Origin of the sequence: Actinomycetospora termitidis (genome assembly GCF_030286555.1) — a bacterium.
GTDB lineage: Bacteria > Actinomycetota > Actinomycetes > Mycobacteriales > Pseudonocardiaceae > Actinomycetospora > Actinomycetospora termitidis.
The window spans coordinates 453,350-510,167 of sequence record NZ_JASVWF010000002.1; the positions used below are offsets into that span (position 1 = coordinate 453,350).

The window sequence follows — 56,818 nt, forward strand, 5'->3', positions numbered from 1 at the left end:
GACACCGCCCAGGACGCCGTCAAGGAGCGCCTGGTCACCGAGCTCGCCCCGAAGTTCGAGGGTCGCGAGAAGGAGATCGGCGAGGCGTTCCGGTCGCTGACCAAGTCGACCGTCCGGAAGAAGATCCTCACCGAGGGCTTCCGCATCGACGGCCGCGGCGTCACCGACATCCGGCCGCTCGCCGCCGAGGTCGAGGTCATCCCGCGGGCGCACGGCTCGGCGCTGTTCGAGCGCGGCGAGACCCAGATCCTCGGCGTCACCACGCTGAACATGCTGCGCATGGAGCAGTCGATCGACTCCCTCACTCCGGAGACGACGAAGCGCTACATGCACCACTACAACTTCCCGCCGTTCTCCACCGGCGAGACCGGGCGCGTCGGCTCGCCGAAGCGCCGCGAGATCGGGCACGGCGCCCTGGCCGAGCGCGCGCTCGTGCCGGTCCTGCCGACCCGCGAGGAGTTCCCCTACGCGATCCGTCAGGTCTCCGAGGCCCTCGGCTCCAACGGGTCGACGTCGATGGGCTCGGTCTGCGCCTCGACGATGTCGCTGCTCAACGCCGGCGTGCCGCTGAAGGCGCCGGTCGCCGGCATCGCGATGGGCCTCGTGTCCGGCGAGGTCGACGGCAAGGAGACCTTCGTCGCCCTGACCGACATCCTCGGCGCCGAGGACGCGTTCGGTGACATGGACTTCAAGGTCGCCGGCACCAAGGACTTCGTGACGGCGCTGCAGCTCGACACGAAGCTCGACGGCATCCCCTCCGAGGTGCTCGCCCAGGCGCTCACCCAGGCCCGCGGCGCCCGGCTCGCGATCCTCGACGTCATGGCCGAGGCCATCGACGCGCCCGACGAGATGAGCGACTACGCGCCGCGCATCACCACGGTGAAGGTGCCGACCGACAAGATCGGCGAGGTCATCGGGCCGAAGGGCAAGATGATCAACTCGATCACCGAGGAGACCGGCGCCGACATCTCCATCGAGGACGACGGCACGATCTACGTCGGTGCGGCCGACGGGCCCAGCGCCCAGGCGGCGGTCGACAGGATCAACGCCATCGCCAACCCGCAGATGCCGAAGATCGGCGAGCGCTACCTCGGCACCGTCGTCAAGACGGCCGCCTTCGGCGCGTTCGTCTCGCTGGTGCCGGGCCGTGACGGCCTCGTCCACATCTCGAAGCTGGGCGGCGGCAAGCGGATCGGCAAGGTCGAGGACGTCGTGAACGTCGGTGACAAGATCCGCGTCGAGATCACCGACATCGACAACCGCGGCAAGATCAGCCTCCTGCCCGTCAAGGAGGAGGACGCCTCGAACGGCGCGGAGACCCCGGCCGACGGCGCCCCGCAGGGCACCGGCGCCGAGGGCGCGGGCGCCCCGCCCGCCGAGGAGGCGTCGGTGTCCGGCGCCATCGGCGGAGGCCGTTCCTGAGCACGGAAGCACGGTCCCTCGCGACCGAGCACCCGGCCCCCGGCGTGGCACGAACCGTGCTGCCCGGGGGCCTGCGGGTGGTCACCGAGCACGTGGCCGGGGCGCGGTCGGCCTCGGTCGGGCTCTGGGTCGACGTCGGGTCGCGCGACGAGCCGGGCTTCGACCCGGCCGCCCGCGGCGCCGCGCACTTCCTGGAGCACCTGTTGTTCAAGGGCACGGCGCGGCGCAGCGCCCGGCAGATCGCCGAGGAGATCGACGCGGTCGGGGGTGACCTGAACGCGTTCACCTCCAAGGAGCACACGTGCTTCTACGCGCACGTCCTCGACTCCGACCTCGCGCTCGCGGTCGACGTGGTGTGCGACGTCGTGCTCGACGGCGTGATGGCCGCACCGGACGTGGAGCTCGAGCGCGACGTCGTGCTGTCCGAGATCGCGGGCCGCGACGACGACCCCGAGGACCTGCTCACCGACGACTTCGACGACCTGCTGCTCGGTGACCACCCGCTGGGTGGCCCGGTGGTGGGGTCGGAGGAGTCGGTCACGGAGATGACCCGCGGCGTCCTCGCCCGCTTCCACGGCGCGCACTACGTGCCGTCGCGCTCGGTGCTCGCGGTCGCGGGCAACGTCGTGCACGCCGAGGTGCTCGACGCCGTCGCCGCGGCGTTCGGCTCCCGGCTCGACGGGGCACCCGCCGCGGCCGGGCACCGGCCGGACGCACCCGCCGTCGTGAAGGCCCCCGCGGAGCGGCTGTCGGTGCGCGAGGACGACACCGAGCAGTCGCACCTGATGCTCGGGGTCCCGTCGGTGCGGCGCGGCGACCCGCGGTGGGAGGCGCAGCTGGTGCTCTCCACCGTCCTCGGCGGGGGGACCAGCTCGCGGCTGTTCCAGGAGGTGCGGGAGCGACGCGGGCTGGCGTACTCGGTGTACTCCGCCGCCACCGGCTACTCCGACCTCGGCGTGCTCGGCGTCTACGTCGGCTGCGCCCCCGAGCGTCTCGGGACGGCCGCGGGGGTGCTGCGCACGCAGCTCGCCGACCTCGCCCGCCACGGCATCACCCCGGCGGAGCTCACCCGGGCCCAGGGGCAGCTGCGCGGCGAGTACGTCCTGGGCCTGGAGGACACGTCGTCCCGGATGAGCTGGTTGGGACGCCGCGAGCTGGACGGTCCGGGGGCACCGCTGGACCTCGGGGAGGCGCTCGCGCGGGTCCGGTCGGTCACGGTCGACGACGTCGCGGCGCTCGCGACGGAGCTCTTCGACGCGCCGCTCACGGCCGCCGTCGTCGGGCCCTACGCTGACGTCGACGATCTTCCCGACGAGGTGCGCGAGGTGGCGGAATGACCCGTGTCGGCGTGCTGGGTGCCCGGGGTCGCATGGGGTCGGAGGTGTGCCGGGTCGTCTCGGAGGCGGACGACCTCGAGCTCGTGGCGACCGTCGACGAGGGCGACCCGATCTCGGCGCTCGCGGACGCGGGCGCGCAGGTGGCGGTCGACTTCACGCACCCGTCGGCGGTCGCCGACAACGTCCGGTACCTCGTCGAGCACGGCATCCACGGCGTCGTCGGGACCAGCGGGATGACGACGGAGGTCCTCGACGAGCTGCGTGGCCGCCTGGATGCTGCGCCGGGCCTGGGGCTGATGGTGGTGCCGAACTTCGGCATCGGCGCCGTGCTGATGATGCGTTTCGCGGCGCAGGCGGCGCGGTTCTACGACTCCGTCGAGATCGTCGAGATGCACCACCCCAACAAGGCCGACGCCCCGTCGGGCACGGCGACCCGGACGGCGCAGATGATCGGTGAGGCCCGTGCCGCCGCCGGTCTCGGGCCGGGCCCGGACGCCACGACGCACGACCCGGACCACGCCCGCGGCGCGACCGTCGACGGCGTCCACGTCCACGCGGTGCGGATGGCGGGGCTGGTCGCGCACCAGGAGGTCATGCTCGGGAGCGCGGGGGAGACCCTGACGATCCGGCACGACTCGCTCGACCGGGCGTCGTTCATGCCCGGGGTGCTGCTCGCGGTGCGGTCCGTGGTGTCGCGCCCGGGGCTGACGATCGGGCTGGAGTCGGTGCTCGACCTGGACTGAGGCCGCTCCCGATCCGTACGAGCGGGCCGTTCGTCACGGTAGATCGTGACGAACGGCCCGTTCGTGGTTTCAGGGGTGCCGCCGATCAGAGCAGCGGCAGGCCCAGGTCCTCGGCGGTGGGACGCACGGCGAACTCGAGGTCCAGCGGGCCGCCGAGGCGCACCTCGCGCAGCGGGCGCCCGCCGGCGTCGAGGGTGCGGACGGTGCCGTCCGGCTCCCACCCCGCGCGGGCGTAGAAGGCGCGCGACGCCCGGTCGCGCTCCGGCACCCACGTGATCCCCCGCGTGGCGCCGCTCCCGTGCAGCGCCCCTGCCGCCGTCACCAGGAGCCGGCCCCCGTGCCCGCGACGGCCCCAGCGCGGCGAGACCAGCAGGGTCGCGACCAGACCGACGGACCCGGCGTCGTCGGGCAGGGCGCCGACCGCGTCGGCCAGGTCCTCCTCGGGCGCGGGGCCGGCGAGCGCGAAGCCCGCGACCGCGTCGCCCTCGGTGGCCACCAGGAGCCCGTCGGCCGCGCGCGCCCAGGCCGCGGCCACGGCCTCGTCGTCGAACCCCTCGGTGAGGCCGGGCGGCAGGAAGGCGGCGTAGGCGGTCGTCCAGACCTCCCGTTGCACCGCGGTGACGGCCGGGGCGTCGTCGGGGGTCGCCGGGCGGACGTGCGCGATCGCCATACCCGCGACACTAGGACAGGCGCTGGGACACCGGTCACGCCCCGACATCGACCCCACCCGCCGTCGGGAATGATCACTCCTGACGCATACGCCGAGAGAACAGGAGAGGCCGTTGTCCGTCACCGACGAACTGGTCGCCGCCAACGAGTCCTTCGCCGCGGGCTTCACCGACGGTGGGCAGCCGGGGCCGCCCTCGCGTCAGGTCGCCGTGGTCGCCTGCATGGACGCGCGACTCGACGTCTACCGCACCCTCGGTCTGGGGCCGGGCGAGGCGCACGTGATCCGCAACGCCGGCGGCGTCGTCACCGACGACGTGCTGCGCTCGCTCACGATCAGCCAGCGCAAGCTGGGGACGACGGAGGTCGTGCTCGTCCACCACACCAAGTGCGGGATGGCGACGTTCGCCGACGACGATTTCGTCGGCGAGCTGGAGCAGGAGTGCGGACAGAAGCCGGGGTGGGCGCCCGGGGCGTTCTCCGACACCGAGCAGGACGTCCGCGACTCGCTCACCGCGGTCCGCGCGAACCCGTTCCTGCTGCACACCGACGCGGTGCGCGGGTTCGTCTACGACGTCGACGCGGGCACGCTGACCGAGGTGTCGTGACGTTCGAGGTCGTCGCCGAGATCGACGTCCCGCACCGCCCGGACCTCGACCCGGTCCGGCGGCAGGTGGCGGACCTCGCCCCGCTGACCGACCACGTCCTCGCCCCCGACAACCCGACCGGGCGGGCCGCGGTGTCGGGCGTCGCCGTGACCGCGGCGGCCCGCGCCACGGGCGCTCGGGTGACGGCGGTGCTCAACGCCCGCGACCGCAACCGGCTCGGGCTGCGCCGCGACCTGCTCGGACTGGTGGCGCTGGGCGTGCGCGAGGTGCTGCTGCTGCGCGGTGACCCGCCCGACGACGACGCCGAGGACGGCCCGCTCGGGGTGCGCGCGATGCTGGACGAGGCCCGGGCGTTCGCCGACGAGCACGAGGTGGCGCTGCGGGTCGGGGTGGTGGCGCCGCTGGGGAAGCCGCTCGCGCGGTGGAAGCGGGCGGCCGACGTGCTGTGGCTGCCGCCGGCGTTCTCGGTCGGGGCGGTGGAGCAGTGGCGCTCCGACGCGCAGGTCGAGGTACCGGTCCGGGCGGGCGTGCTGGTACCGACCGGACCACGGATGGCCGACGGGGTGGCGCGGGCGATCCCGGACCTCGAGCTGCCCGCGGGGCTGCTGGACGCGCTGGACGACGATCCAGACGCCGGGGTCGACGCCGCCTGCGAGCACGTCGTCGCGCTGCGGGACTCCGGGCTCGTCGACGGCGTGCACCTGGTGGCGGTCAGCCGGGCGGGCGAGACGGCGCGGCGCCTCGCTCCGCTGCTGGCGTGATCAGGCCGGACGCGGCAGGGGCAGGACGGGCGGCTCGTCGTCGGCCTGGCGGACGGTCGCCGCGGCGGGGTGCTCGACGAGGGCCAGCACGCGCGAGGACATGAACCGCGCGGTGCGCACCGGGGTGCCCCCGCGCGTCACCTCGCTGACCTCGACGACGCCGCGCCCGTGCGCGACCTCCACCCGGCGACCGGCGCGGGTGGCCTCCACGTCCCAGCTACGGGTGGTGCCGCCGGCGTCCACGACGATCTCGACGCGATCTCCGATCATGACTTCTCCTTCACTGTTCTCCCTGGTCAACGCCGGTGTGGCCGCTCCTGTTCCGGTGGTTGTCGGGGGTGGCTGGCACGATCCCGGGCGTGGGATCACCGGAGCGGATGGGTGCGGCGGCGGCGCGGCGGGCGGTGCTCGGCGCGCAGGGGCTGGACGCTCCGCCGCGGTCGGTCCCGCCGAACCGCGGCGGGCTCACGCGGCTCGTGCGGCACCTCGGGCTGCTGCAGCTCGACTCGGTCAACGTCGCGGTGCGGGCGCACTACGCGCCGGTGTTCGCCCGGCTCGGCGCCTACGATCGTGACCTCCTCGACGCGCTGGCCTGGCCGCAGACCGCGGCCGACCGTCGGCGCCGGGCGTTCGTCGAGTTCTGGGCGCACGAGGCGAGCCTGATCCCGGTGGAGGACTGGCCGTTGCTGCGCTGGCGGATGCGGGACAACACCGCGCGCACCAACCGGTGGCTGGGCACGGCGCTGGACCACCGGCCGGACATCCTCGACGCGGTGCACGACGCGGTCGCCGCTCACGGCCCGATGGAGGCGCGGCAGGTCGAGGAGGTGCTCGGTCACGGGGGCGAGCGGCGCGCCCGGGCACACGGCGGGTGGTGGACCCGGTCGGACGTCAAGGTCGCCTGCGAGCACCTGTTCGCCACCGGGGTCCTGACGACGGGGACGCGGCGCGGTTTCCGCCGGGCGTACGCGGTGAGCGAGGACGTCATCCCGCCCGGGGTCCACGCCCGGGAACCCGATCGAGCGGAGTCGATGCGAGCGTTGACCCTGCGGGCGGCGGCCGCGCACGGCGTGGCCACGGAACCCGACCTGCGCGACCACTACCGGCTGCCGCCCGCGGAGAGCCGGGTCGCGGTCGCGGAGCTCGTCGACGCGGGGGAGCTGGAAGAGGTCGAGGTCGACGGGTGGGGTGCGCCCGCGTACCGATTGCCCGGTCTCCGGGTGCCGCGTCGGGTCACGGGGCGGGCCCTGCTCGCGCCGTTCGACCCGCTGATCTGGTTCCGCCCGCGCACCGAACGGATCTTCGGCTTCACCTACCGGATCGGCATCTACACCCCGGCCGAGCGGCGCACCCACGGCTACTACGTCTTCCCGTTCCTGCTCGACGGGCAGCTGGTCGGCCGGGTCGACCTCAAGACCGACCGTGCCGCGGGCGTGCTGCGGGTGCCCGCCGCCTTCGCAGAGCCGGAGTGCATCGAGCGCGGCGCCGACGAGGCCCGGGTGGCCGCCGAACTCGCGGGCGCGCTGCGCGACATGGCGGCGTGGCTGGGGGTCGGCGACGTCGTCGTCGAGGGTGGTCCACTGGCGCCGGCGCTGTCCCGTGCCCTCCTCGCGGGGGCTCCGCTCGTCTGAGGCGCTCGACGATGTCCCGCTACCGGCACTGGATGTGTGCAGGTCGCCATCGTCGGTGCGGGGCCGCCGCCCGCGGACCTCAGCAGCCGGCGATCAGGGCGCGCTCGAACGACGGGTCCAGGCCCGCCGCCAGGTCCGAGCGGCCCTCCGCGCGGACCTGCGCCAGCACGTCCCGCGCGGTCTCGGCCACCGGCCGGAACCGCAGGCCCGCCGCGATCGCGGACGAGGAGTCGATCGCGTCCTGCGGGATCTGGTCCTCCGGGAACCACAGCGGCCGGGCCTCCTCCTCGACGTCGGCCAGCGACTCCCGCAGGTACTGCTCCCCGGCCCAGGCCCACGAGACGTCCTCCGGCCGACCCCCGACCCCGAGGAGGCACTCCGAGAGCACCGCCGACAGCGGCTGCGCCCGCCCCGGGCCCACGGTGTCGAACACGCCGTCGAGCCGCCGGTCGAGCGCCGAGACCATGAACGCCGCGATGTCGCGGGCGTCGCTGTACTGGACGACGCGACCGGGGTCGCCCGGCGCCAACACCTCACGGTCCGCGTCACCGGCGAGGGCCCGGGCGAGGCGGACGGGCCACCAGGTGAAGCGGTCGGTGGGGTCGTGGGGCCCGACCATGATCCCCACCCGGAACACCGGCGCGGGCCCGTCGAAGTGTCGGGCGATCGCCGCCTCGGCCTCCAGCTTCTCCAGCGAGCGCTCCTGCAACGCGTCGTCGGCGTCGCCGGGACGGCGCACCGGGTCCCCGGCGCCCGGCACCGCCGGCCCGTCCGGGTGGTACACGCTCATGCCCGACACGTAGCCGTACGCGCCCGCCGCACCGTCGAGCAGCTCAGCCGTGCGCGCCACCGCGTCGGGGTCGGAGAAGGTGTCGAGCACCGCGTCGAAGCGGCGCCCGTCCAGGGCGGAGAGGTCGCCCTGCCGGTCGCCGGCGAGCGCCTCGACCCCGTCCACCGGGGCCGACCCGCGTCGGGAGAGAACGGTCACGTCGTGGCCGGCGGCGAGCCCGGCGGCGGCCAGGTGGCGGCCGAGGAAGCCGCCGCCACCCAGGACGAGCAGGTGCATCGGCGCGGCTACCCGCTCGGCGCGGAGGCACACCGCCGCGCACCGACCGGACGTCCCGCAGAACCTGCCGTTTGCCGACGAGGACCGGCCGGGGAGCACACCTGGAGTCGGCCCGCGGACGCGCCGGGGCCTGGCAACGAGGAGGACGTCGGGTGTCGGACGAGCAGCGCAAGGTCGGGGTGGCCGTCGTCGGGGTGGGCGGCGCGGTATCGACCACCGCGATCGCGGGGGTCGAGCTGCTGAAGGTCGGCGCGTGCGGGACCGAGGGCCTCCCGTTCGCCGACGTCGAGTCGCTGGTGCCCTACACGTCGCTCGTGTTCGGCGGGTGGGACCTCGACGGGGACGACCTCGCGAAGGCCGCCCACCTCCACCGGGTGCTCGAGCCGGGGGTCATCGAGGCGTCGGGGGCCGGGCTCGCGGCCGTGACGCCGTGGCCCGCCGTGGCCGACCCGGACTACTGCCGCAACGCCGTCGGCGCGAACGTCGTCCCGATCTCGTCGCTGCGCGGGCGGGTCGACCACATCCGCACCGACATCGAGCGCTTCCGCACCGAGCACGACCTCGATCGCGTCGTCGTCGTGAACCTCGCCTCGACCGAGCGCTGGCCGGACCTGACGCTGCCGTCGCTTCAGACGCCGGAGGCGTTCGAGGAGGCCCTCGACGCCGACGACCCGGTGATCAGCCCGAGCATGATCTACGCCTACGCCGCGATCGTCTCCGGCTCGCCGTACGTGAACTTCACGCCGAGCGCGTCGGCCGACATCCCGGCCCTCCTCGAGCTCGCGCTGCAGCGCAGCGTCCCGGTCGCCGGCAAGGACGGCAAGACGGGGCAGACCATGATCAAGACGGTGCTCGCGCCGGCGTTCGCGTCCCGCTCGCTGCACGTCGACGGCTGGTACTCCACGAACATCCTCGGCAACCGCGACGGCCAGGTCCTCGACGACGCCGACTCGCTGCAGGCCAAGCTCCAGACCAAGGGCAACGTCCTCGACGAGTGCCTCGGCTACCACGTCGAGGACCACCAGGTCCGGATCGACTACTACAAGCCGCGCGGGGACGAGAAGGAGGCCTGGGACAACATCGACCTGACCGGCTTCCTCGGCCAGAAGATGCAGGTCAAGGTCGACTTCCTGTGCCGCGACTCGATCCTGGCCGCGCCGCTGGTGCTCGAGCTGGCGCGCATGGTCGACGAGGCCGCCCGCCGCAAGGAGGGCGGGGCGCAGGAGCAGCTCGGCTACTTCTTCAAGGCGCCGATCACCCGCGACGGCTCGGAGCCCGTGCACGCCCTCTACCGGCAGGAGCAGGTCCTGCGGGAGTGGCTCGCGCGGTGAGTCTCGCGCAGCTCGTCGGGCCCTTCCGCGAGATCGGCGACCTCAAGCGGGTCCACGTGGCCGGCCGGGCCGGGTCGATCGCCGACCACGCGTTCGTGCGCGCCTGGTCGGCGCTGGCCGGCGGAGCCGACCCGACGACCGTGGCCGACGCCGAGTGCGCGGCCGCGGTGGCCGGTGCCCGGCTCGCCGGGCTGGACGCCACGGTGCTGCACGACGCCGGCCTGACCCGCGACGAGGCCCGGGCGGTGCGGACCCGCGCGATCGACGAGGTCGGCGCGGCGCTCACCGACGACACGCGGCGGCGCCTGGTCGAGGCCCCGGACCCCGTCGAGGACCTCGCGCACGTCCCGCCGTTCGCCCACACGCTCGTCGACCAGCCCCGCGCCGGCGCGACCGCGCCCGGCCGGCCCCGGATGATCGTCGAGCCGCCGGAGGACCACGGCGAACACTGCTGGGCGGTCGCGGTGTACGGCGCGCTGGTGGCCGAGGACCTCGGCGCCGACCCGGGCGAGGCCTTCCTGCTCGGGCTCGCCCACCACCTGCACAACGTCGCCGTGCCCGACGCCGGGTTCGCGGGAGAGATCCTGCTCGGCGACCACCTCGGGTCGATGCTCGAGCGGCTGACCGAGCGCGAGCTCGCCACGCTGCCGACGGCGCTCGCCGACCGGGTGCGCGGCCTGCTCACCGCCCGCGCCGACGCCGACACCCCGCTCGGTCGCGCCTTCCACGCCGCGGACGTGCTCGACCGCGTGCTGCAGGTCCACCACCACGCCCGTGCGGCCGCGTTCACCGCGAAGGACGCGCTGGTCGACCTCGAACTCGTCCACGAGTCGCCGGTCTCGGCCTACCACGACGCCGTGCTGACCGAGGCGGGCCTGCTGCCGTGATCGACCCCCACTCCCGCCGGCCGTTGACGGCGGACACCCCGCACTCGGTGTCCGACGGCGAGCGGCGGTGGCCGGTGCTGGACGGGATCCCGTACCTGCGGGTCGGGCGGGGGGAGCTCGTCGAGCGGGCCCTGACGGCGCTCGACGACGGGCGGGTCCGTGACGCGGCCGCGATCCTGCTCGCGGACAACGACGACTGGTGGGACCAGCCGCCGCCCCCGCCCCAGGTGCTCGCGGAGGCCTACGACGCCGCCGCCGACCCGCGGACCACCCTGCGCGACGCGGTGACCGCCCTGGGCCTCGGGCGCGTCGGGGACTACTTCCTGCACCGCGACCACGACCCGTCCGGCCTCGCCGTCACCGCGCTCGTGGCCACGCACCCACCCGCGGGACGGCCCGTCGTCGACCTCGCCTGCGGCGCCGGGCACCTGCTGCGTCGGCTCGTCCGGGAACCGGGGGAGACGGGCGGAGCCACCGGGATCGACATCGTCTTCGCGAAGCTCTGGCTCGCGCGCCGGTTCGTGCTCCCCGCCGAGGGCGGGGTCGACCTCGTCTGCGCCGACCTCCGCGCCCCGTGGCCGCTCGCTCCCGACGGCGACCGCTGGGTCTGCTGCCACGACACGCTGTACTTCCTCGACGACCCCGGCGACGTGCTGCACCGGGCGGTCGAGCTCGCGGGCCCCGGCGGCGCCGTCCTCGCGGGGCACTGCCACAACGCCGAGCACCCGCTCGGGGCCGCCGGGCACCCGTTGACCACCGACGAGTGGGCGGGCCTGCTGCCGGGCGCCCTCACCTACCCCGAGGAGGAGCTGACCGACGCCGCGCTGCAGGGCCGCCGGGCCCGACCCGTCGTCGGGACGGAACTGGAGCGGACCGAGGCGGTCGCGCTGGCGTTCGACCACGTCGCCGCGCTGCCGCAGCCGGCCCTGCTCGACCCGTCGCCCGGCGCGACGCTGCGGCCGAACCCGCTCTACCGCGACGGGGTGCGGGAGTGGCCGAACCCGCGCTGGGCCGCCGAGTACGGCGCGCGGGCGGCGGTCTACCTGCCGGAGACCCTGCCCACGGACCTGTCCGACGACCGGGCGGCCCGCCGCCGCGTGCTCGTCGAGCTGCCGGAGCGCTGGTGAGCACCGGGTGGGGCGTGGTCGGCCTGGGGTGGGTGGCCCGCGACCACGCGCTCCCCGCGATCGCCGCCGACCCGGACGCCCGCCTCGTCGCGGTGTGCGACCGCGACCCGGACGCCCTCGCCGCAGCCGGCCCGGGCGTGACCGCGACCGACGACCTGGACGCCTTCCTCGCCGTCGACGGGCTGGACGCGGTCTACGTCGCGACCCCGAACCACGCCCACCTGCCCGTCGTGCGCGCGGTCGCCGCCGCCGGGGTGCCCGTGCTGTGCGAGAAGCCGATGGCCCACACCGTCGACGACGCGTGCGCGATGGTCGACGCGGTCGGTGCCGGGCTCGCCGGCACGGCCTTCGACCAGCGGTTCCACCCCGCGCACACCCGCATCCGGGAGCTCGTGGCCGAGGGGCGGATCGGCGCCGTCACCGCGGTCCGGATCGTCTATGGCTGCTGGCTGCCGCCCGGCTGGTTGCCCCCGCACACCGCGACCGACGGCGCGAACTGGCGGGTCGACACCGCCCTGGCCGGCGGCGGCGCCGCGATCGACCTCGCCCCGCACGGCATCGACCTCGTCGGCACCCTTCTGGGCGAGGACCTCGCCACCCTGCAGGCCCTCACCCGCCGTCGGGTGCACGACTACGTCGACCCCGCGGCCGACGACGGCGCCGTGCTCGTCGGGGCGACCCGCTCCGGCACGCTCGTCGACGCCCACGTCAGCTTCTGTCTGCCCGACGCCCTGCCGCGGCGTCGTCTGGAACTGGTCGGCACCCGCGGCCAGCTGGTCGCCGAGAACACCCTGGGCCAGGTCGCGGGCGGCACGCTGACGTTCCTCGACGCCGCCACCGGCGCGGCGGAGGCGGTCGCGTTCGACCCGGACGGGCCGTTCGAGCGCCAGCTCGCCGCGTTCGGCGCGGCCGTCCGCGGGGAGCGCCCGTGGCCCTACCCGCTCGCCCGCGACCTCGCGCTCCACGAGCTGCTGCTCGGCGCCCTCGACACCGCCGGCCCCGTCCTCAAGGAGATGCCGTGCCCCTGAGCCCCTGGACCTGCTCGAACTGCGGCCACTGGCAGCGCTGGTTCGACGTGCCGCCCGCGTGCCCGGTGTGCACCGACGTCCGCAACGCCCTGCCCGACGACGGGTGGGACTTCCGTCCGCTCGCCGAGATCGCCGAGGGCCGCGAGGCGCGCTGGACCGAGGTGCGGCCCGGCATCACGGGGTTCTGGTGCGAGCCGCAGGTCGGGCTGGGCACGTGCGGGTGGGTCATCGAGACCGATCACGGCCTCGTCGGCTGGGAGGGCGCGGGGTTCTACCCCGACGAGGGCCTCGCCGAGATCCGTCGCCGCGGGGGCCTGATCGCGCTCGCCGCCAGCCACGTCCACGGCTACGGCGCGCTCTTCCAGCTCCAGGACGCCCTGCAACCGCCGGTCATGGCGATCGGCGTCCGCGACCTGGAGTGGACGAAGGCCTTCCGCGTGACCTGGCCGCTCGACGACCGGCACGAGTTCGCCCCCAGTCTGGTCGCGCACCGCACCGGCGGCCACTTCGACGGGCACATGGTGCTGCACGACGAACGCCGCCGGGTCCTGTTCTGCGGCGACATGCTCAAGGCCGCGCTGGACGACGAGGGCCGCGCCACCGGGTTGTCGGCCCACAAGGCCTACCACGCCCAGATCCCCCTCTCGCACCAGGAGATCCGGGATGCCTACAAGGTCATCGGGAACCTGGACTTCGACGCCGTCGCCACCCCGTTCGAGTTCGTCGAGGGCGTCACCACGGCCCACGTGCTCGCGCTCTACGACCGGCTGCTGTCCGCGCAACCGGTCGCCGGCGCGATCCCGCTGGACGAGCTCTCGTGAGCCTCGACGCCGTCGCGCAGGACTACACCGACGCCCTGCCACCCGGTGAGACCGACGAGATCGAGCTCCGCGACGCCGACCGCACCGGGGTGCACGTCGTCGCCGCCGACTTCGCCGACCCGTCGGGTCACTGGCCGCGCTCCGGCTCGTTCGGCTACGGGCTCTCCGTCGAGCGCGCCCGGGTGGCGGCCCGCGCCGAGCTCGCCGAGGAGATGCTGCTCTCCCGGCACCTGCGCACCCTGGAGCGCACGCGCGACTCGTACACCGCGCTGCGGGGACGACTGGGCGACGGCGGAGTCGTCGACCCGGTCCGGCTGACGCTCCCCGCGGGCAGTGCCTACGACCCGGACGCGCCGCGGTGGTGGCTCCCGGCCACCCGCGTCCGCACCGGCGAGACGGTGCTGGTGCCGGCCGAGTTCGCCGCCGCGTACCCCGTCGACCTGCCCTGGCAGGACCCCGCCGAGCGGCTCACCACCGTCATCACCAACGGCTGCGGCGCGGGCGACACCGTCGAACGCGCGCTGGGCCACGCGCTCGGCGAGCTGCTGCAGCGCGACGGCAACGCGACCGCCTTCCGCGCCCTGGACCGGGGGATCGTCATCGACACCGGTCCCGACGACGAGCTGGTCGCCGACCCGGACACCCGGGCCCTGCTCGCGCACCTGCGCGGGGTCGGCGTCCGGGTCGTGCCGAAGCTCGCGTCCACCGCGTTCGGCGTCACCGACCTGCACGTCGTCGGGTACGACGCCGTGGGGGACCCGCCGCACCCGATCGCCCTGACCGCCTGCGGGGAGGCCGCCCACCCGGACCGCGAGGTCGCGCTGCAGAAGGCGCTGCTCGAGTTCTGCTCGGCCCGCGTGCGCAAGACGTTCGCCCACGCCGACCTCGCGACGGTGCACCCGCTCGCCCCCGCGAGCTACTGGGACCGCGAGTTCGCCCAGCCGCTCCCGCCGCAGGAGGCCCGGGCCTTCCGGGCGATGCAGGACTGGACGGCCCGCGACGCCGACGACCTGCGAGGCCTGCTGGAGCCCGTCCTCGCCGAGCACACGCGGGTGCGGTTCGACGAGCTGCCGACCACGGCCGTCGGGCACCCCGTCGCGGTGCTCGACGACCTCATGGGCCGGCTCGCGGAGTTCGACGTGCTCGCCGTGCTCGCGGACGAGGGGCCGGCGTGCACGGTGAAGGTGCTCGTGCCGGGCCTCGAGGTCGAGACGATGTCCTACGGGCGCATCGGTCGCCGGGGCGTCGACCGGCTGCTCGACCGTGCGGCCGACCCGCACGACCCCGCCTTCGGCCTCGTCGGGCTCGGCGACCCGCCCCACGCCGGCGCGCTGCCGGTGCTCCTTCCCGACGACGAGGCGGCTCGGCTCGCCGACGAGCGCGGCAGCGACCGCGCGTGGCTGGACCGCGACCGCGTCGACGCGGTCGTCGGCGACCTCTACCCGCTCTACCGCGAGCCGTCCCGGCACGCGGTCGCCCGCGTGGCGGCGGGGGAGGAGGTGGAGCTGACATGAGTCTCCGCTGGGCCTACAACACCAACGGCCTGTCCTCCCACCGGCTCGACGACGCCCTCGCCCTGCTCGCCGACCACGGCTACGCCGGGGTGGCGCTGACCCTCGACGTCGCCCACCACGACCCGTTCGCCCCGGACCTCGCCCGGCGCACCGCCGCGCTGGCGGAGCGGCTGCGCGACCTCGGGCTGGCGAGCGTCGTCGAGACCGGGGCGCGCTTCCTGCTCGACCCGCGCCGCAAGCACCACCCCACCCTGGTCAGTGCGGACGCCTCGGACCGCGCGCGTCGGATCGACTTCCTGCGGTTGTGCGTGGACGTCGCCGCTGACCTCGGCAGCGAGGCGGTCTCGTTCTGGGCGGGGGTCCTGGCGGAGGGCCTGGACCCGGACGAGGCGTGGAAGCACCTGGTGCACGGGGTCGCCTCGGTCGCCGGGCACGCGCGGTGGCGGGACGTCCCGGTCGCCGTCGAGCCCGAGCCGGGGATGCTGGTCGACGACCTGGACGACTGGAGCGAACTGCAGGGCGAGGTCCCCGACATCACGCTCGCGCTCGACACCGGCCACTGCATCGTCTCGGGCCGCTGGGAACCCGCCGACGCGGTGCGGGCGTTCGCCCCGCACCTCGGGGCGGTCGCCGTGGAGGACATGCCCCGCGGCGTGCACGACCACCGCACACCCGGCGAGGGCGACATGGACCTGCCCGCCGTCGTGACCGCGCTGCGCGACGTCGGCCACCGCGGGCTGGTCAGCCTCGAGCTCTCCCGCGACTCCCACCGCGCCGACCGCCTCGTGCCGGAGGCGATCGCGACGCTGCGCGCCATGGAAGGAGTGGACGAGTGAGGATCTGTTTCGTCTCCCGCCGCTACTGGCCGGCGGTGTCCGGGATGAGCGCGTACGCGGAGAACCTGCTGCGCCACCTCGTCCGGGCCGGTCACGACGTCACGATGATCTCCCAGTACCGCGGCGACCCGGCCGGACGCGCGGTGTACGGCGGCGGCCCGCCGCCGCCCGAGCGGGTCCCCGACGGCGTCGAGGTGGTGGCGCTCGAGGCGCACGGCGAGCAGGAGGTCGTCCACGACCGCCCCGCCGACTTCGAGGCCGACGTCGAGACGATGCGCGCGACGATCGCCCGGTTGCACGCGCAGCGGCCCTTCGACGTGCTGCACGCGCAGTACGCCTACCCCAACGGCCTGGCCGTGCTGCGCGCCGCGCACGAGCTGCGCCTGCCCGCCGTCGTCAGCGTGCAGGGCGGCGACGGGCACTGGGTCGGCACCTGCTGCGACACGCACCGCGAGCTGATCCGGGCGGTGTTCGCGCATGCACCCGCACTGGTGATCGGCTCGCCGTCGTTCGCGGGCGAGGTGTCGGCGCGCCACGAGGTCGACCCGGCCCGGTGGACGATCGTCTCCGGCGCCACGGACACCGAGCGATTCACGCCCGCCCGCGAGCCCGGGACCCTCGGCGACCCGCCGACGTTGCTCTACCACGGTCGCGTCGACGCCCGGAAGGGCGTGCTCGACCTGCTCGAGGCGCACCGGATGCTGCTCGACGGCGGCCGGGACGTCCGCCTGGTCGTCTCCGGGATCGGGCCGGACACCACCCTGGTCGCGGAGCGCGTGACCGAGCTGGGTCTGGACGACCACGTCTCCCAGCTCGGCTACACCCCGTACGAGCGGGCGCACGAGGTCTACGGCCGCGGCGACGTGTTCGTGAGCCCGACCTACGCCGAGGGCTTCTCCAACACGGTCCTCGAGGCGATGGCGTCGGGGCTGCCGGTGGTGTCCACCGACGTCGTCGGCGTCCGCGACTGCGTGCGTCCCGACGACAACGGCGTGCTCGTCCCGGCGAAGGACCCGGCCGCGCTGGCCGCCGGGATCGGGCGGGTCCTCGACGACGACGGACTCCGGGTCGGCATGGCCCGGCGCGCGCTGGACGAGGTCCGCGCGGTGTGGTCCTGGCCGGTGATCGCCGACCGGGTCACGGACGTCTACGACGTGGTGCGGGACGTCCCGGTCCCCGCCATCCCCGACCCGCCCGTGGACCCGTCGTGTCGGTTCCGCGCGGCGCCGCACCTGCTGTGAGGGTCGTGGCGGTCAGCCCGCACCTCGACGACGCGGTGTTCTCGGTCGGCGGCACGCTCGAGCGGCTGGGGGCCGACACGCTCGTCGTCACCTGCTTCACGGGCTCCACGGACCCGGCGACCGTGACGCCGTTCGGGCTCTCGACCCAGCTCGACAAGGGCCTGTCGGCCGACGTGGACTACATGGCGCTGCGCCGCGAGGAGGACCGCCGGGCGTTGGCGGTCCTCGGGGTCACCGGTCGGCACCTGGACCTGCTCGAGGCCCCGCATCGCGGCTACGACAGCCCGGCCGAGCTCTTCGCGGGGCGGCACGACGACGACGCCGTGGCCGGCCCCCTGGCCGACGCGCTCGGGCCGCTGCTCGCCGACGCCGACCTCGTCCTCGCCCCGCAGGCGCTCGGCGACCACGTCGACCACCAGTGGGTCGGCGCGGTCGTCGCCGACCTCGTGGACCCCGGGCGCGTGGCGTGGTGGCGCGACACCCCGTACGTGCTGCGCCGGCCCGACGCCGCGCCGATGGAGCACGTGGCCGGGCAGGAGCTCGCCGTCGACGTCACCGCGGAGCTGGATCGCAAGGTCGCGGCGGTGCGCTGCTACGTCACGCAGGTGCCGTTCCAGTTCGGGACGGCGGAGGCGGCCGGCCCGGCGCTGACCGGGCTCGCGCGCGACGAGGCCGCCCGGTCCGGTGCCGCGGCGCCCGTCGAGGTGCTGCGCGCCGGGGTTCGGGCCGCCGAGGTGCTGGCGCCGCTCGGCGGGAAGCGGGACCGGGAGCCGTCGCGATGATCAACGGACCCTCATCGGGATCTGCGACCGCCTCCCAGCCCCATGAGGGTCCTTTCGACGACCGCAGCCGCTCAAGCGCCCGGGTGGATGAACCGCACGCCCGGCGGGAGTCCGCCGGTGCGCGAGGTGCGGGCCAGGACGGCGAGCAGGGTCTCCCGGAACGCCTCCGCGGCGCGGGTCGGGGAGACGTCCGTGCGGTGGGCCAGCGCGATCGTGCGGTGAGTCCAGCCGGAGCCGTCCAGGCGGGTCGTGCGCAGGCCCGACCGCCCGGCCAGCACCAGGCTCGGCACGATCGCGACCCCGAGGCCGCGCTCCACCATGCGCAGCACCGCGTCCATCTCGCCGCCCTCGACCGCGATCCGCGGCGTCACGCCGGCCGCGGCGCAGGCGGACAGGATCGCCTCGCGCAGCTCGTAGCCGGGGCGGTTGATCACCAGCGGGTGCCGGGCGATCTCCGCGATGCCGGCGTGGTCGCCGAGCACGTCGTCGAGCGGGGCGTGGCCCGCCGTTGCCGACACCGCGACCAGCTCCTCGCGCAGCACCGGCGTCAGCCCGAGGGTGCCGCCGGCATGTGCGGACGACCCCGGCGCGGACCCGGCCCGGCCCCGCAGGGAGCCGGCGGGCAGCGGGCCGCCGTTGCCACCCGTCGTCGTGAACCGGTCGGCCTGGTGGATGACCAGCGCGAGGTCGAGCTGGCCGTCCTCCAGGTCGGTCACGAGGTCCTGCGACCCGCCCTCGGAGATCTGCAGCGAGATGCCGGGATAGGAGTCGTGGAAGACGGCCAGCACGTCCGCCACGACGCTCACGCACAACGACGGCGTGGCGCCCAGGCGGAGGCGTCCGCGGCGCAGGTCGGCGAGCTCCGCGATCTCCAGCCGGGCCGTCTCGACGTCGGCGACGATGCGCCGCGCGAGGGGCAGGAGGGTCTCACCCGCCGATGTGAGTGTGACGTGATCCCTACCCCGGGTGAACAACGTCTCACCGAGATCATCTTCCAGGGCCTGCACCTGGCGGCTGAGTGTCGGCTGGGCGACCCGCGCCTCCGCCGCTGCCTGCACGAACCGGCCCGTGTCCGCCACAGCGAGGAAGTAGATGAGCTGTTTGAGGGTCACCTCAATAGCGTACGAGCATCGCTGAACCGACTTGCATGCATTGGCAGTCGGCGTGTTCGCAGGCTTAGCGTGTCGTCGTGGTCCTGACCCAGCAGCGCAACATCGTGACGAGGACGTGGGGATCGTCCGTCGGCAAGAAGTTCGTCATGGCCGTCACCGGCGTGATCTTCTTGCTGTACGTGATCGCCCACATGATCGGGAACCTGAAGATCTTCTTCGGGCAGGAGACGTTCGACGCGTACTCCGAGCACCTCCGCACACTCGGTGCCGAGATCTTCGGCTACGAGGGCGTGCTGTGGATCATCCGCGTCGTGCTGCTCGCGTCGGTGGTCCTGCACATGGTCGCCGCGTTCAGCCTCTGGTACCGCGCCAAGCGCGCGCGGCCGGTGGGCTACCAGCACAAGGGGCACCAGGGCAGCTACGCCGCCCGGACCATGCGCTGGGGCGGCGTGATCATCGCGCTGTTCGTGATCTGGCACATCCTCGACCTGACGACCGGGACCGTGAACCCGGACCCGGCGGGCGGGGCGTACGCCAAGCTGGTGGCGAGCTTCGACCGGCCCGTCGTCGCGATCTTCTACATCGTCGCGATGGTGGCGCTGAGCTTCCACATCAGCCACGGTCTGTGGTCGGCCACGCAGACGTTCGGCGGCAACAGCGCCGTGCGTCAGCACGCCTTCAAGACGTTCTCCATCGGCGTGGGAGTCGTCATCGCCGTCGGCTTCGCGATCATCCCGGTGTCCGTCATGTTCGGTCTGGTGAGGTGAGGAATGTCAGAGCTGCAGCAGGAGCCCACGTCGGTCCAGGGCGAGGGCCGCTGGTTGCTCGGTGACCCGATCGCCGACAACCGCGCGCCGGACAGCCCCATCGGCGACCGGTGGAGCGACCGCAAGTTCTCCGCGCGGCTGGTCAACCCGGCCAACCGCCGCAAGATGACCGCGATCATCGTCGGCACCGGCCTGGCCGGTGGCGCCGCCGCGGCGACGCTCGGCGAGGCCGGCTACCACGTCAAGTCGTTCTGCTTCCAGGACTCGCCGCGGCGCGCGCACTCGATCGCCGCGCAGGGCGGGATCAACGCCGCCAAGAACTACCGCAACGACGGCGACTCGGTGCACCGGCTGTTCTACGACACCGTCAAGGGCGGCGACTTCCGCTCGCGCGAGTCGAACGTGCACCGTCTCGCCGAGGCGTCGGTCAACATCATCGACCAGTGCGTCGCGCAGGGGGTCCCGTTCGCCCGCGAGTACTCCGGCCTGCTCGACACCCGGTCGTTCGGTGGCACGCAGGTCTCGCGCACCTTCTACGCCCGCGGTCAGACGGGGCAGCAGCTGCTGCTGGGGGCGTACCAGGCCCTGGAGCGCCAGATCGCGGCCGGCACGGTCGAGATGCACCCGCGCACCGAGATGCTCGACCTGATCGTCGCCGACGGCCGCGCCCGCGGCATCGTCACGCGCAGCGTGCTCACGGGGCAGCTCGAGACCCACCTGGCCGACGTCGTGGTGCTCTGCACCGGCGGCTACGGCAACGTCTACTACCTGTCGACGAACGCCAAGGGCTCGAACGTCACGGCCGCGTGGCGGGCGCACAAGCGGGGCGCGCTGTTCGCGAACCCCTGCTACACCCAGATCCACCCGACCTGCATCCCGGTCTCCGGCGAGTACCAGTCGAAGCTGACCCTGATGTCGGAGTCGCTGCGCAACGACGGCCGCGTCTGGGTGCCGAAGGAGCGGGGCGACTCCCGCCCGCCGAACACCATCCCCGAGGACGAGCGGGACTACTACCTGGAGCGCCAGTACCCGGCGTTCGGCAACCTGGTGCCGCGCGACATCGCCTCGCGCGCCGCGAAGAACATGTGCGACGCCGAGCACGGCGTCGGCCCCGGCGGGCTGGGCGTGTACCTGGACTTCAAGGACGCGATCGGCCGCCTCGGCCGCCACGCCGTCGAGGCCAAGTACGGGAACCTCTTCGAGATGTACCAGCGCATCACCGGGGACGACCCGTACGAGACGCCGATGCGCATCTACCCGGCCATCCACTACACGATGGGCGGGCTGTGGGTCGACTACGACCTGCGCTCGACGATCCCGGGCCTGTTCGTGGGCGGCGAGGCCAACTTCTCCGACCACGGCGCGAACCGCCTCGGCGCGTCCGCCCTGATGCAGGGTCTCGCCGACGGCTACTTCGTGCTCCCCACGACGGTGCCGAACTACCTCGCCGACGGGCCGTTCGACCCGATCGACGAGTCGCACCCCGCCGTCGTCGAGGCCGTCGAGTCGACCCGGAACCGGATCGACACGCTGCTCTCGGCCAACGGCAACCGCACCGTCGACTCGTTCCACCGCGAGCTGGGTCAGCTCGTGTGGGACCAGTGCGGGATGGCCCGCAGCAAGGAGGGCCTGGAGAAGGCCCTCGACCGGATCCCCTCGCTGCGCGAGGAGTTCTGGCGCGACGTCAAGATCGTCGGCACCGGCGACGGGTTCAACCAGTCCCTGGAGAAGGCCGGCCGCGTCGCCGACTTCATGGAGCTCGCCGAGCTCATGTGCACCGACGCCCTGCACCGCGAGGAGTCCTGCGGCGGGCACTTCCGCGTCGAGCACCAGACCGAGGACGGCGAGGCGCAGCGCGACGACGAGAACTTCTCCTACGTCGCCGCCTGGGAGTACGGGGACGGCGGCAAGCCGGTCCTGCACAAGGAGGACCTCGAGTTCTCCTACGTCCACCCGAGTCAGCGGAGTTACAAGTGAAGCTCACACTGCGCGTGTGGCGTCAGAAGAACGCTGACGCCAAGGGCAAGATGGTCAAGTACCCGATGGACGACGTCGACGAGGACATGTCGTTCCTCGAGATGCTCGACGTGCTCAACGAGAAGCTGCAGCTCGCCGGTGAGGACCCGGTGTCGTTCGACCACGACTGTCGCGAGGGCATCTGCGGCTCGTGCGCCATGGTCATCAACGGCACCCCGCACGGCCCGCAGAAGAACACCACGACCTGCCAGCTGCACATGCGGCACTTCCGCGACGGCGACACGATCGACATCGAGCCGTGGCGGGCGCGGGCGTTCCCGGTGATCAAGGACCTGGTGACCGACCGGTCGGCCTTCGACCAGATCATCCAGGCCGGCGGCTACGTCAGCGTCAACACCGGCTCGGCGCCCGAGGCGCACGCGACGCCGGTGGACAAGGTCTCGGCCGACGACGCGTTCGACGCCGCGACCTGCATCGGCTGCGGCGCCTGCGTCGCGGCGTGCCCGAACGGCAGCTCGATGCTGTTCACGGCCGCGAAGATCACGCACCTCGGCCTGCTGCCGCAGGGTCAGCCGGAGCGCCAGACCCGCGCGATCAGCATGTTGTCCAAGCAGGACGAGCTCGACTTCGGTGGCTGCACCAACGTCGGGGCCTGCGCGGAGGTCTGCCCCAAGGGCATCCCGCTGGCGTCGATCTCGCAGCTGAACCACGACGTCCTCGGCGCCACCCTCGCGGGGGCACGCGCGGACTAGGGTTCCGCCCGATGTGAACGAACGGCACTCTCGCGCACGTAGAAGCTGCGAGGGTGCCGTTCGTTCGTTCGGGGGCGGGGTCAGGCGCGGACGACCCGGGTGTCCCCGGCCGCGGCACGGCCGCGGATCCGGACCGTTCCCGACGACGGGTCCTCGGTCGACCGGGTCGCGTTGACCGGCAGATCCGACGACGCGGAGCCCGCCGCCGACCGGAGGTCGACCGACGCGTCGACGCCCGCGTGCACCCCGACCTGGATGGTCCCGGCGCCCGTGGAGAGGTCGAGGTCGCCGGCGGAGGCGTCGCGCACCGTCACGTTGCCGCTGCCGCAGCGCACCGCGAGGTCGGCGGCGACCCGGCCGGCGGTGACCGACCCGCTGCCCGTCACGACCTCGACACCGGCGTGCACCTCGTCGAGGAACACGTCACCCGCGCCGCCCTTGACCCGCAACGCGCCGTCGACGCGGCCGACGGTGACGTCGCCGGCGCCGCAGCGGACCCGGGAGCGCTCGGAGGTGCGGTCGAGCGAGACAGCGCCGGTGGTGGAGACCTCGACGGTGCCCGGGCGGCCCGCGACGTCCACCGGGGCCGCGCCCGCGCGCACCGTGCCCGCCGAACCCTCCGGGGCGTGCACGACCACGGCCAGCGGCACGGTGCGCAGGGCGACCTCCCGCGGCGAGCGGACCCGCAGCGCGCCGGCCTCCCACGCGATCTCGGTCTCGGCCACCGCGCGGGCGGCCCGCTCCTCGGGGGACTCGTCGCGACGCACGCCCAGACCGGCGAGGGCGCTCAGGTCGACGCCGAACCGCTTCTCCAGACCGCCGGCGGCGTCGACGAGGCCGGCCAGGCCCTGGACCCAGCCGGGCGCGCCCTCGACGTCGGAGGCGACCTCGACGGTGACGGCGTCGGTCGCGTCGAGGCGCAGGTCGACCCGGCCGGCGTCGATCTCGATCGTCAGGTCCGCGGCACCGGTGGCGGGAAACCGCTCGGTGCGGGACGTCTCCGGCGCGATCATCCCCGCACCCACCCGGAGACGCCGGAGCCGCCCTCGTCGTCGGGACCCCGGTCGGAGGAGTCGGAGGAGTCCTTCGGAGTCTCGGATGGGCCCTCGGGACCGTGCTCCGGGCCCCACGAGCCCTCCCAGCGACGGTGGCTCCGACGCAGGTTGTCGTGCAGAGCACCCTGGACCGCCTGGGAGATCCAGGAGTTCAGCGACATCCCCTGCGAGGCCGCGGCCTGCTCGGCCTGGCCCTTGATCTGGTCGACCAGGCGCAGGGTCATCCGGGAGATGTCACCCATGTCCGCGCCGGGGCGTCCGGGCGGGGCGAAGCCGGGCTGCTCCCCGGGCCGGCGGAAGGGGCCGCCGGGGCCGGCGAACGGGCTGGACGAGGGACCGGCGAAGAAGCCGGCCTGCTCGTCGGCGGCGGGGGCAGCGCGATCGACGACCACCTCCACCTCCCGCCCGCGCAGGCGCAGGGAGACCGAGTGGTCGTCGAGCTTCTCGGAGATCTCGGCGGTGAGGTCGGACAGGGCGTTCTGCAGCGCGAGACGGACGGCGGGCTCGAGGGCCCCGGCCAGCGCGGTGCCGGCCCGGGCGGTCTGCTCGTCGCCCACCGACGACGCGGCGGCGAGGTCGTCCCGCAGCGCGGTGACGTAGGGCGTGAGGTCCATGGGCACCACAGTGACACCATGAAGACACCATGGCAAGGAGTTCTGCTGTCGGAGAACGACACCACGCGGTGTCTGCCGTGACTGTCGGGGGCGGCGGTTACCGTGGCCGCGTGGCGCAGACGGTGACCCCGCGGGTGCAGTTGATCGCGAAGACGGAGTTCCTCCCGCCGGCGGACGTGCCGTGGGAGACCGACGCGGACGGTGGGCAGGCGCTCGCGGAGTTCGCGGGCCGGGCGTGCTACCAGTCGTGGAGCAAGCCCAACCCGGCGACGGCGTCGAACGCGGGCTACCTGCGGCACATCCTCGAGGTCGGACACCTGTCGGTGCTCGAACACGGCACGGTGAGCTTCTACCTCACCGGGATGTCCCGGAGCCTGACCCACGAGCTGATCCGGCACCGCCACTTCTCGTACTCGCAGCTCTCCCAGCGCTACGTGCCGGAGTCCGACGCAGCGATGGTCGAGCCGACCGTCATCGCGGACGACCCGGAGCTGCATGCCCTGTTCGAGGAGGCGTCCGCGGCGGCGCTGGCCTCCTACGAGAAGCTGCTCGCGGGCCTGGAGGAGCGGTTCGCCGATGAGTCGAACCGCACCCTGCGCCGCAAGCAGGCCCGGCAGGCGGCGCGGGCGGTGCTCCCGAACGCGACCGAGACCCGCATCGTCGTCACCGGGAACTACCGCGCCTGGCGGCACTTCGTCGCGATGCGCGCCTCAGAGCACGCCGACGTCGAGATCCGGGACCTCGCGATCCTCTGCCTCGAGGCGCTGCAGGCCGAGGTGCCCAACGTGTTCGCCGACTTCGTGATCTCGGAGCTGCCGAACGGCTCGCGGGTCGCCTCCAGCCCGTTCGTCGCCGAAGGGTGATCGGGCGGTCCACCGGGTAGGACACGCCCATGAGTGGAGCCTCCGTCGCCGCCGCCGAGCGCAACGCCCTCGCTGACTCACTGCTGCGCGAGGGGCCCGACGCGCCGACCCTGTGCGGGGACTGGACCACGCGGGACCTGCTCGCCCACCTGGTGATCCGCGAGCGCCGGCCGGACGCCGCGCCCGGCATCCTGGTCAAGCCGCTGTCGTTCTGGACCGAGCGGGTGCAGTCGCGCCAGGCCGCGCACGACTACGGCGAGAACATCGCGCTGGTCCGCAGCGGCCCGCCGCTGTGGAGCCCGATCGCGCTGCCGTTCCTCGTCGGGGTCGACGTGCAGGAGTACTTCATCCACCACGAGGACGTCCGGCGGGCGCAGGAGAGCTGGTCTCCGCGGCCCGCCGACGAGGCCCGCGACGCGATCCTGTGGTCGCAGCTCGGCATGCTCGGCAAGCTGGCTTTCCGCTCCAGCCCGCAGGGCGTGACGTTGCGCCGCCCGGACGGGGCCGAGCACGCCGTGAAGGCGGGCCCGCGCACCGTCACGATCACCGGTGAGCCGGGCGAGCTGGTGCTCTACGCCAGCGGACGCGAGCAGGCCGTCGTCTCCTTCGACGGCGAGCCGGCCGACGTGGCCGCGGTCAAGGCGACCGACCGGGGCCTGTGATGGTCGAGTGGGTCCAGGCGACACCGCTGGCGCCGGCCACCGACGCGGAGGTCCGCGAGCACGAGGACGCGCTGCGCGTCGACCTGCCGCGCGACTTCCTGGCGGTCGCCCAACACCGGCAGGGAGCGTCGCCGGTGCCCGCCCGGGTGACGCTCCCGAACGGTTTCGGCACGGCGGTCGGCTCGCTCCTGCACTTCGCCGACGGCTTCCACAACATCGTCACCCGCCGGTTCCCGCTCGAGGGCGTCCTGGAGAAGGGCGTGATCCCCTTCGCCGAGGACATCGGCGGCGACGTCTACTGCTTCTCCTACCGCGAGGACTACGACCACCCGCCGGTCGTGTTCTGGAGTGTCGACGACGGCGCGGTGCGGCTCGCGCCGGACTTCACCGCCTTCGTGGCGATGCTGCACGACTGACACGCGCCCGGACGTGAGCACGCGCTCACGACCCGACGGTCGTCGGCGCGGTACGGTGACGCTCGGCATGAGTGCGAGCGTGGACCCCGGCCCGAGGCGGCCGACGAGGCGCGACCCCGCAGCGTGCCACCCGAGACTTCCCGCGGCTGCCGAGCAGCCGCACCCGCGGGCGGCTGCCCGCGTACCCGGCGTCCCGAAGACGTCCGCCGGGAGCCGCCCCCTGACCAGGAGGAACCCATCTCCCACCGAATGACTCAGCCCGATGGTCGAGCTCCGCTCCGCTGCGTCCCTTCCGGGGCTGCCCGGTGAGCCGATCGACCGCCCAGCGCCGTAAGAACGGCGGCGGCCAGCAACAGCAACAGCAGCAGGCCCCGAAGCCCGACCACCAGCACGACTGCGGCGCCACCGGGACCCCGACCCAGTCCGTGCCCGCGCCCGACGCGCTCCCGAAGCCCCTCGCGGAGGGTGCCCTCCGCGTCGTCGCGCTCGGCGGCGTCGGCGAGGTCGGCCGCAACATGACCGTGCTCGAGTACGGCGGGCGACTGCTGATCGTCGACTGCGGCGTGCTCTTCCCCTCGGAGGACTCGCCCGGCGTCGACCTGATCCTGCCCGACTTCCGGGCCATCGAGGACCGCCTCGACGACGTCGACGCCCTCGTGCTCACCCACGGCCACGAGGACCACATCGGCGCCGTGCCGTTCCTGCTGCGGCAGAAGCCGGACCTGCTGATCGTCGGGTCGCGCTTCACGCTCGCCCTGGTCGAGGCCAAGTGCAAGGAGCACCGCCTCACCCCGCGCCTGCTCGAGGTCCGCGAGGGCGAGCGCAGCCACTACGGCACGTTCGACTGCGAGTTCTTCGCGGTGAACCACTCGATCCCCGACGCCCTGGCGGTCGCGGTGCGCACGCCCGGCGGCACCGTGCTGCACACCGGGGACATCAAGCTCGACCAACTGCCCCTCGACGGGCGCCTCACCGACCTCGCCGGTTTCTCCCGGCTCGGCGACGAGGGCGTCGACCTGCTGCTGGTCGACTCGACGAACGCCGAGGTCCCCGGCTTCGTCACCCCGGAGCGCGACATCGCCCCGGTCATCGACGACGTGTTCCGCAAGGCCCCGTCGCGTCTCATCGTGGCCTGCTTCGCCAGCCACGTGCACCGCGTCCAGCAGGTGCTCAGCGCGGCGCAGGCCCACAAGCGCAAGGTGTGCTTCACCGGGCGCTCCATGGTCCGCAACATGGGCATCGCCGCCGACCTCGGGCTGCTCGACATCCCCGAGGGCCTGCTCGTCGACCTCGACGACGCCCTGGCGATGCCCGAGCGCGACGTCGTCCTGGTCTCGACCGGGTCGCAGGGCGAGCCGCTCTCCGCCCTCGGCCGCATGGCGCGCGGGGACCACCGCCAGATCACGATCACGCCGGGCGACACGGTCGTCCTGCTCTCGTCGCTGATCCCGGGCAACGAGACCGCAGTGTTCGCCGTCATCAACGGGCTGACCCGTCTCGGCGCCGAGGTGGTCCACTCCGGCGTCGCCAAGGTCCACGTCTCCGGGCACGCGAGTGCCGGTGAGCTGCTGTTCCTGTACAACGCCCTGCGCCCGCGCAACGTCATGCCGGTGCACGGCGAGTGGCGCCACCTGCGGGCCAACGCGGCGATCGCCCGCCGCACCGGCGTCCCCGCCGAGCGCGTGGTGATCGCCGAGGACGGCGTCGTGGTCGACCTGGTCGAGAAGAAGGCCGCGATCGCGGGCCGCGTCGAGGTCGGGCACGTCTACGTCGACGGCAACCAGGTCGGCGACGTCGGCGAGACGACGCTGTCGGACCGCCTGGTGCTCGGTGAGGGCGGGTTCATCGCGATCACCGTGGCCGTCGAGGCGGCGACCGGACGGGCCGTCGCCCCGCCGCGCATCAGCGGCCGCGGGTTCTCCGACGACCCGAAGGCACTCGAGGACGTCGTCTCGCTCGTCGAGATGGAGCTCTCCCGCACCGAGGCCGAGGGGATCACCGACACCCACCGGATCGCCCAGTCGGTGCGCCGGGTGGTCGGCAAGTGGGTCGGTGAGACCTACCGCCGCCGGCCCATGATCGTCCCGACGGTCCTGCCCGTGTGAGCCGAGCTCAGGTGAGTACTTGATGTCGCTATAACGACATCAAGTACTCACCTGGCGCAGCCACATCCGGACGAACGACGGCAGGTCCGGCAGCACCAGGTCGACCTGCTCCGGGCGGTACCAGGCGACGTGCAGGCTCACCGCGACGTCGCCCGGGGCCGGCTCGACGACGGGACGCGCGGCCACGTAGGTGGTCGCGATCCCGTCGACGACGTCGCGCCCGAGCACCTTCCTCGCCCGGATCCGCACCCGGGTCTCCTCCGCACAGCCGCGCTCGGCCGTCGCGCCGACCGACTCGCGCGGCTCGGGACGCCCGCCGGGCAGCACGGCGGGCGGCGTCTCGCCGGGCCGGTGCAGCAGCAGCACGCCCGGCGCGGCCGTGACGACCGCGAGCACGAGGTGGCTGTCGCGGCTCATGGGGCCTTCCTACCGCGCGGCGGCCGCGTGCAGCAGGTCCACCACGCGTTCCCGACGGCGGGTCTCGCCCGCCGCGGGCACGCGGCCGGCCCGGCGCAGGGTCGCCAGGCCGTGCAGGGCCGCCCACCCGACCTCCGCGAGCTCGTCGTCGCCCCCGAGCGTCGACCGGACCGCCCCGAACCCCGCCCGCAGCGCGGCCGGGGTGTCGTCGGCCGCGAAGGGGATCGCGGCGAGGTCGAACATCGCGGCGTAGACGGCCGGACGCTCCGCGGCGAAGTCCAGGTAGGCGTCGGTCAGGGCCGCCACCGCCGCCCGCCCCCGCCGCCCGTCGACGGCCGCCTCCAGGGCCTCCGCCAGCTCCCCGAACCCGGCGAGCGCGACCGCGGCGACGATCTCGTCCTTCCCGCCGGGGAAGTGGCCGTAGAGCACCGGCTGGCTGTACTCGATCCGGTCGGCCAGCCGCCGGGTCGTCACCGCCTCCCAGCCCTGCTCCTCGGCCAGGTCGCGGGCCGACGCGACGATCCGCGCGTGTCGGTCCGCCCGCTCGCGGGCCTTGCGCTCCTGGATCGCCACGCTCCGACCCTAGCAGTGCTAGAACTTCGAGCATGAGCCGTGTAGCGTCGGCCGTGTTCCTAGCAGTGCTAGATTCCGGAGGTCCCGATGGACGTGCTCGCGGTCGCGACGGTCGTGGTGATCGGTCTGCTGGTGGGGGTGGAGTTCGCGGTGGCGGTCTTCGTCAACCCGATCTTCGACCGCCTCCCGGGTACGGCGGGTCTCACGGCCCGCACCGATGGGGCGCGCGTGCTCGGGCGCCTCATGCCGTTCTGGTACGTCGGTGCGCTCGCTCTCGCCGTGGTGTGGGGGGTCCTGGTGTGGGGGAGCGGGGCCGTCGCGGCCATCGGGGTCGGCGCCGCGCTGCTCGTCGTCACGGTGGTCATGTCGGTGGTGTTCCTCGTGCCGATCAACGACCGGGTGCGCACCTGGAGCGAGGGAGACGCCCCGGCCGACTGGCGGGACCAGGTCTCGCGCTGGGACCGGCTGCACCACGGCCGGACGGCCCTGCTGGTCGCGGCCTTCGCCGCGGTGGCGACCGGTCTGCTGCTGTCGTGAGTCAGACGGTGCCGACCGCGCCGAGGTAGCCCATCCGGTGCCGGCCGCCGGCGCCGGCGTGCGGCCAGTCGACGACGTCGACGACCGGCCCGACGACCGCGAGGGCGTCGCCGACCTCGGCGGGGTCCCGCAGGGCGAGCCCGGCCAGGCCCCGCGAGTACATGCGGTCGACGGTCGTCACGGCGGCCGACCGGGCCGCGGTCCGGGGCGCCGTCACGTGCGTGGCGGCGACGACGCTGCCCGGGGCGAGGAGCTCGCGCCAGCGGGAGAGCAGTGTGGTGAGGTCGTCGTGGACGAAGTGCAGCACGCCGCAGGCCAGGAGCGCGATCGGGCGCGAGGGGTCCAGGCGGCCCGCGATCTCGGCGGCGTCGAGCACACAGCCGGGGGAGCGCAGGTCGGCCCAGGTCACCGACACCCCGGGCAGGTCAGCGACGAGCTCGCGGGCGTGGGCGACGACCACCGGGTCGAGGTCGACGTAGGCGACCCGGGCGTGCGGGTTCACGGCGTGCACGAAGCCGTGCACCGACTGGATCGACGGGATGCCGCACCCGAGGTCGAGGAACTGGTCGATGCCGCGGGCGTGCGCGTCGCGCACGACCCGGCGGACGAACGCCCGGTTGGCCCGGGCGCGGACCTCGACGAGCCGGTCGATGCGCCGGAGCTCGGCGGCGGCCGCGCGGTCGACCGCGAAGTTGGCGCTGCCCCCGAGGAGGGCGTCGACCGTGCGGGCGTAGTTCGGCAGCTCCAGGTCCGCGGCGCTGGCCAGGATCGCGTCGAGCTCGAGGCCCGCGACGCGCGGCCCCGGTGGCGGTGGGGCGGGGTAGTACTCGACCTGCATGCTCACTCCTCCGGACGCACTCGACGACTCTGTCGGTACGACGCGCCGCGTCGTGAGCCCACGACCAGGTGAATCCGGCGGGCGGGAGCGTGGTGGCGGACACTGACCGGCGTGACGACGGCGGCGACGCGGATCAGCACGGTGACCTCTCCGACCCTCCTGCTGGCCGTCCTCTACCCCGTGGTCGGCGCGCTCGCCGCCGGCCCGCCCGGGATCGCGTGGTCGCTGCTGGGCATGGTCTTCACGGTCGTGATCCCCGCGGCGATCGTCGACGTGGGCGTCCGGCGCGGCCGCTACGCCGATCACCACCTCTCCCGCCGCGAGCAGCGCGCGGTCCCGCTCGGGCTGGCGGCGCTCTCGGTGCTGGTCGGGCTGCTCGTCCTGTGGCTCGCGGGCGCCCCGCGCGCGATCGTGGCGCTGCAGGTGGCGGTGCTCGCGACGACCGTCGTCGCCACCACGGTCACGCTGTGGTGGAAGGTCAGCTTCCACGTCGCCGTGGTCTCCGCCGCGGCCTGCGTGTTGACGCTGCTCGGCGGCGGGTGGTGGGCGCTGTCGTGGCTCGCGGTCCCGGCGGTGGGCTGGGCCCGGCTACGCCTCACCGCGCACGACCTCGCCCAGGTCGTCGTCGGGGGCCTCCTCGGCGCCGGCGTGAGCGGACTGGTGCTGATCATCGCGGGAGTAGCGTGACCTCGTGAGCACGACCTGGGACCCCGCGCTCTACCTGGACTTCGACGACCTGCGCAGCCGCCCGTTCCTCGACCTCCTCGCCCGCGTCCGGGCGAGCGCCCCGCGCCACGTCGTCGACGCCGGGTGCGGTCCGGGCCACCTCACCCAGGTGCTCGGGCAGCGCTGGCCGGACGCCCGCGTCACCGCGTTCGACTCCTCGGCCGAGATGGTGGCCGCCGCCCGCGAGCTGGGGATCGACGCGGTGCAGGAGTCGGTGACCGACTGGCGGCCGGAGGGGGACGTCGTCGTCACGAACGCCGTCCTGCAGTGGGTCCCCGGGCACCGTGCGCTGCTGCGCCGGTGGCTGCAGGCCCTTCCCGACGGCGGGTGGCTCGCGATGCAGGTCCCCGGCAACTTCACCGCGCCGTCGCACGAGCTCGCCCGCGAGGTCGCCGACCGGTTCGACGTCGACCTGCGCGACGCCGCGACCGTCGCCGAGCCGGCCGCGTACGCCGACGACCTCGCCGGGGCGTCGTCGGTCGACGTCTGGGAGACCACCTACCTGCAGCGCCTGACCGGCGAGGACCCGGTACTGCACTGGATCTCCGGGACGGCCCTGCGCCCTGTCCGCGACGCCCTGTCCGACGCCGCGTACCGCGACTTCACCGCCGACCTCGCGCCCCGGCTGCGCGAGGCCTACCCGGCGAACGCCGACGGCTCGACCTGGTTCCCGTTCCGCCGGATCTTCGCGGTCGCCCGGCGGTGACCGACGCGCGCTCCGCCGCGGCGTTCGACCGCCGCCTGCTCGCCCCGATGGTGCTCGGGTCGATCCTCAACCCGGTCAACTCGTCGCTGATCGCCGTCGCCCTCGTCCCGATCGGGATGGCCCTGGGCGCCCCGGCCTCGCAGACCGCGTGGCTGGTGTCCGGGCTGTACCTGGCGACGGCGGTCGGCCAGCCGGTGACCGGGCGGCTCGTCGACCTCTACGGTCCGCGCCCGCTGTACCTGGTCGGGACGGCGCTCGTCGGGATCGGCGGTGTGCTCGGCGTGGTCGCGCCCGACATCGGCACGCTGACCGCGGCGCGCGTGGTGATCGGGCTCGGGACGTGCGCGGGCTACCCGGCGGCGATGGCGCTGGTGCGCCGGGAGGCCGACCGGACGGGCCGGGACAGCCCGGAGTCGGTGCTCACCGCGCTGTCGGTGTCGACGCAGACGATCGCGGTGGTCGGCCCGACGCTCGGCGGCCTGCTCATCGGTCTCGGCGGGTGGCGCACCACGTTCGCGGTCAACGTGCCGCTGGCCGTCGTCGCGCTGGCCGTGGGGTGGTGGGCGATGCCCCGCGCGCTCGGCCGGGAGCGTTCGAGCGACTCCGTGGTCTCTCTCGTCGACCCGCTGGGCATCGGCCTGTTCACCGCCGCGCTGGTGTCGCTCCTGCTCGTGCTCGAACGGCCGTCGTGGTGGCCGCTCGCCGCCGTCACCGTGGTCGCCGGGGCGGCGCTCGTGCGGTGGGAGCTGCGGGCCCGGCACCCCTTCCTCGACCTGCGGGTGCTCGCCGGCAACGGCCCGCTGCTGCTGACGTTCCTGCGGGCCCTGCTCGGTGCGACGGTGTCCTACGCGATCCTCTACGGCTACACCCAGTGGCTCGAGCAGGGCCGCGGGCTCTCGGCGTCGGCGGCCGGCCTCGCCCTGCTGCCGATCTTCCTGGCCGGCATCGGGGTCGCCGCGCTGACCGGCCGCCGCCGGGAGATCCGCGGGAAGCTGCTCGTCGGCGCGGCCGGGCAGGTCGTGCTGGCCGTGCTGCTGCTGTTCCTGTCCTCGGCCAGCCCGATCTGGCTCCTCGTGGTGGTGGCCCTCGTCGCGGGGGTCCCGCAGGGCCTGAACAACCTCGCGGTGCAGAACGCGGTGTACCGCCAGGCCGACCCGGAGCGGGTCGCGTCCTCGGCCGGCCTGATGCGCACCTTCTTCTACCTCGGCGCGATCGTCGCCGGCACCACCGGTGGGCTGGCCTACTCCGGGGGCGCGACCACGCAGGGCCTGCACGTCCTCGCGTTCGTCATGCTCGGGGCCGCCATGGTGTTCCTCCTCGTGACCGTTCTCGACCGATCGCTCGTCCGGCTCGAAGCCTGATCAGGCGGGTGACCGCACGGGCGCCAGCAGCTCGGCGGCGTTCCCGCCGCGGATACGCTCGGCGTCCTCGGGGGCCAGGCCCGCGGCGGCGAGCCGGTCGAGCGGGTCGGTGACGCTCATGTCGAACGGGTAATCGGTGCCGAGCACGACCCGGTCCGCGCCCGCGACCGCCACCAGGTGCCGCAGCGCGTCCGGGGTGTAGACCAGCGCGTCGAACCACATCCGGCGCAGCGCCTCGCTCGGCGGGGCGGCGGCCGCGCGGTCGCCGGGTCGGGCGTGCCACGCGTGGTCCTGGCGGGCGGTGCCGTACGGGAAGAAGCCGCCGCCGTGGGCGGCGAGCAACCGGCAGCCGTCGTCCGGAAGGCCCGCTGCGACGAGCCGCGAGAGCGCCACCGTCGTCTCGACCGGGTTCCCGACCGTGTTCGACAGGTACCCGACGTCCAGCCGCTCGCCGAGCGTGCAGCCCCACGGGTGGACGAAGACGACCGCCTCGAGTTCGGCCGCGGCGGCCCAGAACGGGGCGAGGTCGGGGTCGTCCAGTTCTCGACGACGACCGTCGGGTCCGGTCACGTGGGTGGAGACCTCGACGCCGCGCAGGCCGTCGCGGACCGCCCGCCGCAGGACGTCCACGGCGAGGTCCGGGTGCTGCAGGGGCGCGGTGCCGAGGCCGAGGAGGCGGTCGGGCGCGCCGGCGCAGTGCTCGAGGAGCCCGTTGTTCACGGCCTCGGCGTACCGGACGGCGAGGTCCTTGTCGGCCCACGGGTGGTGGATCGGCATCGGGCTGACCAGCTGCACCTCGATGCCGGCGGCGTCCATGGCGGCGAGCCGGTGGTCGAGGCGGGTCAGCGCCGGGCCGAGCGCCCCGATCTGCTCGCGGTTGACCCGACTGCTGGCCTCACCCGCCGCGCGCGCCTCGACGGCCCGGGCGGCGCCCAGTTCCGGTCGGTCGGCGACGAGGCCCTCGGCCGCGGGCACGAGCAGGTGGGCGTGGACGTCGGTCGTGGGGCTCATGGGGTCGCTCCGTGCCTCGTACCGGGTCCGATTGTGACGTCCAGCGTCAGCATGGCCGCACTGCTGACAGGGAGGGGCGGGGACGCGTCCGCGGGCGCACCCGGGCGGGCGGGATCGGCGTGGGCTCGGCGCCCGGGACCACGCGGTTGGTCATCGTGCCGATGCCCTCCACCTCCAGGGTCACCACGCTCCCCGGTCGCAGCGGCGGGAGCTCGTCGCGCGACACCCCGCGGCCCCACAGCTCGCCCAGGCAGCCGCCGTGGCCGCAGGTCCCGGAGCCCAGGACGTCGCCGGGTCGGACCTCGGTGCCCCGCGAGGCGTAGGCGACGAGATCGCCGAAGGGCCAGCCCATGTTGGAGAGCAGGTCGCTGCCGACGACCGTCCCGTCGACGGACGCCGTCAGCGCCAGGTCGAGGAACCCTTCGGAGTCCGGCGTGAACTCGTCCGCGGTGACGAGCCACGGTCCGAGCGTCGTCGCCGTGTCCTTCCCCTTCGCCGGCCCGAGGCCGACCTGCATCTCGGCGAACTGCAGGTCACGCGCCGACCAGTCGTTGAGGATGGTGAACCCGGCGATCGCGGCCGTGCCCTGCTCCGGGGTGAGATCGCGGCCGCCCCGTCCGATGACCGCGGCCACCTCGAGCTCGAAGTCCAGGACGGCCGACCCGGGCGGCATCGGCACGTCGTCGGCCGGGCCGAGCGTGGCGTACGGGTTGGAGAAGTAGAACGCGGGCGCGGCGTACCAGGCCTCGGGCACGCCGGTCAGGTTCCGCATCCCCTCGACGTGCTCCTCGAACGAGACGAAGTCCCGCACCGTCGGCGGCTGCAGCGGCGCGAGCAGGCGCACGGAGTCCAGGGCGACCGGCCGCGCCGACAGCGCGTCGCGGCCGGCGTCGAGCAGGGTCCCGTCCCGCAGCAGGTCCAGCACCGTGGTCGGGGCGTCGAGCAGGTGCACGGCGTCGTCGACCACCCGCCCGACCCGCACCGACCCGTCGTCGAGAAGGGCCGTGGCGATCCGCATCAGACCGGGGGAGCGACGAAGACGCCGCGGTCGGGGTCGTTGAACGACTTCTTCGCGACGAACTCGCTCATCGGGTTCGCGGTGCCCCACTGGTCGGAGACCTCGGGGTTCGTGAAGTCGTAGAGCGACGGGTGCCAGGTGTCCTCGTCCAGGCACTCCAGCTCCGTCGTGTACTCGACGGTGTTGCCGTGCGGGTCGAGGAAGTAGGAGAACGTGTTGTTCCCGGCCATGTGCCGGCCTGGGCCCCAGACCTTCTCGACGCCGGCGCGGAGCAGCCGACCGGTGCCGCGCATGTACTCGTCGATGCCGCGCAGCTCGAAGCTCGCGTGGTGCAGCGACACGTGCGGGCAGCGCGCGATCGCGAGCGAGTGGTGCTGGGGGTTGCAGCGCAGGAACCACATCATCTCGCCCATGTGCGGGGAGAAGAGCGTGTCGGAGAGCGTGAAGTCGAGGTGGCGGTCGTACCAGGCGACCAGTGCCTCGGGCTGCGGCGAGTTGATGACGACGTGCGACAGCTTGACGGGCGCCGACTCGCCCTCCTCGAGCTTCCGGTGCACGCGCGTCGCGACGTCGGCGGACACCTCGATCGTGCGGCCCTCGAGGTCGAAGAAGCGGAAGCCGTAGCCGCCGCCGGGGGTCTGCAGCTTGTCCGGGGTCGACACGAGCGTGACGCCCTCGCGGCCGAGCTTCTCGGCGAGCGCGTCGACGTCGGCCGGCGTCCCGGCGCCGAACGCGATCAGGTCGACGCGCTTCTCGGCGTCCGCGCGGAGCCGCACCTGGTACTGCTCGGGCGAGCCCTGCGCGGCCAGGAACGCGATGCCGGTGTCGGTGGTCTCGGGGGAGAGCTGCCAGAGGTCGCGGTAGAACTCCAGCTGGCGGTCGAAGTCGGGCACGGCGAGATCGACGTGCCGGAGGTGGGTGATCAGGCGGTCCATGTCTGGTCCTCTCAGGGACGCTGCGCGAGCAGCGCGGAGGTGCGGGCCATCAGCCCGGGGACGTCGGCGGTGCGGTCGTGGTCGAGCAACCAGCGCGCGAGCTGCACCGAGCCCGCCACCACCGCTCCGGCCCGTTCCCGACGACGGGTGGCGTAGCTCGTGAGCGCGGCGTCCAGGTCGTCGGTGTCACGCACGAGCTCGGCCAGGACCGAGGCGTCCTCGAGCGCCATGGCCGCGCCCTGGGCGAGGGTGGGCGGGCAGGAGTGCGCGGCGTCGCCGACGAGCACGACCCGCCCGCGGTGCCACGGCCCGTCGACCAGGTGGTGGGTGAACCAGGTGTAGTTGACGCGGGCCGCGTCCGTCATGCGCTCGCGGATCTCCGTCCACGGCCCGCCGTAGTGCGCGGCGAGGTCGCGCATCGTCGCGAGCCGGGCGTCCGGGTCGAGCCCGGTCCGGTCGGCCGCGTCCTCGACGAGGTAGGCGTAGATCGAGTCGTCGCCGGTGGGGCAGTAGCCGGCGATGTACGCGGCGCCGCCGTAGACGAGGTCGGTGCGGGTGATGCTCTCCGGCCGCGTCGTGAAGACCCGCCAGATGCCCATGCCGACCGGCTCCGGACGGGTCTCGATCCCCAGCGACGCGCGGATGCCGGAGTTGAGGCCGTCGGCCGCGACGACGAGGTCCCAGGTGCCGGTGGTGCCGTCGTCCAGCGTGGCGCGGCCGTCGGCGTGGACCTCCGTGACGCGGGTCCCGGTACGCACCTTCGCGCCGACGGCGGTGGCCTGCTCCAGCAGCAGCGCGGCCATCACCGCGCGGGGCATGCCGACGGTGGCCGGGAGGTCGTCGCCGCCGGTCCGGGCATCCGGGATGACGGCGAGGACGGTGCCGTCGGGAGCACGCAGGCCGACCTCGTCGAACGCGTAGCCGTGGGCGAGGATCGCGTCGAGGACGCCGAGCTCGCGGAACACCCGCAGCGCGTTGCCCTGCAGCGTGATCCCGGAGCCGGCGGTCCCGACGTCGGGCGTGGCCTCGACCAGGTCGACGGCCACCCCGGCGCGGGCGAGCAGGATCGCGGCCGCCGCGCCGGCGGCTCCGCCTCCGACGATCAACGCGTTGGAGATCATCAGCGCACCGCGATCGGGTTGACGGGGGAGCCGACGGCACCCGTGATCCGGAGCGGGGCCGCCGTCAGGAAGAAGTCGTAGCGCCCGTCGGCCGCGCAGTGGGCTGCGAGACCGTCGAGGTCCCACATCTCGCCGAGGAACAGGCCCAGGTGCGGGATCGCGACCTGGTGCAGCGGCTGGAACGCGACCTCGAACTCGTTCGGCCGGACCTCCACGCCCCAGGTGTCGGTGGCGATCGCGGCGACGTCGGAGTCGTGCAGCCAGTCCAGCGTGGTGAACGACAGGCCGGGCGCCGGGCCGCCGGCGTACCCGCCCCAGCCCTCCCGGCGGGTCCGGGCGTACTGGCCGGTGCGGACGCAGACGATGTCCCCGGGCCGCACCTCGACCCCCTGGACGCGGGCGATCTCGTCCAGTTCCTCGGCGGTGATCGGGTAGGAGTCGGGGAGTTCGCCCCGGTCGTCGCCGAGCACGCGGCCGGCGTCCAGGAGCACGCCGCGTCCCGCGAGGTGGGCCGCCGCGGTCTCGATCCCGGTGACGGCGTCGCCGCCGCTCGTGACGACGTCGGCCGCCTCGCGGCCGTTCCAGGCCTTGCCGTGGTCGAAGATGTGGCCGAGACCGTCCCACTGCGTGGAGCACTGCAGCGGCATCGCGATGACGTCGTCCGCGCCGCCGATGCCGTGCGGGAACACACCGTCCAGGGCCTCGCGGCCGGTGTCGAGCATGGTGTGCACCGGGTTGGTGCGCCGCCGCCAGCCCGACTGCGGGCCGTCCATGTCGAAGGCCTGCGACAGCGAGAACGTCGTCCCGGTCCGCACGCAGGCCGCGCCCTCGAGCCGCTTGGCCGGGGTGAGCAGGTTGAGCGAGCCGAGGACGTCGTCGGCGCCCCAGCGGCCCCAGCGGGAGACGCGGGCGACGGCGGCCGCCACCGCCTCCTCGGGCTTGGCCGGGTCGTACCCGGCGGCGACGACGGCGCTGGTGTCGGTGCTCGTCACGGTGCCACCGTCCGCGTGCGCTGGGTGCCGAGGTCGACGCCCGGGCCGGTGATGGAGCCGGTCATGAGGTCGCCGTCGCGCAGCAGTCGCCCGCGGGCCATGCCGTTGCCGGCCGGGCTGCCGGTCAGCACGAGGTCGCCCGGTCGCAGCGGCGTGACCTCCGAGGCCGCGGCGACGAGCGCCGCGACGTCGAAGAGCATGTCCTTGGTGGTCTCGTCCTGCATCACCTCGCCGTTGAGGTCGAGGCGGATGCGCAGGTCGGCCGGGTCGACGTCGCGGGCCGGGACCAACCACGGGCCGAGCGGGGTGAAGCCGGGGCCGTTCTTGGCGCGGAACCAGTCGGTGCCGATCTCGGGCATGTCGCGGCGGAAGACGTGGTCGCGGGCGGTGAGGTCGTTGGCGATCGTGTAGGCGGCGACGTGGTCCAGGGCCTGTGCTCGCCCGACCCGGAACGCCTCGCGTCCGATGACGGCGGCGAGCTCGAGCTCCCAGTCGAACTGCTGCGTCCAGGCCGGGATCGTGACGTCGTCGTCGGGGCCGGTGACCGCGCTCGGCAGCCCGACGAACAGGTACGGCGTGCCCTCGGCGGCGCGGCGGTCCATCAGCTCCGCGACCTCGGCCCGGATCTCGTCGTCGGGACGCGTGCCGCGCTCGGCGTGGTGGGCGGCGGCGAGGTCGATGACGTGGGTGCGGTAGTTCGCGCCGGACTGCAGGATCTGTCCGGGCTCGACCGGCGCGTGCACGGCGAGCTCCGCGAGCGGCGTGCCGTCCTCGTCGGCGCGGGCGTCCAGCCCGGCCAGCGCGGTGTCCCAGTCGGCGAGCAGGTCCCGCGTGGTGGTACCGAGGTCGACGACGGTGCCGGCGTCGGTGACGAGGCCCGCGAACCGCCGGTCGTCCCCGGGGCGCGAGAACGTCCCCAGCCTGATCATGCGCCCTCCACGGTGAGAGTCGGTGTGGTGCACACGACTCTGCGGGCGCGGCGCGGAGGCCGGAAGGCCGAACTGCTGATGGTGGGCATCGACGGGATCGATCCCCACCCGGACCTCAGTCGGAGCGCTCCGAGGAGCGGTGGTCGCGGTGCTGCCGGTCGTCGTCGGCGCCGCGATCCGCGTCCCGGCCGGAGTCGCCGTCGAGCCGGTCGACGAGGCGGCCGAGCAGCCCGGCTCGGTCGCCGTCGTCCCGGTCGGCGGCGTCCGCCCTGTCGTCAGCCCTCTCGTCGCGGTCGGTGACCTGCTCGTCGGACGACCGGTCGTCGCGAGCGGCCTCCCGGTCCGGACGGTGCCCGGTGCCGTCCCGTCGGTCGTCGTCGGCGGAGGGCGTGGGGGCCTCCGTGGTCTCCGGGGCCTCCGTCGTCTCCGGCGGCGACCAGGACGACGCACGGTGCGAGCCGGCGCGGCCACCGTGGGCGCTGCCCTCGTCGTCGGTCGCCGGGGTGACGCCGGTCCGACCGGCCGGGGCGCGGACCTCGCCGACGTCCCCGGTGCCATCCTCGTCGGACACGTCGTCGGAGCCGCTGCCGTCGGTGTCCTCACCGCCCGGCGGCGCCGGCCGGTCGGGCAGCAGCGGGACCCCGGGCACACCGGCGTCGCCCGCCACCACCGCGGCGCGGTGCCCGCCGTCGGACGCGGCCGAGCTCGCCATGGCACCCAGTCCGAGGCCCCCCGCCAGAACGGCGCACGCCGCCGCGACGACGGCCGCACGCCGGGTGCGGGTCCCCGGGCGGAGCACGGTGCGTAGCCGGGACGACCGGGCGGGCCCGGCGCCGAGGCGGCGCAGCACCTCCTCGAGCCCGGGACGGGCCTCCGGGGACGCGCGGGTCATGTCGGTGAGCAGGGCCCGGACGTCCCGACGCACACCGTGGGCCGGGGACACCTCGGTGAGCAGCCGTCCGAGGGCGTACACGTCGGTGGCCGGGCCCGACCCGGCGGCACGGCCGTCCTGCTCCGGGGCGGGGAACGGCGGGGCCACGTCCAGGTCCGACCACCGGTCCAGCCACGGCAGCAGCCCGACGTCGGAGAAGGTCGCGCCGTGCGGCGACCACGAGATCGTGCTGGCGCCGAGCCCGCCGTGTCCCCGGCCCTGCCGGTGGAGGGGCAGCAGGGCGGTCGCGACGGCGACCCCCAGGTCCCGCACCCCGACCGCGGGCAGCCCGGCCGGCGGGGTGGTCTCGGCCAGGGTCGGCAGCTCCGGGTGGTGGGTGACGTAGAACAGCTGCCCGTGGTCCCGGCCGCCGTCGAACAGCTCGGCGGTGTCGGGCTCCCGGCCCTGCCACGACTGCTCCGGCAGTGCCAGGGTGTCCGACTCGTCCGCGCCGCCGTCGACGAGCGTGAGGCTCACCGAGCGCTGCAGCAGCTCGTCGTAGGCGCGGTGGGTGCAGCCACGTGACGTGGTCCGCAGAGCCGGCCCGAGCTGGTACCGCCCGGCGATCTCGCTGCGGTGCTCGCAGCACGTGGCACGGTCGGGCACGAGACTGGTCACGGATTCCCCGTCCGGTCGAGGTCGGATGGGCGCTGGCCCGGCGGACGACGGCCGCGCTGATGGACCCGGGTCGGGGTTTGCCCACCCGACGAAGTTCCAATCACCCGATCGGGGCGCGCCGAGGTGCCCGATTCACCGGGCCCGCGGGCCGGGCACCCGCACCGTCATGGCCGACACCGTCATCCTCGACGTCGACGGGACCCTGGTGGACTCGAACTACCAGCACGCTCTCGCCTGGTACCGGGCGTTCCGCCGCCACGACGTCACCGTCCCCGTCTGGCACCTGCACCGGGCGATCGGCATGGGCGGGGACCAGCTCGTCGCCCACGTGTCGAGCCAGGAGGTCGAGGACGCCCACGGCGACGACCTGCGCGCACAGCACTCCGAGGAGTTCGACGCCCTGATCGACGAGGTCGCGGCGTTCGCCGACACGCAGGCGCTGCTCTCCGGGCTGCGGGAGCAGGGCCTGCGCCTGGTCCTCGCGACGTCGGGCGGGAGCAAGCACGCCGAGCACTTCCTCGACCTGATCGACGGGCGCTCGTACGCCGACGACGTCATCACCTCCGGCGACGTCGAGGCCAGCAAGCCCGCGCCGGATCTTATCGAGCTCGCCCTCGAGCGGGAGCACACGCGTGACGCGGTCCTCGTCGGCGACTCGGTGTGGGACGGGCAGGCCGGCGTGCGCGCCGGGGTGCCGTTCATCGCGGTCCGCACCGGCGGCTTCTCCGACGACGAGCTCGTCGAGGCCGGGGCCGGGTACGTCGCGCACGACCTGTCGGAGCTGCTCGACCACGTGCGGCGCGAGGTCGCGAGCCCGCAGTAGGGGCCGGATGCGGTATGCCTGTCCGATGCGCACCGGGGCGGGGTCACCGGAGGACCAGCGGGCGGGGGTGACCCGCCTGGTCAACCTCGACCTGAACCTGTTGCTCTCGCTACGGGCACTGCTCGCCGAGCGCAACGTCACCCGGGCCGCGGCCGCGCTGGGCCTCTCCCAGCCCGCCGTCAGCGCCGCGCTGGCCCGGCTGCGCCGGCACTTCGGCGACGAGCTGCTGACCCGGGTCGGCAACCGCTACGAGCTGACCGCCCTGGCCGCCCTGCTGGTCGACCGCACCGAGACCGCCGTGGCCGGGATCGAACGGGTGTTCTCCGCGGCGCCGGACTTCGACCCCGCCGCCACGACCCGCGAGTTCACCCTGCTGGTCTCCGACTACGCGACCAGCGTGCTCGGCGCGCCGCTGGCCGCGGCCTTCGCCGAGGCCGCCCCGGCCGCGCGCCTGCGCCTGTCTCCGCACCGCCCGGACGACATCGCGGGCGCCGTGGACCGCCTGCGCGTGGTCGACGGCCTCCTGGTGCCGCACGGGTTCGTCGACGACCTGCCCTACCTCGACCTCTATTCCGACCACTGGGTCGTCGCGGTCGCGACGACGAACTCCCGCGTGGGGGAGACGGTCACCCTCGACGACCTCGCCGCCCTGCCCTGGGTCACCGTCTACCACCGCCCGACGGCGTTCACCCCGGCGGCCCAGCAGCTGCGCGCGCACGGGATCGAGCCGCGCACGCAGGTCGTCGTGGAGTCCTTCCTGCCCATCCCGGACCTGATCGCGGGCACCGACCGGGTCGCGCTGCTGCAGGGCCGGCTCGCGGCGCGGCTCCGGCCCGACGACGGGGTGCGGGTGCTGCCCTGCCCGTTCAGCGCCTCGAAGCTGGTCGAGGCGATGTGGTGGCACCCGATGTACGACACCGACCCGGCGCACCGCTGGCTGCGGGCCCTGCTCGCCGAGGTGGGTGCGGGCCTCACCCCCTGAGCAGGCCGCGCAGCAGGGCGTGCTGCCGGCGGACCTGGTCGCGGCCGCGGTAGGGCTCGCGGCGGCCCTCGTACTCGCTGGAGAGCCAGCCGTCCCAGCCGGTGCGCCGCAGCACGTCGACGATCGGTTCCCAGGGGATGTGCAGGTCCCGCCCGGCGTCGTCGATCTCGAAGAACTTCGTCTGGATGAACGCGACGTCGTCGATCATCTCCTCGAGGTCGGACACCGGCACCGCCAGCGGTTCGAGGAACGCGGGCCGCTTGCCCTTCGCGAAGCCCTCGTGGCCGTCGTCCACGGGAACGGTCTGGAAGATTCCCGTGTCGACCATCAGCCGGAAGTGCTTGGAGCCGGTCCGCCGCATGAACTCCCGGTAGCCGTCGACGACGGGGTGGTGCAACGGGGTCGGGCTGTGGATCTCGGGGCAGATGACGACGTCGAGGTCCGCGGCCAGATCCAGCACCTTCTCGACGGCGGGTGCCCAGATCGGGTGCGGGTCCAGCTCGGCGGAGACGACGCCGAACTTGGGCCGGAGGAAGCCGAAGCCGAGCCGGTGGGCCAGGCGGAGGTCCCGGGCGAGCTGCGCCGCGCCCTCGTCGACGGTGAGGTCGCGGTCGCGCCACATCGCCGTGTCGACCCAGGCCCCGAGGTTCGTCGGCACCAGGCCGTGGCGCTCGAGGCTGGCGTGCCAGGTGTCGATCCACGCCGACGACGGCTCGGGGTAGCCCGGCACGTGGGCCTCCCCGAGGATCTCGATCCCGGTGGCGCCGAGGTCGGCGATGTCGGCCATCGCGTCCTCGAGCGTCATCGAGGTGAACATGTCCCCGGCGTAGCTGTAGAGGGACACGCCCAGCCGGGGCCCGGTGATCGGTGCGTCCGGCACGACGACCCGCACTCCCTCGGCCCGGAAGACCGAGGGCTGGGCGAACGCCGGGATGTACGGCGCGCGGAGCCGGACGGCCACCGCCACCTGGTGCGGGCCGAGGCGCAGCCCGCCGGGACGCGGGACGGTGACGGTCGCGAGCTCGTCGGCGGCCCAGCGGACGTCGGTCGAGGCGCGGAGCTCGTCGAGGGTGAACGTGCGGCCCTGCAGGGTCCAGACGCCGGCCTCGGGCGGGAAGCTCTCGCCGTCGACGACGACCTCGACCCCCTCGACGAGGCTGCCCGCGATCCCGCGGTAGTTGGGCATCCGCAGGTCCATGCGGAAGCCGGTGACGGTCCCGTCGGCGGCGGCGACGTTGGCGAAGCCGCGGCGCTGGACGAGGTCGCGTTCGAGCACGGTGGTCACGCTCCCTGGGCGGGTCGGGCACCGGTGAGGGTGCGGGTCAGGTCGGCGGCGATCGCGCGGGCGCCCGCGACGGCGAGCGCGAGCGCGGTGAGGGTGGGGTTGGCGGCGATCTCGGTGCCGATCACGCCGTTGCCGGCGACGCGGAGGTGCTCGACTCCCCACACCTGCGACGTCGGGTCGCAGACGCTGGTCCCGTCGTCGGCGCGGCCGAGGCGCACCGTGCCCTGGTAGTGCAGCGAGGCGCCGGCGGACAACACGACCGGCGCGGGGTCCAGGGGCTCGCCGAGCGCGTGCGCGGCGCGGCGCACCGCGGCCGTCGCGGCCTCGGTCCGTTCCCGGTCGACCGCGGACAGCCCGTAGTGGATCGTCGGCGCGGGCAGGCCGTAGGCGTCGAGGTCACCCGCGTCGAAGGTCACGCGGTCCTCGGCGCGGACGTCCTTCGCGCAGAACCAGCCGAGGCCGACGATCGACCCCGGGGCCGCGTCCTGCGCCACGAACGGGATCGGCGAGGCGTCGAGCTGCATCATCTGGCCGTGGAAGGGCTCGGAGCGGGTGTACGGCACCCAGCTCACGCCCGCGGACGCCGCGGCGGGCGGGCGTCCGGCCACGTCGCGCAACCGGACGGCGTACACGATCTGCGGCTGGTCGTTCAGGTACCGGCCCAGGGCGGCGGGCCGGACGCCGGAGGCCCACAGCAGCTGGGGGGTGCGCAGGGCGTCCGCCGCGACGACGACGTGTCGGGCGCGGACGGCGTGCTCCTCGCTGGTGCGGCGGTCGCGGACCCGCACTCCGACGGCCCGGCCGTCCTCGACGACGACGCGGGTCACCAGGGCCTCGGCGTGCAGCCCGAAGGCGGGGTCGGCCCGGGTCGCCTCGCCGAGCACGACGTCGGCGCCGGACCAGTGCACGGCGCCGTCCGCGCCGACCCGCACGGCCAGCGGCATCGGGCCGACCCGCCGGTCGGGGGCGCGGCCGGCGTCGAGGGCCGCGGCCAGGCGCTCCCGGACCGTGCCGGCGAACGGGGCGTCGGCGAAGGGGTCCCGCGTCACCCCGAGCAGCCGCTCCGCGGTGTCGAGGAGCTCGTCGAGCCCGTCCACGTCCGGGCGCTCGTCGTCCCCGGGCCGCGGGCAGGCCCCCGTCCAGTGCGCCCCCATCCCGCCGACGCACGCGGACATCGCGACCGAGGGCATCCCGCCCGCGTGCGCGGCGTCGAGCAGGAAGGTGCCCTCGCGGCGGACCCGCGCGGCGCCGGGGCGCCACGGGGCGACCTCGGCCGGGCCGGGGCCCTCCGAGGCGGTCCGGGCACGGGCGGCCTCGTCGTCGGGGAGGTTCTTGACGTGCACCCCGGCCGGCTCGCCGAGCCGGGGACCGACCTCGAACATCGCGACCCGCGTGCCGGGGACGAGCTCGGCGAGGACCCGGGCGTAGGCCGACCCGGCCGGACCGCTGCCGACGATCGCGACCTCGACCTCGTCGGGGAAGCGGCCGGTCACGCGGGCTCCCCGGCACGTCGGGCCTCGTTGGCGGCGACGACGGTGGGCAGGTCGCGCTCGAGACGGTAGAAGGCCAGAGCGGCGACCTGGAGCAGGGCGAGGACGATCGGCAGGCCGACGTAGAGCCAGGTCAGGCCGGTCGTGACGGCGGGGTCGGCAGCGCCGGGGCGGTACCCGATCACCGCGAGCCCGAAGGCGAGCAGTGCGCCGCCGATCGCGGTGCCGACCTTCGTCGCGAAGGAGTAGCCGGCGTAGAGCAACCCCTCGTTGCGCTCGCCGGTGCGGTGCTCCTGGTACTCGACGGTGTCCGAGACCAGGGCCGGCGCGGCCACGAACCCGAAGCCGCCGACGATGCCGGAGACGAAGAAGAGGGCGGTGAACAGGGCCAGGTTCCCGGTCGCCGGGACGAGCAGGAGGTGTACCGGGACGCTGAGCAGCAGGCCGCCGATCACGCCGCGACGGTGGCCGGTGCGGCGCAGGACCCACGGGGTGACGATCGAGCCGAGCAGGGCCGAGACGGAGAAGCCGAGCAGGATCACCGGGATCGCGCCGGGGTTCCCCATCACCGAGAGCGCGTAGTACACGGCGCCACCGGTCAGCACACCGAGGCGGGCGAACATGAACAGGCTGGAGACGAAGACGGCGACCCACGGGGTGTTCGACGCGAGGGTGCGCAGGCTGGTGCCGAGCGAGCGGCGCTGCGCGGCGGGGGTGAACGGGACGCGCTCCTTCGCGGTGCCGGCGACCACCCAGAACAGCAGCAGCCCGACCCCGGCGAAGATCGAGACGACGACGAGGAACCCGTGGCGCTGGTCGCCGCCGCCGAACACGCCGACCAGGGGCGTCGTCAGGCCGGAGACGACGACGAGGCCGATCGAGGCGCAGGCGAAGCGCCAGCCGGAGAGTCGCATGCGCACGTCGGAGGACCGGGTCATCATCGGCATGAGGGCGCCGTAGGGGATGTTCACCAGCGAGTAGACGAGACCGACGAGGATCAGCGAGGCGTAGGCCCAGACGATCGAGCCGGTGCCGCCGCCGGGGGCGGGCGTGGTGAACGTGAGCACGGTCAGCACCGCGAGCACCGGTGCCCCGAACATCAGGTAGGGGCGGGCCCGGCCGAACCGCGTCTGCGTGCGGTCGAGCAGCAGCCCGACGGCGGGATCGGCGATCGCGTCGAGCGCGCGGGCGACGAACAGGATCGTGCCCGCGGTCGCGGCGCCGATGAGGGCGACGTCGGTGTAGAAGAAGAGCAGGTAGCTGGTGATCGTCGTCCAGGTCAGGTTGGACGCGAGGTCGCCGAGGCCGTAGCCGAGGCGTTCGCCGACGCGGGGCTGTGCGTCGGCCGGGGCGGAGGGCGCGGCCGCGACCGGGCCGTCCACGGTCTCACTCGTCATCGAGGGCTCCAGGGAGTCGGTGGTGGGAGAGGTGTCAGGGGGTGACGAGCGGGCGCAGGGTGCGGTGGGCGATGCGCAGGCCGTCCTCGACGCGGTCGGGCGTGCCGCCCCAGACCGGGTCCTCGTGCTCGACGGACAGGACGCCGGAGAAGCCGCCCTCGTGCAGGGCGTCGACGACGCCGGGCCAGTCGACCTGGCCGCGGCCGGGGACGCGGTAGCGCCACCACCCGACGTCCCAGGGGTCGGTGCGACCGACCGCGATGCCGGGCCAGCCGTAGCGGTGCCGACGCTCGGGGAAGAGCTCGACGTCCTTGGCCTGCGCGTGCCGGACGCGGTCGACGTAGGGGCGCAGTGCGGTGACCGGGTCGATGCCCATCCACATCAGGTGCGACGGGTCGTAGTTCAGGTACAGGCCGAGGGAGAACATCCACTCCCACAGCTCGGGGGAATAGGCGAGGTTCCCGGGATAGCCGTCCGGGTGCCAGCCCTCCATCACGCAGTTCTCGATGACGATGTCCACCCCGCGCTCGCCCGCGTGGTCGACGATCGGCGCGAACACGGTCTCCGCGTCGGCGAGGTTCTCCGCGACGGTGCGGCCGGGGTGCCGGCCGACGAACGTGCCGACGGTGGGGACGCCCAGGGCGGCGGCCGCGTCGATGCAGGTGTGCAGGTGCTCGTGTACCGCGGCGCGCTCGCGGGCGTCGGGGTGCAGCGGGTTGTCGTAGTAGGCCAGCGAGGAGATCGCGAGGTCGTGCTTGCCGACGGTCTCGGCGATCTCGTCGGTCTGCCGGTCGGTCATCTCGGGCAGGGGCAGGTGGGCGGCGGTGAACGGGCGGTCGCCGAGCGCGGGCCAGGCGGCGACCTCGAGGGCCTCGAAGCCCTGCGCGGCCGCGAACGCGGCGATCTCTCCCAGCGTGCGTCCGGGCAGGCAGGCGGTGAGGAAGCCGAGCTTCATCGCGGGACCTCGATCCAGGTGCCGGTGGCGGCCGAGGTCAGGACGGCCTCGGTGAGGGCGGCGGCGCGGCGGCCGTCGGCGAAGGTGGGGAGCCCGTCGGGGGCTTGGCCGCCGATCGCCGCGTAGGTGTCGGCGACGAAGGCGTCGAAGCAGTCCTGGTAGCCCTGCGGGTGTCCCGTCGGGACGAGCGAGTAGGGGGAGCCCTCCTCACCGCGGCGCAGCTCGCGGTTGCCGTCCCGCCCGCCGATCCACAGCGTCTCCGGCTGTTCCTGGTCGAAGGCCAGGCTCTCGCGCGCGGCGTCGACCGACAGCGCCAGCCGGTTCTTGCGCCCGGGGCTGACCTGGCTGACGACCAGGCTGCCGGCGACCCCGCCGACGGTCTCGAACTGCACGGTCGCCGCGTCCTCGGTGCGCACCGGGCGCCCGCCGCGGACCGGCTCGGCGATCACCGTGCGGGCGGACAGGCGGGCGATGCGGTCACCGGAGACGAACTCCGCGAGGTCGCACCAGTGCACCCCGATGTCGGCGAACGCCCGGGAGCCGCCGCCCCGGGCCGGGTCGACGCGCCAGTTCTCGTCGTCCGGGAGCGCCATCCAGTCCTGCAGGTAGTGCCCGTGCAGCAGGCGCACCGGGCCGGTGGTGCCGTCGGCGACGCGGGCGCGGGCAGCGCGGACGGTGGGGTAGAAGCGGTAGACAAACGGCACCGTCGCGACCCGTCCGGCCGCGGCCGCGAGGAGCTGGTCGGCCTCGGCCAGGCCCGTCGCGAGCGGCTTCTCGCATACGACGTGCTTGCCGGCGCGCAGCGCGGCGGCGGCGATCGAGGCGTGGGTGGCATTCGGCGTGCAGACGTGGACGACGTCGACGTCGGATGCCTCGAGGAGCTCCTCGACCGAGGCCGTGGCGTACTCCGCGTCGAACCGGTCCGCCGCGGCCGCGCTCGACCCCGGGGTCGAGCCGACGATCCGCGACACGACCGCTCCTGCCCGGCGGACCGCCCGGGCGTGCACCGTGCCCATGAACCCGGTCCCGACGATCCCCGCATGGATCCGGTCCGACATCCCCGCCCGCCTCCCGTGTGCTGGACCACGGCGGTCGCCGTGGCTCGGCCCACATACTTCTGCTGATTTCGAGCAGAAGTCAACGGCGCAGCGACCTAAGAGTGGTGATACCGGGTATGCGTCCCGCGGATGATCGGGTCAGTTCGCGAGGGCCGGCTCGCCGCCGAAGCGCCGGCTCAGCTCGTCGCCGGAGAACACGCCGTCGAGCGCGAGGTGCACCGCTCCGACGGTCCCGCCGGTCGCGCCCAGCGCCGACGGCTCGATCCGCAGCGTGCGGGTGGCCAGGGGCAGCGAGCGGCGGTAGACCGCCTCCCGCACCGCCGCCAGGACGTGGTCGCCGGCGGCCACGACGCCGCCGGAGAGCACGACCCGTGCGGGGTTGTAGAAGCTGACCAGGGTCGCGAGGGTCGCGCCGATCACGCGTCCGGCCTCGGCCAGCAGAGCGCGGGCGGCCGGGTCGCCGTGCTCGGCGGCGACGGTGACGTCGGCGTGGGACAGCGATCCGTGCGCGTCGAGCCGCGCGGCGAGGACCTCGCTCCGGCCGGAGCGGGCGATCTCGCGGGCGTCCCGGGCGAGCGCCGCCCCGCCTGCGACGGCCTCGAGGCATCCGACGTTCCCGCACCGGCACACGACGTGCGTGTCGGTGACCGCGATGTGCCCGATGTCGCCCGCGCCGCCGTTCGCGCCGCGGTGGACCCGGCCGTTCGAGACCAGTCCCGCGCCGATCCCGGTCCCGACCTTCACGCAGATCAGGTCCTGCCCCGCCGCCGTCGGGTCGGCGCGCAGCTCGCCCAGCGCGAGCAGGTTCACGTCGTTGTCGACCCACACCGGCACGCCGAACCGCTCGGCGAGGCGGGCGCGGACCGGGTACCGGTCCCACCCGGGCATGATCGGCGGCGCGACGGGTAGTCCCGCGGCGACGTCGACCGGGCCGGGGAGTCCGATCCCGAGGCCCCAGACCGGGGTGTCCCGGCCGGTCAGGAGTTCCTCGACGCCCGCCTCGACCCGGCCGAGCACGAGTTCCGGCCCGTCCGCGACGTCGATGTCGACCTCGGACCGCTCGAGGACGCGCCCCGCGAGGTCGGCCACGGCCAGGCGCATCCCGCTGGCCCCGGCGTCGACGCCGACCACGACGCCGGCCTCGGCACGCAGGCGCAGCCGGCGGGGGGCGCGGCCCCCGGTGGACGGCCCGAGCCCGGCCTCCCCCAGGAGGCCGAGCTCACGCAGCTCCGCGACGCGTGCGGCGACGATGCTGCGACTGGAGCCGCACAGTCGGACGAGTTCGGGCTGACTGACGTCGGTCCGGGTCCGGACCGCGTGCAGGACGTCCACCAGGTCGTCCGGGAACCCCGTCGGCACCGCGCTCCCTCCCGGTCCCGCCGTCGACGGGACTTCGGTCGGAATCTACAGAAGTCCGGCCTCCGGCGCGGAACCATCGACCCCGTCGATGGCCACTCCCAACCGGAATGATTTCCGATCACCTCGTCCGCGCCCCGACACTTCCGCCGGACGTGTGGTGCCGATCACGGCCCCTCGACGAGGCGACAAGGAGGTCGGCCGTGACGGTCGTCGGAGACTCGCAGGACCAGGGCCGGAGGGCGGGCACGCGGCCGCCGATCGGGCAGGGCGCGATCCTGCTGGCCGGGAGCTGCCTGCCGATCCTGGGCTCGGTGCTGCTCGCGCCGGTCCTGCCGCGCATGGCAGAGGCGTTCGCGACGACGGCCGGTGTCTCCGTCCTCGTCCCGATCGTGCTGACCGCGCCGGCGCTGATGATCGGCCTGCTCGCGCCGGTCGCAGGCCGTCTGGTCGACGCGGCCGGGCGCAAGCGGGTCCTGCTCGTCGCCCTGGTGCTCTACGCGCTGTTCGGCACCGCGCCGCTCTACCTGGACTCGCTGGGCGCGATCGTGGCCAGCCGGGTCGGCGTGGGCATCTGCGAGGCGGCGATCATGACCGCCTGCACCACCCTGCTCGCCGACCTCTTCGACGGCACCGCCCGTGACCGCTGGTTCGCCCGGCAGACCATCGCGACGACGCTCGCGGCGACCGTGTTCTTCGGCCTCGGCGGCGCGCTGGGCGCCGTCAGCTGGCGGGCGCCGTTCGTCCTCTACGTGTCCAGCCTGGTGATCGCCGTGCTCGTCGCGGTCTTCGTGCGCAACACCGGCCGGACCCCTGCTGCGGCCCTGCCGCCCGTGCCGTGGCGCCTGATCGCGGTCCCGTGCGCGGTGACCCTGTTCGGCGGGATCGTCTTCTACACGCCGATCGCGGAGCTCTCCCTGGTCCTGGCCTCGGTCGGGGTGACCTCCACGGCCACCATCGGCCTGCTCAGCGCCATCGCCTCGCTCGCGACCGCCGCGGGCGGCTTCACCTTTGGTCGGGTGGCCCGCCGGGGGACCGCGGTGCTGCTCCCGATCGCCCTGGGCCTGGCCGGGGTCGGACTCGTCGTGATGGGCGTGTCGCCGGCGGTTCCGGTGATCGCCGTGGGTGCCGTGATCGCCTCGGCGGGCACCGGGCTGCTGCTCCCGACCCTGCTGACCTGGGCCCTCTCCGGCCTGGGCTTCGCCGAGCGCGGCCGCGGCACCGGGATGTGGACCGCCGCGATGTTCATCGGCCAGTTCTTCTGCCCACTGGTGATCCTGGCCGCCTCCGCACCACTCGGCACGCTATCCGCCGCCGTGCTGGCCCTGGGCGTGCTCGCCGCGGTCGGGGCGGGCTTCGCGCCGCTGATCGTCCGCCGCTGGGCAGCACGCCTGGCCTGATCCCCACGCCCGCCGGCGGGCGTGGGGATCCCCACGCCCGCCGGCGGGTCGCCGCGGCCCGACCCATCCGTCCGTTGCGTCGTGCACACGGTCGGCGCCGTCGATGCACCAGCGGACGGCCGTTGCGTCACGCACACGGTGAGCCAACCCGACGACGTCGGGTGCCTCGGTCACCCCACGGGGCACCGGAGCCACCGGACCCCGGCCGCCCGGGGCCGGCCGTGTGCGGGACGCAACGGGGATCGGTTGCTGTACGAGTCGGGCCGGCCGTGTGCGGGACGCAACGGGGAGCCGTTGCTGCACGAGACGGGCCGGCCGTGTGCGGGACGCAACGGGGATCGGTTGCTGCACGAGTCGGGCCGGCCGTGTGCGGGACGCAACGGGGAACCGCGGCTACACGGGATACGCCGGCCGTGTGCGGGACGCAACGGGGTACACGAGGTGAGCCGGGGCGGTCAGTCCGCTCCGGCGGGAAGGCCCGGATCCGACACCCGGCCGGACGCGTGTGGCTCCCGGGACGTGTGGGGCGCCGCGGCTACCGTGTCCGCCATGGCCCGCACCGACACGCGTTCGCAGCGCAGCCGCCCCCTCACCGGCGGGCGCACGCCGGAGCGCACGGTCGCGACCGCCTCTCCGCGACGGTCCGGGTCCGGCCGGCGCGCGCCGGCGAAGGGCCGCGGTCGCCCGCCCGCCCGCAAGCCGGCCGCCCGGAAGAACGGGCCGGGTCCGATCGCCCGAGGGTTCCGCGGCGCGTGGACGCTGACCGCCCGGGGTCTCGGATCCCTCGCGCGCACCATCGGTCGCGGCCGCGAGATCGATGCCGCGCACCGCCGCGACGGGATCGCCCTGGCGCTGGTCGTGCTCGCGCTCGTCACCGCGGCGGGGCTGTGGCTCGGCGCCGGCGGGCCGATCGGGACCGGCATGCAGATCGCGTTCCGGACGGTGCTCGGGTCGGTGGCCCTGGCGTTCCCGGTGATCCTGCTCGGGATCGCCGTCCTGCTGATGCGCACCGACCCCGTGCCGGAGACCCGCCCGCGCACCGTCGTCGGGGCCCTGCTGCTCGTCGTGGGGGTACTCGGCGCCTGGCACCTCTCCGTCGGGGCGCCGGAGCTCCTCGCCGGGCGCCAGGCCGGCGGCGGGGTGATCGGCGCGTGGGTGGCCGACCCGCTCACCGCCGGCGTCACGATCTGGCTCGCCATGCCGGTGCTCGTGCTGGTCGCTGCCTTCGGGCTGCTGGTGCTCACCGGCACGCCGGTCCGCGACGTGCCCCACCGGGTCCGCTGCCTGATCACCGGCGAGGCCTTCGACGAGGAGTACGACGACGAGTGGGGCTCGGCCGAGGAGGTCGACGGGGACGCCGCCGACACCTCGGCCACCGAGGTCATCGAGAAGCCGCGGCGTCGCCGGAAGAAGGACGAGGCCGCCGAGGAACTCGACGCGGACGCCCACCCCGCCCGCCACCGCGACCACGCCGAGGCCGGGACCGCCGAGGCCGAGGAGCCCGAGCCGCCCGCACCCGCCGTCGGGAAGAAGGCCCCGAAGAAGCGGACCCCGGCGTCGGAGATCCCCGAGACACCGCCGGTCGTCGAGGACTCCGAGACCGACCCGCAGGCCGCGCAGTCGTTCTCCAGCCATCGCGAGCCGCCCGAGGGCGAGCAGGACTACCACCTGCCCCCGCCCGACCTGCTGACCGCGGGCGACCCGCCCAAGGCCCGGTCGGCCGCGAACGACGCCATGATCGACGCGATCACCGGCGTCCTGGAGCAGTTCAAGATCGACGCGCAGGTCACCGGGTTCGTGCGCGGCCCGACGGTCACCCGCTACGAGGTGGAGCTCGGGCACGGGGTGAAGGTCGAGAAGATCACCCAGCTCCACCGCAACCTGGCCTACGCCGCGGCGACGGACAACGTCCGGCTGCTCGCACCCATCCCGGGCAAGTCGGCGGTCGGCATCGAGGTGCCGAACTCGGACCGCGAGATGGTCCGGCTCGCCGACGTGCTCTCGTCGACCACGGCGCGCCGCGAGACGCACCCGATGGTCATCGGGCTGGGCAAGGACATCGAGGGCCAGATGGTCCTGGCGAACCTCGCGAAGATGCCCCACCTGCTCGTCGCGGGCTCCACCGGCTCCGGTAAGTCCAGCTTCGTCAACTCGATGCTGGTCTCGCTGCTGGCGCGGGCGACGCCGGACGAGGTCCGGATGATCCTCATCGACCCGAAGATGGTCGAGCTGACGCCCTACGAGGGCATCCCGCATCTGATCACGCCGATCATCACCTCGCCGAAGAAGGCCGCGACCGCGCTGCAGTGGCTCGTCGAGGAGATGGAGCAGCGCTACGCGGACATGCAGGCCAACCGCGTCCGGCACATCGACGTGTTCAACGAGCAGGTGCGCTCCGGCAAGATCACCGCGCCGCCCGGGTCGGAGCGGGTGTACCGCCCGTACCCCTACATCATGGCGATCGTCGACGAGCTCGCCGACCTCATGATGACCGCACCCCGCGACGTCGAGGACGCGATCGTCCGCATCACGCAGAAGGCCCGCGCCGCCGGCATCCACCTCGTGCTCGCGACGCAGCGACCCTCGGTCGACGTCGTCACCGGCCTGATCAAGACGAACGTGCCGTCCCGGCTCGCCTTCGCGACCAGCTCGCTCACCGACTCGCGGGTCATCCTCGACCAGCCGGGCGCCGAGAAGCTGATCGGCATGGGGGACGCGCTCTTCCTGCCGATGGGCGCGGGCAAGACGAACCGCCTCCAGGGCGCCTTCGTCGGCGACGACGAGATCGCGGCGATGGTCGACTTCTGCAAGGAGCAGGCCGACCCGGACTACGACGACTCCGTCACCACCGAGGCCGCGGGCGAGAAGAAGGAGATCGACCCGGACATCGGGGACGACCTCGAGGTCCTGCTGCAGGCCGCCGAACTCATCGTGACGAGCCAGTTCGGCTCGACGTCGATGCTGCAGCGCAAGCTGCGCGTCGGGTTCGCGAAGGCGGGGCGCCTGATGGACCTCCTGGAGACCCGCGGGGTGGTGGGTCCCAGCGAGGGCTCGAAGGCCCGCGACGTGCTGTTCAAGCCCGACGAGCTGCCCGAGCTGCTCGCCTCGATCCGCGGCGAGCCGGCCCCGGCCCCGACCCCCGACGACGACGCCGCGGAGGACCCGGATCGGGTGGAGGCCTGATCGGGTCCGCGTGTCCCGGCAGGGCACGCAGCGTGTTCTGCCAGGCTGCTGCCGCTGGCGTCCTACGGGGGTCGGGAGTGGCGGACATGGTCGGTGACGGGTCGGGGACGGACGAGGACACCTCGCGTCTCGTGGCGCACGAGCGCGAGCGGGTCGCAGCGGACCTGCGCGCCGTCGTGGTCGAGCACCTGCACCGCCTGGAGGCGGCCCCGGACGACGAGGTCGGGCACCACGCGGCGGCCGCCCTGGACGCCACGGACCGTGCCGCCGCGCTCGGGGGCCTGCCCGACGTGCCGTCGCCGGAGCACCACGTGCGGTGGCCCTGGGTCGTCCTCGCGACCGTGACCGGTGCCGTCGCCCTCGCCCTCGTGGCCCTGGTCGTCGTCCTGCTCCCCGGCAGCGTGGCCTCCGGCCCGCTGCTCGTGCTCGGCCTCGCCGTCGCGATCGCGGCGACCGCCCGGCACGCCCCGCCGGTCGCGTCCGGTGCCGGGCTCGCCCTGGTGCTCGCCGTCCTCGCCGTCGCCGCTCCCTTCGCGACGACGGCCGTGCCCGCGGCCGGCGCCGTCGCGGGCGCCGTCGACCTCCCCATCGGCGCCGAGCCCGAGGCGGGTGCGTGCCTGCTTCTCGGCGTCGTGCTCGCCGCGGCCTGGGGCTGCGGGCTGTACCGCCGCCGGTGCGCGATCGCGAGCCGACGGCGCCGCTGGCTGGGGACGGTGGACGCGCTCGGCCGGTGCCGTGCCCACGCCCGTCTCGGCCTCTCGACGACGGGCCACCGCACGCTGGTCGACGAGCTCGCCGTCCTCACGTCCGGTGGGGCCGAGGCCCGCCGGATGCGGGTCGCCCGGCACCGCCTCGACGGGGTGCTGCCGGCGCTGACCGCCGTGGACCTCACACCCGGCTCCTCCGACGTGGTGGACGCCGTGCTCGACGAGGGCCGGGTCGCGGTGCTCGTCGCCGCGGCCCAGCAGTCCGTGCTGGCCGGGGCGCCCTGGAGCGGTCGCCCGCCGTCGGTCGTGGTGTGCGGGGTGCCCGCCACCGAGCGACCGGAGGTCGGCCTGCTCGCCGCCCGCCTGCTCGCGGACCTCGTCGCCGACGTCGCCTCGCACGCGGGCCCGGTGCCCGCCAGCGTCTCCGTGGAGCACCGCGCGGACGCCGTGGCCCTCGAGGTCGCCTCCGGGCGGGGGAGGGGGTCCGGGGCCGGCCGTACCCCGGTGGCGCTGGAGGAGCGCGCCGCGCTGCTGGGCGGCACGGTGGAGGTGACCTCCACGACCGGCGCCCTCTCCGTGCGGGTGGTGCTGCCCACGGGGACGCGGGTGGAGGTCGCCCCGGTGGAGCCGGTGCGTCCCGTCGCGCCCGCGTCGGAGCCCGGACCCGCGCAGGCGGCCTGACCCGCGCCGACCCCCTATCGGCGTGCTCAATCGGATGTCGGGAAGGCTCAGAGGTCCAGCAGCATCCGGGTGTTGCCGAGGGTGTTCGGCTTGACGTAGGCGAGGTCGAGGAACTCCGCGACGCCCTCGTCGGCCGACTGCATCATCTCGAGGTAGATCTCCTGGCTCACCGGCGAGCCGTCGATCTCGCGGAACCCGTGACGCAGGAAGAAGTCGACCTCGAAGGTGAGCACGAACAGGCTCGCGAGCCCGAGGGCCCGTGCCTGGGCGATCAGCTCGTCGACCAACGTGTGGCCGACGCCACCGCCCTGGGTGGACGGGTGCACCGCGATCGTGCGGACCTCGCCGAGGTTCTCCCAGAGCACGTGCAGCGCCCCGCACCCCACGACCTCGCGCCCGCGCACCGCCACCCGGAACTCCTGGACCGTCTCGTACAGCGTGACCAGGGGCTTGCGGAGCAGGATGTTGTCGTCGGCGAAGGAGTCGACCAGCGCCTTGATCCCGCGGACGTCGGCGGTCCGGGCACGTCGCAACAGGATCGGTGAGGTCGGCGGCGCTGTCACGGAGTGCCACTGTAGGCACCTCCTGCGCCGGTCGGCGGGGCCGGTGCGGCTACCCTGGACGCGTGCCGCAGCGTTCTGATCCGCGAGCGGGCGCATCCCGG

54 protein-coding genes (1 of these 54 only partly in view) are annotated in these 56,818 nt (G+C 74.3%); 31 read left to right on the plus strand and 23 right to left on the minus strand.

Going from position 1 to position 56,818, the window contains the following annotated elements:
- The 3 genes in view from QRT03_RS10060 to dapB are tightly spaced (at most 44 nt apart) and all read left to right on the plus strand, a layout consistent with a single transcriptional unit that may run on beyond the window.
- Nucleotides 1-1,422 carry the 3' portion of a polyribonucleotide nucleotidyltransferase gene (locus QRT03_RS10060; protein ID WP_286052567.1) on the plus strand. Its footprint begins 909 nt before the window's first position, so only the last 1,422 of its 2,331 coding nucleotides appear in the window; its start codon lies beyond the left edge, outside the window; the stop codon is at nt 1,420-1,422.
- A gap of 44 nt (nt 1,423-1,466) precedes the next feature.
- A complete protein-coding gene (locus QRT03_RS10065; protein WP_286052568.1) occupies nt 1,467-2,759 on the plus strand; it encodes a M16 family metallopeptidase in 1,293 nt (430 codons plus the stop codon).
- On the plus strand, nt 2,756-3,502 hold the full coding sequence (gene dapB / locus QRT03_RS10070) for a 4-hydroxy-tetrahydrodipicolinate reductase (RefSeq protein WP_286052569.1): 747 nt from the start codon (nt 2,756-2,758) through the stop codon (nt 3,500-3,502). The genes QRT03_RS10065 and dapB overlap by 4 nt, the downstream gene beginning before the upstream one ends.
- Before the next feature lie 85 nt (nt 3,503-3,587).
- Here dapB and QRT03_RS10075 read toward each other — a convergent pair whose 3' ends face one another.
- Nucleotides 3,588-4,172 (minus strand): GNAT family N-acetyltransferase, encoded by a 585-nt coding sequence (locus tag QRT03_RS10075; RefSeq protein ID WP_286052570.1) that lies wholly within the window; start codon nt 4,170-4,172, stop codon nt 3,588-3,590.
- 112 nt (nt 4,173-4,284) lie between these two features.
- Here QRT03_RS10075 and QRT03_RS10080 point away from each other — a divergent pair, with 112 nt between their 5' ends.
- Both QRT03_RS10080 and QRT03_RS10085 read left to right on the plus strand, forming a co-directional pair.
- A complete protein-coding gene (locus tag QRT03_RS10080) occupies nt 4,285-4,776 on the plus strand; it encodes a beta-class carbonic anhydrase (protein WP_286052571.1) in 492 nt (163 codons plus the stop codon).
- The gene (locus tag QRT03_RS10085) at nt 4,773-5,537 is read left to right on the plus strand and encodes a methylenetetrahydrofolate reductase (protein ID WP_286052572.1); all 765 of its coding nucleotides are present in this window, start codon (nt 4,773-4,775) and stop codon (nt 5,535-5,537) included. Before QRT03_RS10080 ends, QRT03_RS10085 begins: the two co-directional genes overlap by 4 nt.
- On the opposite strand, the gene QRT03_RS10090 is transcribed toward QRT03_RS10085, so the two are convergent.
- Nucleotides 5,538-5,807, minus strand: coding sequence for a hypothetical protein (locus QRT03_RS10090; protein WP_286052573.1), 270 nt, complete (start codon nt 5,805-5,807; stop codon nt 5,538-5,540).
- Nucleotides 5,808-5,914: 107 nt separating this feature from the next.
- On the opposite strand from QRT03_RS10090, the gene QRT03_RS10095 reads away from it, so the two are divergent.
- Nucleotides 5,915-7,168, plus strand: coding sequence for a winged helix-turn-helix domain-containing protein (locus tag QRT03_RS10095; RefSeq protein WP_286053344.1), 1,254 nt, complete (start codon nt 5,915-5,917; stop codon nt 7,166-7,168).
- A 79-nt stretch (nt 7,169-7,247) separates the two neighbouring features.
- On the opposite strand, the gene QRT03_RS10100 is transcribed toward QRT03_RS10095, so the two are convergent.
- The gene (locus QRT03_RS10100; RefSeq protein WP_286052574.1) at nt 7,248-8,234 is read right to left on the minus strand and encodes an NAD-dependent epimerase/dehydratase family protein; all 987 of its coding nucleotides are present in this window, start codon (nt 8,232-8,234) and stop codon (nt 7,248-7,250) included.
- A gap of 152 nt (nt 8,235-8,386) precedes the next feature.
- Between QRT03_RS10100 and QRT03_RS10105 the strand changes: the two genes are divergently transcribed.
- Genes QRT03_RS10105 through QRT03_RS10145 form a run of 9 tightly spaced genes read left to right on the plus strand, consistent with a single transcriptional unit; the run spans nt 8,387 to nt 17,801 of the window.
- The gene (locus QRT03_RS10105; protein WP_286052575.1) at nt 8,387-9,565 is read left to right on the plus strand and encodes an inositol-3-phosphate synthase; all 1,179 of its coding nucleotides are present in this window, start codon (nt 8,387-8,389) and stop codon (nt 9,563-9,565) included.
- Nucleotides 9,562-10,452, plus strand: coding sequence for an HD domain-containing protein (locus QRT03_RS10110; protein WP_286052576.1), 891 nt, complete (start codon nt 9,562-9,564; stop codon nt 10,450-10,452). The genes QRT03_RS10105 and QRT03_RS10110 overlap by 4 nt, the downstream gene beginning before the upstream one ends.
- Nucleotides 10,449-11,579, plus strand: coding sequence for a class I SAM-dependent methyltransferase (locus QRT03_RS10115; protein WP_286052577.1), 1,131 nt, complete (start codon nt 10,449-10,451; stop codon nt 11,577-11,579). Before QRT03_RS10110 ends, QRT03_RS10115 begins: the two co-directional genes overlap by 4 nt.
- Entirely contained in the window at nt 11,576-12,607 is a 1,032-nt protein-coding gene (locus QRT03_RS10120) for a Gfo/Idh/MocA family protein (RefSeq protein WP_286052578.1), read from the plus strand. Before QRT03_RS10115 ends, QRT03_RS10120 begins: the two co-directional genes overlap by 4 nt.
- A complete protein-coding gene (locus tag QRT03_RS10125) occupies nt 12,598-13,428 on the plus strand; it encodes an MBL fold metallo-hydrolase (RefSeq protein ID WP_286052579.1) in 831 nt (276 codons plus the stop codon). Before QRT03_RS10120 ends, QRT03_RS10125 begins: the two co-directional genes overlap by 10 nt.
- Nucleotides 13,425-14,942, plus strand: a complete 1,518-nt coding sequence (locus tag QRT03_RS10130) for a YcaO-like family protein (RefSeq protein WP_286052581.1) — start codon at nt 13,425-13,427, stop codon at nt 14,940-14,942. The genes QRT03_RS10125 and QRT03_RS10130 overlap by 4 nt, the downstream gene beginning before the upstream one ends.
- Nucleotides 14,939-15,778, plus strand: coding sequence for a sugar phosphate isomerase/epimerase family protein (locus tag QRT03_RS10135; RefSeq protein WP_286052583.1), 840 nt, complete (start codon nt 14,939-14,941; stop codon nt 15,776-15,778). The genes QRT03_RS10130 and QRT03_RS10135 overlap by 4 nt, the downstream gene beginning before the upstream one ends.
- Entirely contained in the window at nt 15,775-17,019 is a 1,245-nt protein-coding gene (locus tag QRT03_RS10140) for a glycosyltransferase family 4 protein (protein ID WP_286052584.1), read from the plus strand. Before QRT03_RS10135 ends, QRT03_RS10140 begins: the two co-directional genes overlap by 4 nt.
- A gap of 5 nt (nt 17,020-17,024) precedes the next feature.
- Nucleotides 17,025-17,801 (plus strand): PIG-L deacetylase family protein, encoded by a 777-nt coding sequence (locus tag QRT03_RS10145; protein WP_286052585.1) that lies wholly within the window; start codon nt 17,025-17,027, stop codon nt 17,799-17,801.
- Nucleotides 17,802-17,872: 71 nt separating this feature from the next.
- Here the strand turns inward: QRT03_RS10145 and QRT03_RS10150 are convergent, their stop codons facing one another.
- The gene (locus tag QRT03_RS10150; protein ID WP_286052586.1) at nt 17,873-18,913 is read right to left on the minus strand and encodes a LysR family transcriptional regulator; all 1,041 of its coding nucleotides are present in this window, start codon (nt 18,911-18,913) and stop codon (nt 17,873-17,875) included.
- Between the two features lie 77 nt (nt 18,914-18,990).
- On the opposite strand from QRT03_RS10150, the gene QRT03_RS10155 reads away from it, so the two are divergent.
- The 3 genes from QRT03_RS10155 to QRT03_RS10165 are packed head-to-tail and all read left to right on the plus strand — an operon-like array spanning nt 18,991 to nt 22,409.
- Complete coding sequence (locus QRT03_RS10155) at nt 18,991-19,680, plus strand: succinate dehydrogenase cytochrome b subunit (protein WP_286052587.1); 690 nt, start codon at nt 18,991-18,993, stop codon at nt 19,678-19,680.
- A 3-nt stretch (nt 19,681-19,683) separates the two neighbouring features.
- Nucleotides 19,684-21,657 (plus strand): fumarate reductase/succinate dehydrogenase flavoprotein subunit, encoded by a 1,974-nt coding sequence (locus tag QRT03_RS10160; protein ID WP_286052589.1) that lies wholly within the window; start codon nt 19,684-19,686, stop codon nt 21,655-21,657.
- Complete coding sequence (locus tag QRT03_RS10165; RefSeq protein ID WP_286052590.1) at nt 21,654-22,409, plus strand: succinate dehydrogenase/fumarate reductase iron-sulfur subunit; 756 nt, start codon at nt 21,654-21,656, stop codon at nt 22,407-22,409. Before QRT03_RS10160 ends, QRT03_RS10165 begins: the two co-directional genes overlap by 4 nt.
- An 80-nt stretch (nt 22,410-22,489) precedes the next feature.
- On the opposite strand, the gene QRT03_RS10170 is transcribed toward QRT03_RS10165, so the two are convergent.
- A complete protein-coding gene (locus tag QRT03_RS10170) occupies nt 22,490-23,422 on the minus strand; it encodes a DUF4097 family beta strand repeat-containing protein (protein WP_286052591.1) in 933 nt (310 codons plus the stop codon).
- A complete protein-coding gene (locus QRT03_RS10175; RefSeq protein ID WP_286052592.1) occupies nt 23,419-24,078 on the minus strand; it encodes a toxin-antitoxin system HicB family antitoxin in 660 nt (219 codons plus the stop codon). Before QRT03_RS10175 ends, QRT03_RS10170 begins: the two co-directional genes overlap by 4 nt.
- A gap of 110 nt (nt 24,079-24,188) precedes the next feature.
- Between QRT03_RS10175 and thyX the strand changes: the two genes are divergently transcribed.
- The 4 genes from thyX to QRT03_RS10195 all read left to right on the plus strand — a co-directional run bounded on the left by thyX (nt 24,189) and on the right by QRT03_RS10195 (nt 28,124).
- The gene (thyX, locus tag QRT03_RS10180; protein ID WP_286052593.1) at nt 24,189-24,941 is read left to right on the plus strand and encodes an FAD-dependent thymidylate synthase; all 753 of its coding nucleotides are present in this window, start codon (nt 24,189-24,191) and stop codon (nt 24,939-24,941) included.
- A 29-nt stretch (nt 24,942-24,970) separates the two neighbouring features.
- Nucleotides 24,971-25,603, plus strand: a complete 633-nt coding sequence (locus tag QRT03_RS10185) for a TIGR03085 family metal-binding protein (protein ID WP_286052594.1) — start codon at nt 24,971-24,973, stop codon at nt 25,601-25,603.
- A complete protein-coding gene (locus tag QRT03_RS10190) occupies nt 25,603-26,019 on the plus strand; it encodes an SMI1/KNR4 family protein (RefSeq protein WP_286052595.1) in 417 nt (138 codons plus the stop codon). Before QRT03_RS10185 ends, QRT03_RS10190 begins: the two co-directional genes overlap by 1 nt.
- A 425-nt stretch (nt 26,020-26,444) precedes the next feature.
- A complete protein-coding gene (locus QRT03_RS10195; protein ID WP_286053345.1) occupies nt 26,445-28,124 on the plus strand; it encodes a ribonuclease J in 1,680 nt (559 codons plus the stop codon).
- Nucleotides 28,125-28,163: 39 nt separating this feature from the next.
- On the opposite strand, the gene QRT03_RS10200 is transcribed toward QRT03_RS10195, so the two are convergent.
- Together QRT03_RS10200 and QRT03_RS10205 are read right to left on the minus strand one after the other, a co-directional pair.
- The gene (locus tag QRT03_RS10200; RefSeq protein WP_286052596.1) at nt 28,164-28,541 is read right to left on the minus strand and encodes an NUDIX domain-containing protein; all 378 of its coding nucleotides are present in this window, start codon (nt 28,539-28,541) and stop codon (nt 28,164-28,166) included.
- Nucleotides 28,542-28,550: 9 nt separating this feature from the next.
- Nucleotides 28,551-29,114, minus strand: a complete 564-nt coding sequence (locus QRT03_RS10205; RefSeq protein ID WP_286052597.1) for a TetR/AcrR family transcriptional regulator — start codon at nt 29,112-29,114, stop codon at nt 28,551-28,553.
- An 87-nt stretch (nt 29,115-29,201) separates the two neighbouring features.
- Between QRT03_RS10205 and QRT03_RS10210 the strand changes: the two genes are divergently transcribed.
- Nucleotides 29,202-29,651 carry an anthrone oxygenase family protein gene (locus QRT03_RS10210; RefSeq protein WP_286052599.1) on the plus strand — a complete coding sequence of 150 codons (450 nt, stop codon included), beginning with the start codon at nt 29,202-29,204 and terminating at the stop codon, nt 29,649-29,651.
- A gap of 1 nt (nt 29,652) precedes the next feature.
- Here QRT03_RS10210 and QRT03_RS10215 read toward each other — a convergent pair whose 3' ends face one another.
- On the minus strand, nt 29,653-30,489 hold the full coding sequence (locus tag QRT03_RS10215) for an SAM-dependent methyltransferase (RefSeq protein WP_286052600.1): 837 nt from the start codon (nt 30,487-30,489) through the stop codon (nt 29,653-29,655).
- A gap of 111 nt (nt 30,490-30,600) precedes the next feature.
- Between QRT03_RS10215 and QRT03_RS10220 the strand changes: the two genes are divergently transcribed.
- Genes QRT03_RS10220 through QRT03_RS10230 form a run of 3 tightly spaced genes read left to right on the plus strand, consistent with a single transcriptional unit; the run spans nt 30,601 to nt 33,282 of the window.
- On the plus strand, nt 30,601-31,176 hold the full coding sequence (locus QRT03_RS10220; RefSeq protein ID WP_286052601.1) for a hypothetical protein: 576 nt from the start codon (nt 30,601-30,603) through the stop codon (nt 31,174-31,176).
- 4 nt (nt 31,177-31,180) lie between these two features.
- The gene (locus tag QRT03_RS10225) at nt 31,181-31,921 is read left to right on the plus strand and encodes a trans-aconitate 2-methyltransferase (protein WP_286052602.1); all 741 of its coding nucleotides are present in this window, start codon (nt 31,181-31,183) and stop codon (nt 31,919-31,921) included.
- Nucleotides 31,918-33,282: an MFS transporter gene (locus tag QRT03_RS10230; protein WP_286052603.1), complete on the plus strand. Its 1,365-nt coding sequence runs from the start codon at nt 31,918-31,920 to the stop codon at nt 33,280-33,282. The genes QRT03_RS10225 and QRT03_RS10230 overlap by 4 nt, the downstream gene beginning before the upstream one ends.
- On the opposite strand, the gene QRT03_RS10235 is transcribed toward QRT03_RS10230, so the two are convergent.
- From QRT03_RS10235 to QRT03_RS10265, 7 genes are all read right to left on the minus strand, one after another.
- Nucleotides 33,283-34,293: an amidohydrolase family protein gene (locus QRT03_RS10235; RefSeq protein ID WP_286052604.1), complete on the minus strand. Its 1,011-nt coding sequence runs from the start codon at nt 34,291-34,293 to the stop codon at nt 33,283-33,285.
- A gap of 46 nt (nt 34,294-34,339) precedes the next feature.
- Nucleotides 34,340-35,311, minus strand: a complete 972-nt coding sequence (locus tag QRT03_RS10240) for a fumarylacetoacetate hydrolase family protein (protein ID WP_286052605.1) — start codon at nt 35,309-35,311, stop codon at nt 34,340-34,342.
- A complete protein-coding gene (locus QRT03_RS10245; protein ID WP_286052606.1) occupies nt 35,311-36,246 on the minus strand; it encodes a VOC family protein in 936 nt (311 codons plus the stop codon). The genes QRT03_RS10240 and QRT03_RS10245 overlap by 1 nt, the downstream gene beginning before the upstream one ends.
- 11 nt (nt 36,247-36,257) lie before the next feature.
- Nucleotides 36,258-37,367, minus strand: coding sequence for an FAD-dependent monooxygenase (locus tag QRT03_RS10250; protein WP_286052607.1), 1,110 nt, complete (start codon nt 37,365-37,367; stop codon nt 36,258-36,260).
- A complete protein-coding gene (locus QRT03_RS10255) occupies nt 37,367-38,359 on the minus strand; it encodes a cyclase family protein (RefSeq protein ID WP_286052608.1) in 993 nt (330 codons plus the stop codon). The genes QRT03_RS10250 and QRT03_RS10255 overlap by 1 nt, the downstream gene beginning before the upstream one ends.
- On the minus strand, nt 38,356-39,288 hold the full coding sequence (locus tag QRT03_RS10260; protein WP_286052609.1) for a fumarylacetoacetate hydrolase family protein: 933 nt from the start codon (nt 39,286-39,288) through the stop codon (nt 38,356-38,358). The genes QRT03_RS10255 and QRT03_RS10260 overlap by 4 nt, the downstream gene beginning before the upstream one ends.
- Before the next feature lie 115 nt (nt 39,289-39,403).
- The gene (locus tag QRT03_RS10265) at nt 39,404-40,837 is read right to left on the minus strand and encodes a serine/threonine-protein kinase (protein ID WP_286052610.1); all 1,434 of its coding nucleotides are present in this window, start codon (nt 40,835-40,837) and stop codon (nt 39,404-39,406) included.
- 166 nt (nt 40,838-41,003) lie between these two features.
- Here QRT03_RS10265 and QRT03_RS10270 point away from each other — a divergent pair, with 166 nt between their 5' ends.
- Together QRT03_RS10270 and QRT03_RS10275 are read left to right on the plus strand one after the other, a co-directional pair.
- Nucleotides 41,004-41,660, plus strand: coding sequence for an HAD family hydrolase (locus tag QRT03_RS10270; RefSeq protein WP_286052611.1), 657 nt, complete (start codon nt 41,004-41,006; stop codon nt 41,658-41,660).
- 25 nt (nt 41,661-41,685) lie between these two features.
- Nucleotides 41,686-42,642 (plus strand): LysR family transcriptional regulator, encoded by a 957-nt coding sequence (locus QRT03_RS10275; protein ID WP_286052612.1) that lies wholly within the window; start codon nt 41,686-41,688, stop codon nt 42,640-42,642.
- Here the strand turns inward: QRT03_RS10275 and QRT03_RS10280 are convergent.
- The 6 genes from QRT03_RS10280 to QRT03_RS10305 all read right to left on the minus strand — a co-directional run bounded on the left by QRT03_RS10280 (nt 42,632) and on the right by QRT03_RS10305 (nt 50,186).
- Nucleotides 42,632-43,927 carry a C-glycoside deglycosidase beta subunit domain-containing protein gene (locus tag QRT03_RS10280; protein WP_286052613.1) on the minus strand — a complete coding sequence of 432 codons (1,296 nt, stop codon included), beginning with the start codon at nt 43,925-43,927 and terminating at the stop codon, nt 42,632-42,634. The two genes, QRT03_RS10275 and QRT03_RS10280, sit on opposite strands and share 11 nt — an antisense overlap.
- Complete coding sequence (locus QRT03_RS10285; protein ID WP_286052614.1) at nt 43,924-45,420, minus strand: GMC oxidoreductase; 1,497 nt, start codon at nt 45,418-45,420, stop codon at nt 43,924-43,926. The genes QRT03_RS10280 and QRT03_RS10285 overlap by 4 nt, the downstream gene beginning before the upstream one ends.
- Nucleotides 45,417-46,814, minus strand: a complete 1,398-nt coding sequence (locus tag QRT03_RS10290) for a glycoside-pentoside-hexuronide (GPH):cation symporter (RefSeq protein WP_286052615.1) — start codon at nt 46,812-46,814, stop codon at nt 45,417-45,419. Before QRT03_RS10290 ends, QRT03_RS10285 begins: the two co-directional genes overlap by 4 nt.
- 34 nt (nt 46,815-46,848) lie before the next feature.
- Nucleotides 46,849-47,769: a sugar phosphate isomerase/epimerase family protein gene (locus tag QRT03_RS10295; RefSeq protein WP_286052616.1), complete on the minus strand. Its 921-nt coding sequence runs from the start codon at nt 47,767-47,769 to the stop codon at nt 46,849-46,851.
- Entirely contained in the window at nt 47,766-48,827 is a 1,062-nt protein-coding gene (locus QRT03_RS10300; RefSeq protein WP_286052617.1) for a Gfo/Idh/MocA family protein, read from the minus strand. Before QRT03_RS10300 ends, QRT03_RS10295 begins: the two co-directional genes overlap by 4 nt.
- Nucleotides 48,828-48,965: 138 nt before the next feature.
- The gene (locus tag QRT03_RS10305; protein WP_286052618.1) at nt 48,966-50,186 is read right to left on the minus strand and encodes an ROK family protein; all 1,221 of its coding nucleotides are present in this window, start codon (nt 50,184-50,186) and stop codon (nt 48,966-48,968) included.
- A gap of 200 nt (nt 50,187-50,386) precedes the next feature.
- On the opposite strand from QRT03_RS10305, the gene QRT03_RS10310 reads away from it, so the two are divergent.
- From QRT03_RS10310 to QRT03_RS10320, 3 genes are all read left to right on the plus strand, one after another.
- Nucleotides 50,387-51,583 carry an MFS transporter gene (locus tag QRT03_RS10310; protein ID WP_286052619.1) on the plus strand — a complete coding sequence of 399 codons (1,197 nt, stop codon included), beginning with the start codon at nt 50,387-50,389 and terminating at the stop codon, nt 51,581-51,583.
- Nucleotides 51,584-52,132: 549 nt separating this feature from the next.
- A complete protein-coding gene (locus tag QRT03_RS10315; RefSeq protein WP_286052621.1) occupies nt 52,133-54,766 on the plus strand; it encodes an FtsK/SpoIIIE family DNA translocase in 2,634 nt (877 codons plus the stop codon).
- Between the two features lie 86 nt (nt 54,767-54,852).
- Entirely contained in the window at nt 54,853-56,154 is a 1,302-nt protein-coding gene (locus QRT03_RS10320) for a hypothetical protein (RefSeq protein ID WP_286052622.1), read from the plus strand.
- A gap of 47 nt (nt 56,155-56,201) precedes the next feature.
- Here the strand turns inward: QRT03_RS10320 and QRT03_RS10325 are convergent, their stop codons facing one another.
- Nucleotides 56,202-56,717 carry an amino-acid N-acetyltransferase gene (locus QRT03_RS10325; RefSeq protein ID WP_286052623.1) on the minus strand — a complete coding sequence of 172 codons (516 nt, stop codon included), beginning with the start codon at nt 56,715-56,717 and terminating at the stop codon, nt 56,202-56,204.
- Between the last annotated feature and the right edge of the window lie 101 nt (nt 56,718-56,818).

Coding starts and splice junctions, on each gene's coding strand:
- QRT03_RS10245 (WP_286052606.1), bottom strand. CDS start 36,246: ATGGACCGCCTGATCACCCACCTCCGGCACGTCGATCTCGCCGTGCCC.
- QRT03_RS10170 (WP_286052591.1), bottom strand. CDS start 23,422: ATGATCGCGCCGGAGACGTCCCGCACCGAGCGGTTTCCCGCCACCGGT.
- QRT03_RS10250 (WP_286052607.1), bottom strand. CDS start 37,367: ATGATCTCCAACGCGTTGATCGTCGGAGGCGGAGCCGCCGGCGCGGCG.
- QRT03_RS10095 (WP_286053344.1), top strand. CDS start 5,915: ATGGGTGCGGCGGCGGCGCGGCGGGCGGTGCTCGGCGCGCAGGGGCTG.
- QRT03_RS10075 (WP_286052570.1), bottom strand. CDS start 4,172: ATGGCGATCGCGCACGTCCGCCCGGCGACCCCCGACGACGCCCCGGCC.
- QRT03_RS10215 (WP_286052600.1), bottom strand. CDS start 30,489: ATGCAGGTCGAGTACTACCCCGCCCCACCGCCACCGGGGCCGCGCGTC.
- QRT03_RS10210 (WP_286052599.1), top strand. CDS start 29,202: ATGGACGTGCTCGCGGTCGCGACGGTCGTGGTGATCGGTCTGCTGGTG.
- QRT03_RS10175 (WP_286052592.1), bottom strand. CDS start 24,078: ATGGACCTCACGCCCTACGTCACCGCGCTGCGGGACGACCTCGCCGCC.
- dapB (WP_286052569.1), top strand. CDS start 2,756: ATGACCCGTGTCGGCGTGCTGGGTGCCCGGGGTCGCATGGGGTCGGAG.
- QRT03_RS10300 (WP_286052617.1), bottom strand. CDS start 48,827: ATGTCGGACCGGATCCATGCGGGGATCGTCGGGACCGGGTTCATGGGC.
- QRT03_RS10200 (WP_286052596.1), bottom strand. CDS start 28,541: ATGAGCCGCGACAGCCACCTCGTGCTCGCGGTCGTCACGGCCGCGCCG.
- QRT03_RS10235 (WP_286052604.1), bottom strand. CDS start 34,293: ATGAGCCCCACGACCGACGTCCACGCCCACCTGCTCGTGCCCGCGGCC.
- QRT03_RS10160 (WP_286052589.1), top strand. CDS start 19,684: ATGTCAGAGCTGCAGCAGGAGCCCACGTCGGTCCAGGGCGAGGGCCGC.
- QRT03_RS10100 (WP_286052574.1), bottom strand. CDS start 8,234: ATGCACCTGCTCGTCCTGGGTGGCGGCGGCTTCCTCGGCCGCCACCTG.
- QRT03_RS10135 (WP_286052583.1), top strand. CDS start 14,939: ATGAGTCTCCGCTGGGCCTACAACACCAACGGCCTGTCCTCCCACCGG.
- QRT03_RS10295 (WP_286052616.1), bottom strand. CDS start 47,769: ATGAAGCTCGGCTTCCTCACCGCCTGCCTGCCCGGACGCACGCTGGGA.
- QRT03_RS10090 (WP_286052573.1), bottom strand. CDS start 5,807: ATGATCGGAGATCGCGTCGAGATCGTCGTGGACGCCGGCGGCACCACC.
- QRT03_RS10190 (WP_286052595.1), top strand. CDS start 25,603: ATGGTCGAGTGGGTCCAGGCGACACCGCTGGCGCCGGCCACCGACGCG.
- QRT03_RS10290 (WP_286052615.1), bottom strand. CDS start 46,814: ATGACGAGTGAGACCGTGGACGGCCCGGTCGCGGCCGCGCCCTCCGCC.
- QRT03_RS10270 (WP_286052611.1), top strand. CDS start 41,004: ATGGCCGACACCGTCATCCTCGACGTCGACGGGACCCTGGTGGACTCG.
- QRT03_RS10185 (WP_286052594.1), top strand. CDS start 24,971: ATGAGTGGAGCCTCCGTCGCCGCCGCCGAGCGCAACGCCCTCGCTGAC.
- QRT03_RS10240 (WP_286052605.1), bottom strand. CDS start 35,311: ATGCGGATCGCCACGGCCCTTCTCGACGACGGGTCGGTGCGGGTCGGG.
- QRT03_RS10320 (WP_286052622.1), top strand. CDS start 54,853: ATGGTCGGTGACGGGTCGGGGACGGACGAGGACACCTCGCGTCTCGTG.
- QRT03_RS10260 (WP_286052609.1), bottom strand. CDS start 39,288: ATGATCAGGCTGGGGACGTTCTCGCGCCCCGGGGACGACCGGCGGTTC.
- QRT03_RS10275 (WP_286052612.1), top strand. CDS start 41,686: ATGCGCACCGGGGCGGGGTCACCGGAGGACCAGCGGGCGGGGGTGACC.
- QRT03_RS10315 (WP_286052621.1), top strand. CDS start 52,133: ATGGCCCGCACCGACACGCGTTCGCAGCGCAGCCGCCCCCTCACCGGC.